Genomic DNA, 56,580 nt, shown 5'->3' with positions numbered 1-56,580 from the left:
GGCCGCCTGGGGCCTGCCAACGGCGGTGCTGGAATGGTTGGCCAGCCTGAGTGAGGCGGATCAGGATGGGGCGCAGCTCAGCGGTCAAACGCCCCGGGCCGCTGAGTTCAGTCGCCTGGCCGAGTTGCTCGCGCGGCCGCCAGCGGCGCTAAGCGCGATCAGCAGGGCGCAGGACTGATGCCCCCTTGGCAGCTCGACTGGCAGCAGCCCTGGTTTGCGCCCTTGCGTACCCTCGGCGAGCCGCTGCTGGCGCAGATCAGGCAAGGCGCCTCGGTGGCGCAGGCCTTGAACTCGGCCCTGCAGGCCCAGCCCATCCATCTGCCCGCTGGCGACCTACGCTTTGTGGCGCAGACCGAGCTGCCCGCCGGCATGGGCTTTGAGGCCTTTGTGCACAGCCAGGCCGCCGTGCCCACACGCGACAACTGGCACGACTTCTTCCACGGCCTGATCTGGCTGCAGCAGCCGCAGCTCAAAGCGCGCTTCAATGCATGGCATCTGGAAGCCTTGGTGGCAGACGAGGCCGGCCCCGGGAGACGCGGACCGATGCGCGACGCCCTGACCCTGTTCGACGAGAACGGCCTGATCCTGCAAGCCCCGGCGCCCCTGGCCGAGGCTTTGCGCGAGCGGGACTGGACGGCGCTAGGCGGCAGCCTGCGCCCGCTGTGGCGTCAGGCGCGCTGGCAAGTGGTGGGCCATGCCTTGCTGGAAAAGCTGCTCCAGCCGCGCAAGCCCATTTGTGCCCATGTGCTTTTGGATGCCAGCGTGCTGGAAGACCCGCTGCGCCTACGCCAAAAGCCCTTCTTTGCCTTGCCGGTGCTGGGCATTCCGGGCTGGTGCGCAGCCAACGAGCACCTGGATTTCTACCGCGACCCTGGGGTGTTCCGCCCCTTGCGCTAGCATCCAGGCCACATGCCTCACCGGGAGTTGGTCTTGCACATGCCGTTTTGTTTGCTGGCGCGAGGGTCAGGTCTTGCCGGGCGCGGGCTTTTGCGTCGCGGGCTGAGCCCGTTGATCCTGATTTTGGTGCTGATGCTGGGTCTGCAGGCGCAAGCGCAGCCCAAGCTAGGTGCCTTGCCTGAGCCTGTTCCTGCTGCCGCCGAGCCTGCGGCCAGCGCGCCGGTGTCCGCCAGTGCGCGGCGCCTGTACGAGGGCGCGCGCAGCCAGTTGCTGCAAATCCGCACCTTGCTGAAGAGCCAGGACAGCCAGGCCTCGGTGGGTTCGGGCTTTGTCGTCAGCGAGCAGGGCCATGTGATCACCAACTATCACGTCATCAGCCAGTTCGCCCTGGAGCCCGAGCGCTACCGCCTGCGCTATGCCGGCACCGACGGCATCGGCGGGCAGCTGGAGCTTCTGGACATCGATGTGCGCCGCGACCTGGCGCTGCTGCGCGTCAAGGACTTTGCGCCTCGCGGCGCCGCGCTGCGCTTTCGCCCACAGGAGCAGCCGCTGTCCAAGGGCGACCGCATCTACTCCATGGGCAATCCGCACGATGTGGCTTTTGCCGTGGTCGAGGGCAATTACAACGGCCTGGTGGAGCGCAGTTTCGATGCGCTGATTTACTACTCGGGCAGCATCAACTCGGGCATGAGCGGCGGCCCGGTGCTGGACGAGGCCGGGCGGGTGGTGGGCGTCAATGTCTCGGCCATGTTCTTCGCCCAGCAAATGAGTTTTCTGGTGCCGGGTGAATACGCCCAGGCTTTGCTCGCGCGCAGCCGCGATGCCAAGCCGCTGACGCAGCCCGCCTGGGGCCGGCTGCGCGAGCAGTTGCTGGCTTATCAGGAGGAACTGAGCGCCCGCTTCATTGCCCAGCCCTGGCAGGCGCAAGCGCCGAGTAGCCCGGAGCGCTACCGCCTGCCGGTGCCGCAAGAGTTGTTCATGCGCTGCTGGGGGCGCGGCACCCAGGCGGATGCCAAGGGCCTGGAGTTCCAGCGCTCGCAATGCCGCATGGAGCATGCCCTCTTCATCAATGGCAGCCTGCAGACCGGCTTTCTGTCCATGAGCCATGAGGCTTACGACGGTGCCAAGCTCGGGCCCTGGCGCTTCGCCAAACAATACTCGGCCAGCTTCCGCAATGAGCGCCTGGGCCGCGAGGACAAAGACCGCACCGCGCCGTTTTGCAAAGAGGAGTTCATTGACCGCGAGGGCCTGCCGCTGCGTGCCGTGGTCTGCCTGCGGGCCTATCGCAAGCTGGCCGGCCTGCATGATTTGAGCGTGCTGGTGACCACGGTGGACGCGCCCACCGAAGGCGCGCTGGGCCGCTTCAACGCCGCGGGCGTGAGCTTTGACAATGCGCTGAAGCTCAGCGCCCACTATCTGGAGGGCTTCGCATGGACGCCGAAGAACAGCCGGGCCAAGCCATGACGACGCATCACATCGGCGTGCTGGAACTGCTGGGCCGCGAGGGTCAGGTCTTGCGGGCGCAGCGCGTCTTGCAGTGGCCCATGCGCATCGGCCGCTCGCCGGCGTGCGAGCTGGTGCTCGACGATGCCCATCTGGCCGCCGAACACGCCCAGCTGGACTGGACCGAGGCCGGCCCGCAATTACGCATGCTGCCCAGCCTGAATGGTGGCTGGCAGGGCGAGCGCCGGCTGCATGCCGGCGATGCGATCGACCTGGGGCCGACAAGCCAGTTCCAGCTCGGCGCCAGCCAATTGCGCTGGCGCGGCCTGGACGCCGCGCTGCCGCCCGAGCAGCCGCTGGAAACCCATTTGCATCGCTTGCAAGGCCAGCATCTGCATCTGCGCCCGGGCCTGGCTCCGGTGCTGGGCTTGCTGCTGCTGTGGTTGGCCATGCTGGCGGGTCAGCAGTGGACGCAGCTCAATCCAGGCTCACGCTGGATGGACTACAGCGGCGCCGTGCTGCTGCCCCTGGCGGGCTTGCTGAGCTGGGTGGGTTTTTGCGCGCTGGTGACTCAGCTGTTCCGGCGCAGCTTCCCCTTCGCCGCGCATCTGCGCATTGCCTTGCGCTTGCTGATCCTGCGCATGCTGCTGCTGGGCTTGGTTTTGCCGGCGCTGGCCTATGCCTTGTCCTGGCCGCGGCTGATGGTGCTGGATGATTTGATCGATGCTTTTGGCCTGGCGCTTTTGCTGGGCTGGCATGCCAGCTTGATCTGGCCGCGCCCGCGGGTGTTGCGCCGCATCGCTGTGGCGCTGGTCGGCTTGGCCTGCTTGGGCCTGGGGCTTGACATGGCGCGCCGCCAGGAACAGCAGTATTGGCTGGGCCCGGCCTATTTGAGCGCCTTGCCGCCGCCCGCCCTGCGCCTGGTGGAGCCCAAGCCGGTGAGTGACTTGCTGGATGCCTTGCGGCCCCTGGAGGCCGAACTGGCCCGCCAGGCGGCGAAAGACAATGATCAGGTCGGCGCCAGCGTGGAGTTGGAAGACTAGCGCTGGCCGTCGGGCCAGCAGGGAAGGGGGCGAATTGACCCTGATGCAAAGCCCAAGCGGCGTGGGCCGCCGCTTGGGTTAGTCAATCAATCAAGCCGGCAGAAAGCCTTCGATCGACAGATAGCGCTCGCCGGTGTCGTAGTTGAAACCCAGCACGCGCGCATTCGGGCCCAGCTCGGGCAACTTTTGCGCGATGGCGGCCAGGGTGGCGCCGCTGGAGATGCCCACCAGCAGGCCTTCTTCACGCGCGCAGCGGCGGGCGTATTCGCGGGCTGGTTCGGCATCGACCTGGATCACGCCGTTGAGCAGATTGGTGTGCAGGTTTGCCGGAATAAAGCCCGCGCCAATGCCCTGGATCGGGTGCGGGCTGGGCGCGCCGCCGCTGATCACGGGCGAGGCGCTGGGCTCCACCGCAAACACCTGCAGCTGGGGCCAGGCTTGCTTGAGCACTTGCGCGCAGCCGCTGATGTGGCCGCCGGTGCCCACGCCGGTGATCAGCACGTCCAGGCCTTCGGGGAAGTCATTGAGGATTTCTTGCGCCGTGGTACGCACATGCACGGCGACGTTGGCCGGGTTCTCGAACTGCTGCGGAATCCAGGCGCCGGGGTGTTGGGCTTGCAACTCTTGGGCGCGGGCGATGGCACCCTTCATGCCTTTTTCGCGCGGCGTCAGGTCGAAGCTGGCGCCATAGGCCAGCATCAGGCGGCGGCGCTCAACCGACATGCTGTCGGGCATCACCAGAATCAGCTTGTAGCCCTTGACGGCGGCCACCATGGCCAGGCCCACGCCGGTATTGCCGGAGGTGGGCTCGATGATGGTGCCGCCGGGTTGCAGCAGGCCACGTGCCTCGGCATCTTCCACCATGGCCAGGGCAATGCGGTCCTTGATCGAGCCGCCCGGGTTGCCGCGCTCGGACTTGATCCAGACCTGCTGCTGCGCCCCCGCCACGCCATTGAACAGGCGCTGCATGCGGATGTGCGGGGTGTTGCCGATGGTGGCGAGGACGTTATTGGCTTTCATGGCGATGGGCTCCGGTGGAAGTTGGTCGGATGGTGTTTGGGCAAGATGGTAGCGGCACTGCAGTCAAGATGCAGATGTAGGGCAATCCAGGCGAGCGGCCTCCTAGAATCGCCTGCTAGTTAATGGTTGAAGCGCTCGGGGCAAAACAAGATGAATATGACGGATGGCTTTGAAAACTGCGTGTGCAAGCTCTTGGAGGCCGAGGGCTATTGGGTGCGGCGGGGCGTGCGTGTCAACCTGACACAGGACGAAAAGCGCGCCATCGGCAAGACCTCGGCGCCGCGCCCCATCGTTGACCTGGTGGCCCTGCATTTCGGCCGCAATGAATTGCTGGCGCTGGAGGCCAAGAGCTATGCCGACACGCCCGGCGTGAAGTTGGCGCAAATGCAAGAAGAGCATGAGGTGCCGGCAGGCCGATTCAAGCTCTTCACCTCGGAGCGCTACCGCACGGTGGTGCTGGAGCGGCTGAAGCAGGATTTGATTGAGGGCGGCATGGCTAACGCGCAAAGCACGCTGACGCTGGGTCTACTGGCCGGCAAGGTCAACCAAGGCCAAAGCCAGGCCATCCGTGACTTGATGGCCGCGCGCGGCTGGCTGTTTTGGTCGCCCGACGATGTGAAGGCCAAAATGGCCGCGCTGCAGGACTGAGGCGCGGCCCAGCGATTCCTCAATCACTGCGCCTTCACACTAAGTTCCTAGGCATGCACGCACTGGGCCGCCCGCACAGTTGGATTGCCGCCCTTGGCTGGGCGCGCCGCCCGGCTGAACCGGTGCGCATGCAGCAATGCCTGCTGCTGGCCGGCTTGCTGCATCTGTGGCTGGTGCTGCTGGTGGGTAATACCACCGGCGGCACGGCGCGTCCGGGTGACGGCGTGTGGGGCCGGCTCAATATCACCCTGCAAGGGCCGGTGAACGGCAGCCCTGACGGCGACCCCGCGGCGCTGCCTCGCAATAACGGGCCACGCGGCAGCGCGCCGCAAGAGCGCTTTGGCGGCGCGGTGCGCGAGCTGGCGCAGCCGCCCGCTGCCACCACGCCACCTGGCGCGGCGCAGCTGGGATCCTGGGCGCCCCAGGCATTGCCGCCGGTCAATGCTGACGCAAGGCCGGCGGCACCGCCTGAACCGCCCAACCCGGTATCACCGCCCGTACCCCGGGCGCCGGTGACATCGGTGACGCCTGCGGCAACGCAGGAACCCGCGCCAGTTGCACCGCCTGCTCCGCCTGTGCCAACCGCGCCACCCGCAGCAGCCGAAGTCAGTGTCAAAGCCTTGCCCGAGCCGGTGCCAGAACCCGCGCCCAGCACGGCCAAGCTGCAGGCGCCTGCCAACACCGTTCAACGTCTATCGGCCACAGCCTTGACTGCCGCCAAGTCCGCAGTCGTCACACCGGCTCCCGCTGAGTTGCAGGCGCCGGTACTGGCGCCGCTCAGCCCTGCGCCGACCTTGAAGCAATTTGACGCGGCAACTGCCAGCCCTGCGCTCGAGCGGGTGCGGCCGGACGCTGCCTTGCTCAAGGCCAGGCCGAGCAGCCCGACCAGCCCGACGATCCCGAGTAATGCGCTTGTCCCCGCGGCCGCGGGGCAGGCCGCTCAGGCGCTTTCCGCCCTGCCACAGCTGCCGCCCCTGCAGCACCAATTACCCAAGTTTGAGCCAAAGCCTGTGCCTAGCCCGCAGCCCATGCCGGCGCAGGTCCCGGTGCAAGCGCTGCCCGCGCCTGTGACCAGCCCTTTGCTTCCTGCTCCCCCGCTCACGACACCATCGCCGGCCACCACGGCCCCAGTCGCGCCAAGCCCGGCTGCCGCAGATCGGCCTGTGCCGTCGCCCGTTGCGGCAGCAGTTCCCACGCCCGGTGCCGAGGCCGTGAAGCCCAGCACGTCGCAGCCGCTCAAGGCCGAGCCGGCATCGGCCGCTGAGCTAGCCGGACCAAACTCGATCAGCCCTAGCGCCAGCGCCACCACCACCCCGGCGACACCGCGCCTGGGCTCGCCCAGCAGCTCCAGCCTTTCGGCCAAGGATGGCAAGCCGGCCACGAGTCAGGCGCCATCGTCGTCTTTGCCGCAGCAGCCCTCCAATGGCTCGGTTGGATTGACCGGCGCCCCCGATGCCGGCAGCCAGCTCGGTCGCGACCTGGCCACGCCGCCATCGGCCGCCAGCGAGATGCCGCAAGCGCCGGCGCGCTTGAATTTGTCTTTGCCCACCCGGCCACGCGGCGGCGAGCTGTCGGGCCGTGGCTCGCGTGGCGCGCTGGACTTGTTGCCCACCCCGCCTGAGCAAAAGTCCAAGCTGGCCCAGGACTTGGAAAAGGCCGGCAAGCAAGACTGCCGCCAAGCCTACGGCGGGGCAGGTCTGCTGGCCGTCGTGCCGCTGGCGCTGGATGCCGTGCGCGACAAGGGCTGCCGTTGGTAGGCGCCTTGTTTCGCGCCGAGCACAAGGGTTGATGGGGCGGGATTTGCGGGATTCCCCGCACCCCACAGCGCCGCACAATAGCGCCATGCCAGCCCGCGACCCGGATCAGGACAAGAACAGCGCCCCCTTCGACCCCAACCGGGTGATGCAGGACTTTGCCCAACTCCTGCGTGACCGCGAAAAGCCGGTGGATTTGTCCATCTCGCAAGAGACCCTGCGCGCCAATGTGGATGCGTTGAACGGACGCACCGTGGACAAGGCCCATGTTGGTGGCGGTAGCAGTAGCAAGAACAAAGCAAGTGCTGGCGCGGCGCCGCGCGCTTCATCCCAGGCCCGCCCTCCGAAGCCGCGTTGGAATATGGACGATGTCGAGGACGTGGAGGACATCAGCGGCCGCACGCAGCCGCATCGACTGGCGCTGGGCACCGATCTGCTTGTTCCGCCCGATGTCGCCGAGGGTAGAGCGGCCGCGTTGCGTGCTGAAGCTGCCGCCGCGGAGCAAGCCGCCCGAGCAGCGGCAGTTCGGGCTGCCATGCTGGCAAAACAGGCCGAGGAGGCGGAAGCAGCTGAAGCGGCCAAGCAAGCCCGGCAGGCGCAGGCCCGAGCGGCTGAACACGCTGCTCGCCAGGCTCGAATCGAAGCCGAAGCCGAAGCCGAAGCCGAAGCCGAAGCCCAAGCCCAAGCCCAAGCCCAAGCTGCCGCGCGGGCCGCGCTTGAGCGCCAAGCCGAGCGCCATGCCCAGCTTCAGCAGCTGTTGCGCGAGTGTGCGCAGGTGCAAATGCATGCCTTCGAGCAGGCGCGGCTTGCCGCCGTGGCGGAACAAGCGGCGCTGCTGGCCCAAGTTGAGGCCTGCAACAACAGTCTGCAAGCCCAGGTGCTGGCGCGGGCCGCGGATGAATGGGCTCGTCGCCAGCGCCAACAACAGGCCGCTGCGGACTTGCAGGCCTTGTTGGACAAGCAGCTGGCCGCGAGCCTGCAGGCCTCCACGCGGGCGCAGCAGGCGATTGCCGCAACTCAGGCCCAATGCCAAGCTGAGGCCAGCGCCTTGGCGGCCCAGCTGCAGGCGGAGGTCTTGGCGCTGGCCCGCCAGCATCAGCAAGAACAGTTGGCGCAGCGCCGGCGCTCGGAACAATTGGCGGACTTCTTCCGGCAGTTGCTGAGCCAAGCTCAAGCTTTCGCCCAGCAGTTGGAGGCCAAGGAGCTACCCGCCCAGGCCAAGCAGCTGGCCGATCAATTGCTGCGACAGCAAGGGAAGGCCCGCGCCTTGGCCGAGCAATGCCTGGCACGCTTGCTGGTCGAGCATGCAGCCAGTCTGGCTCTCGCGGCCCTTGCGGCCCGCGAGCAGCGGCTGCAGCAACTCATTGCCATGGCCCAAAGCGATTGCGCCCAAGCCCTGACTTTGCAGCAGCGCGAGGCTGAGCATGCCCAGGCCACCTTGCAGGCACTGGTGCTGGCGCTGACGGCAGCTTTGCAAAACCAGGTTTGCCAAGACGCTCTGCATTGGCGCGCCGAGCAATTGGCGCGTGAGCGAGCACAGGCGCAGGCTGAGGTTGAGGCTGAGGCTGAGGCTGAGGCTGAGGCGACCGCCAAGGCCACACAAGCCAAAGCCGCAAAGCAAGCCGCACTGTCGCTACGCCAACGCGAACGTGCCCAGGCGCGCGATGAGGCTAAGGCCCGCAAAGACGCGGAGCGCCAGGCCAAACTGGCGGCTGCGGCTGCGGCTGCGGCTGCAACTGCGGCGGCCGAATCTGCCGCTGCTGCGGCCGCCGCTGAATCTGCCGCTGAAGCCCGTGCGGCCGAACAAGCACGGCTGCAGGCGCAGCTGGCGGCTGAACGCGCTGCGGCTGAACGCGCTGCGGCTGAACGCGCTGCGGCTGAACGCGCTGCGGCTGAACGCGCTGCGGCTGAACGCGCTGCGGCTGAACGCGCTGCGGCTGAACGCGCTGCGGCTGAACGCGCTGCGGCTGAACGCGCTGCGGCTGAACGCGCTGCGGCTGAACGCGCTGCGGCTGAACGCGCTGCGGCTGAACGCGCTGCGGCTGAACGCGCTGCGGCTGAACGCGCTGCGGCTGAACGCGCTGCGGCTGAACGCGCTGCGGCACTCAAAGCAGAAGCTGAGGCCAAGGCTGCAGAAGAAGCAATGGCAAGGCAGGCCCAAGTCAGAGCCTTGGCCGAACAGCGAGCTGCTGAGTTGGCCGCCGAGCAAGCCCTGGCCGAAGCGCAAGCAGTGGCTGCTGCCCAACTGGCTGAAGCGCAGGAAATTGAAGCGCAGGAAATGGCTCGGCGCGAACAGGCCCGCTTGGCCCGCGAAGCTCAAGCCGAGCGCGAACGCGCTGAGCTGGCCGCCTTTTTGCACATCGATTTGAATGTGGGCCTGGCCAATGCCAAGCCTGCGGCCTTCGACCCTACTCAAATTCAGATCCGTGAGCTAGCGCCGCAGCAAGACGCAAGCACCGCACAGGCGCTGGAACTGAATCTGGCCAGCATCCAGCTGCCCCAAGCCACGCCTGCGCCGGCGCTGGATCTGGGCGCGCTGGGTGACTTGAGCCAGATGCTGGCCAAGGTGGCGCAAACATCGCGCCAGGCTGCGCCCGCGCCAGAAGCCTTGGATCTGCATCGGGTGGCGCAGGCCGCTCAGTTACGACGCTGACGGGCACGCGAAGCGCGCTGTAGAACTGCCGGGTCCTCAGCCCAGGCGCGTCTTCTCCACATGCCGCGCAAAGTTGTCCAGAATGGCCTGCCAGCCGCTGCGCTGCTGCTCCTCGGTGTGGGTGGCTTCGCTGTCGAAATTGACGGTTACGCTGACGCCCTCAGGGGCTTCGGAAAAGTCAACTACGCCGATCCTGTCGCCAAAGCGATAGGCCAGGTGATGCGGTGCCTGTACCTCGGTGTACTCGCCGGCAAAGTCGAAGCCGAAGGAGCCGTCCTTGGCTTCCATGCGCGATGAAAACTGGCCGCCCACACGCAGATCCACGCTGGCCGCGGGGGTGTGCCAGTCCGGCGAGGCAGTGTTCCAGACCTTGATGTCCTCGGGCGTGGTGTAGGCGCGCCAGACTTCGGCAATGGGGGCTTGGATGAGGGTGCTGACGCTGATCTTCATGGGAACTCCGGGAGCGAGGGGCAAACAAGTTAAGGCCCAGATTCTGATCCAGGCTGCCGAAAAGAACTTGCAGGGATTCTCCCGCCAGCCAGCCTTTGGCTTTTGTCGTGAGCATTGCCATTCCGGCGCAGGAAGTTTCCTCTTCAGGGTCAAGCCGGCGTCGCCCTGGCTGACAATGGCTCACGCTAGCGGACCAGCACTCGTATTGCCGTCTGTCTCGCCTTGAACTGCCGACACCACTACCGCCGCCACAGCCACAAAAACTCCATGACTGACCGCCCCTCGGCCCCGGCCGAACTTAGCAGTACTTCGATCACCCCCGGCCTCTTGGTCCTGCACGGCAATCGCGCCGAGCTTTTGGGCGAGGCGGTGTTTGAGTGGTTGCGGCGCCAACCGCTGGGGCCGCTGGAGGAAGAGATTTTTCTGGTGCAGAGCAATGGCGTGGCCGAGTGGCTGAAGATGACGCTGGCGCAGCAGACCGGCATTTGTGCGGCCACCCGCGTGGAGCTGCCAGGCCGCTTTTTGTGGCGGGCTTATCGGCAGCTGCTGGGCCGCTCGGCCGTGCCGGCGGAGTCCATGCTGGACAAGCTGCCGATGACCTGGCGTTTGATGCAGCTGCTGCCCGCTTTGCAAGACCAGGCGGGCTTTGAGCCGCTGGCTGGGTTTTTGCACCTGGGCGGCATGGAGCGGCGCTTGCAACTGGCCCAGCGCCTGGCCGATTTGTTTGACCAGTACCAGGTTTATCGCAGCGATTGGCTGGATGCCTGGGGCCAGGGCCATGACGTGTTAATTCAGCAGACCGGCCAAGACCCGCACAACAGCCCCAGCCTGCCCGCCGATCAGCGCTGGCAGCCGCTGCTTTGGCGCGCCTTGCAGGAGCCGCTGAGTGCGACGGAGCGCGCCGCCAGCCGGCCGCAGCTGCACCAGCGCTTCGTGGCCGCCTTGCAAGCAGGGCATGCGCCAGTCACGCCCATGGCCCGCCGCGTCGTGCTCTTCGGCATGACCCATGTGCCCATGCAGACCTTGCAAGCCCTGGCCGCCTTGTCAGAGACGTGCCAGGTCTTGCTGGCCATCCCCAACCCTTGCCGCTACCACTGGGCCGACATCATCGAAGGCCGCGAGCTGCTCAAGCAAAGCCGTCGCCGCCAGCCGCTGCGCAAGGGTCTGGACCTGGCCGAGCTGGGCTTGGAAGCCATGCACCAGCATGCCCACCCCTTGCTAGCCAGCTGGGGCCGCCAGGGCCGCGACTTTGTGCGCCAGCTCGATGCCTTTGACGACGCGCTGCAGGCGCAGGAGCGCTTTGCCCAGGCCAAGATCGATCTGTTTGACGAGGGCGAAGGCGCGCACTGGCTGGGCCAGGTGCAGGCCCGCATCCGCGATCTGGTGCCGCTGGCTGAGCATGAGCCGGTGACTCTTGGGTCGGAGGACCGCTCCATCGTTTTCCACATCGCCCATGGCGCCCAGCGCGAGGTGGAGATCTTGCAAGACCAGCTGCTCAAGCGCCTGGCCGAGGGTGGGCTGCAGCCGCGCGATATCGTCGTGATGGTGCCGGACATTGACGCCTTCGCGCCGGCCATCCGCTCGGTCTTCGGCCAATACGGCAATAGCGGGCGGGGTGGTGACAAGCGCTTCATTCCCTTCGATATTGCTGACCTGAAAGACCGCGGCCATAACCCCCTCATGATTGCGCTGGAGTGGTTGCTGCGCCTGCCCCAGCAGCGCTGCCGTTTGAGCGAGGTGCGCGATCTGCTGGATGTGCCGGGGCTAGCTGCGCGCTTCGGCCTGAGCGCCGCTGACCTGCCGCGCCTGAGCCAGTGGATGGAAGGTGCGGGCATACGCTGGGGCCTGAACGAAGCGCAGCGCGCCGATCTGGGCCTGGCCGCTTGCGGCGAGCAAAACAGCTGGGTATTCGGCCTGCGCCGCATCTTGCTGGGCTATGCGGTGGGCGACACCACGGCCCAGGCCGAGCCCTTCCGGGGCATTGCTGCCTATTCCGAAGTGGGTGGGCTGGACGCCGCCCTGGCCGGTTGCCTGGCCGATTTGCTGGGCGCCTTGCAAGCCTGGTGGGAACTGGCGGCCACGCCCGTCGCGCCGCTGGAGTGGGCCGAGCGCGGGCTTTGGCTGATGGAGACCTTCTTCCTTGCGCAGGACGATCAGGAGCGCCAGACCTTGGGTGCTTTGCAGGCGGCCATGACGCAATGGCTCAGCGCCTGCGACACGGCCGAGTTTGCGCAAAGCATCGAGCTGCCGGTGGCGCGCGAGGCCTGGTTGTCGGGCATCGATTTGCCGACGCTGAACCGCCGCTTCAAGGCCGGCGGCGTCACCTTCTGCACCTTGATGCCCATGCGGGCCGTGCCGTTTGAGCTGGTCTGCCTGCTGGGCATGAATGACGGCGATTACCCGCGCCGCAGCAGCCGAAGCGACTTCGACCTGATGGGCCTGCCCGGCCAGCAGCGCCCCGGCGACCGCTCGGGCCGGGACGACGACCGCCAGCTGATTCTGGAGGCCTTGCTGTCGGCGCGCCAGCAGCTCTACATCAGCTGGAGCGGCCGCAGCGTGCGCGACAACAGCGAACAGCCGCCTTCGGTGCTGGTCTCGCAGCTGCGCGACTATCTGGCCTCGGGCTGGGGCGAGGCGGCGGTGGCGGCGCGCACGGTGCATCACCCGCTGCAACCCTTTAGCCGCAGCTATTTCGAGGTCAAGACCCACGCGGCGCAGGAGCAAGACTTGTTCACCTATGCCCGCGAGTGGCGCCAGGCCCATGCGCAAGCGGGCGGGCCGGGCGCCACCGGGGCGATGCCCCTGGCGGGCAAGGTGGAGCTGGGCTCGCGCGAGCTACCGCTCAATCTGAGCGCATTGACGGCGTTTTTGAAGAACCCGGTGAAGAGCTTTTTCCAGCAGCGCTTGGATGTTCAGTTCCGCGATGAAGAAGAGGCCCTCGAGGACGACGAGGCCTTTGGCCTGGGCGGCCTGGAGGAATGGGCGCTGCTGAGCGAGCTGAGCCACGAGGTCTTGATGAGCTTGGAGGCGCTCGGTGTTGATGCGGGGGACGCCAATGAGGCCTTGCTCAGCGATCTGATCCAGGAGCAAACCCGTCGCGTGCAAGCCGCCGGCCGCCTGCCCCTGGGCGAGATGGGGCGCCGCGCCGAGCGTCAGCTGGGGCAGACCTTGCTGCCCATGCTCAAGGCCTGGGTGGAGCTGCAGTCGCTGTTCCCGGTCAAGGCGGCGATGGCGCGCCTGCACTTTGTGGCCGAGACTGAAACCGAGGCTGGAGCGGGCAGCACGGTGCATCTGGATGACTGGTTAGACGGCCTGCAGGCGGCGCCTGCGCTTGAGCAGTTGGTGTGGCTGACGCTTTCGCCCAGCCGGCTGTGCGCCGATGAGAAATGCCGCACGCCGCGTGCCGACCATCTGCTTGCCCCTTGGCTGCGCAGCCTGGTGGCCAGCGCCTGCGGTGAGCCCGCCCTGGGCGTGCTGGTGGGGCGCGATGCGCAGATTCACGTCAACCCGCTGCCGCAAGAAGAGGCCATCGAATGCCTGAACGCGCTGCTGCAAACCTGGCAGCAAGGCATGGAGGAGCCCCTGCCTTTTGCTGCCAAGACGGCGCTGGCCTTTGTGGCCGACCAGCGTGATGTGGCACTGGTGTTTGAGGGCGGCGGCTTTGGCGGCGTGAGTGGCGAGGGCGAAGAAGCTTGTCTGGCGCGCACCTACCCTGACTTTGCGGCCCTCAGCACCGATGGCCGTTTTGAGGCCCTGGCTCGGCGCCTGTTTGAACCCATGCTGCAGTGGATGCACCGCAGCGTGACCCTGACCCTGCACAGCAGCGAAAACATCTTTCATGACTGAAGCACTCCATCCCCTGCGCTTCCCGCTCTGGGGCAGCCGCCTGATCGAGGCCAGCGCCGGCACGGGCAAGACCTGGACCATTGCCGCCCTGTATCTACGCCTGGTGCTGGGCCATGGGGACGCTGCCGATGATGCGGCCGAGCCGACTGCCTTCCAGCGCCCCTTGTTGCCTGCTGAAATCTTGGTCATGACCTTCACCCGCGCGGCCACACGTGAGCTGTCGGATCGCATCCGCTCCCGCCTGTTGGAGGCGGCGCGCTGCTTCCGCGGCGAGGGCGCTGAGGCCGATTACGACGACTTTTTGCACAGCCTTTTGCAAGCCTACCCGCCAGGTGCCGTGCGTGAGCGCGCCGCCTGGACCCTGGCCCTGGCGGCCGAGAGCATGGACGACGCGGCCGTGCACACCATCGACGCCTGGTGCCAGCGCATGTTGCGCGAGCATGCGTTTGATAGCGGCTGCTTGTTTGACGAGGAGCTGCAGGGCAATGAGGGCGAGCTGCAGATCCTGGCCGCCCAAGACTACTGGCGCAGCGAGTTGTATCCCCTGCGCGCCGCCGAGCTGGAGCAGGCCTTGAGCGTCTGGCCGCATGTCGATGCGCTGGCCAAGGATGCACGTGGCTTGCTGGACTTCGCCATGCCCGAGGGCGCGGGTGAGGGCCGCTTGGGCGCCTTGATTGAAGAGGTGAGCCTGCAGCGTGCCACGGCCTTGGCCGACTTGAAGCAAGGCTGGGATCAGCGCGCGGCCGAGATGCAGGCCTGGCTGGACGAGCTTTATGCCCTCAAGAGCTGCCCCTTCGACAAGCGCTCGCTCAACCAAAAGAACTACAGCAACTGGCTGGCCGCCTTGGCCGCCTGGGCGCGTGAGGACAGCCGCGCGCCCGCTGCCGCGCTTTACCCCGATATGAAAACGGGCTTGACCCGCTTCACGCCCGAGGGCATGGAAAAGGCCTGGAAGCCCGATGCCGCTTTTGATCTGCCCGAGCACTTCGCCGCTTTTGATCAATTGATGCAGGCCCTGCAGGCCTTGCCGGAGCTGAGGCACCTCGCGCGGCAGCACGCCACGGCGCGCATTCAGCAGCGCTTGGCGGAGTTGAAGCTCAAGGCCGGCACCTTCGGGTTCGCCGATATGCTGAGCCGGCTGGACCGTGCCCTGGACCCCGACGTGAATGGCCCCGCCGCCGAGCGCCTGCGCCAGCGCATGTTGGCCCAATACCCGGTGGCCTTGATCGATGAGTTCCAGGACACCTCGCCGCTACAGCTGCGCATCTTTGATCGGCTCTATCGCATCGCCGAGCATCGCAGCGATAACGCCTTGCTGCTGATTGGCGACCCCAAGCAGTCCATTTACGGCTTTCGCGGGGCGGACATCTACAGCTATCTGCATGCCCGCCGTGCCACCGAGGGGCGGCATTATGTGTTGAGCACCAATCACCGCTCCACCCAGGCGCTGGTGAGCGCGGTTAATCGCGTCTTTCTGCGGGCCGAGGCGCGCATGGGCGAGGGCGCCTTCATGTTCCGCAAGCCTGACGAGCAGCCTTTGCCCTTTGAGGCCGTGGCCGCCAAGGGCCGCAAGCAAGACTTTGTTTGTGCGGATGGCCCCCAACCCGCGCTCAGCCTGGCGGTGGATGCCGAGCTGCGCGACGGCAGCAGCAGCCAGCGCCTGTTTGCTGCCCACTGCGCGCAGCGCATTGTGGAGTTACTGAACGACCCCCAGGCCGGCTTTCTGGACAGTGAAACCCAAGCCTTTGCGCGCCTGCGGCCGGCCGACATCGCCGTGCTGGTGCGCACCGGGCGCGAGGCCGCGGCCGTGCGCCGCGAGCTGCGGCGGCGTGCCGTGGCCTCGGTGTATCTCTCGGACAAGGACTCGGTGTTTGGCAGCGTGGAGGCACAAGACCTTTTGCGCTGGCTGAAAGCCGTGGCCCAGCCGCTGGACAGCCGCTTGGTGCGCGCGGCCCTGGCCACGCGCATGCTGAGTTTGTCCCTGGCCGAGCTGAGCGTATTGGCGGCGGACGACGAGGTGTTTGATCGCCGCAGCGAGGACCTCAAAGCCTTGCGCCAGGTCTGGCTCAAGCAAGGTGTTCTGGCCATGTTGCGCCAGACCTTGCATCTGCTGGACCTGCCGGCGCGCTGGCTGGCGCCGCCCAGCGATGACGGTTTGCTGGGGCTGGACACCAACGGTGAACGCCGGCTGACCAACTTCTTGCATCTGGCCGAGATGCTGCAAACCGCCAGCCGTCAGCTGGAGGGGGAGCAGGCCTTGATCCGCTGGCTGGCCGGTCAGATTGAAAGCGCCGGCTTGCGCGGCGGGGAGGAACAGATCCTGCGCCTGGAGAGCGATGCCGATCTGGTCAAGGTGGTGACGGTGCACAAGTCCAAGGGCTTGGAGTACCCCCTGGTCTTTCTGCCCTTTGCCTGCGCCTTCCGCGGCGTGGACGGACGCAGCAGCCATGTGAAGGTGGCGGACGAGCAGGGCGAGGCCCAGCTGCATTTGCAACTCACGCCCGAGCTGATTGAAGCCGCCGATCGCGAGCGCCAGCGCGAGGACTTGCGCCTGCTCTACGTCGCCCTGACCCGGGCCCGCCACAGCTTGTGGGTGGGCGTGGCTGCCATCAATCAACGCGGCGGCAAGGACAGCACGGCCCATCGCAGCGCCCTGGGCTATCTGCTGGCCGGGCCGCACAAGATGAGCGGCGAAGTCCTGGCCGAACAGGTGAATCTGCTGGCCGAAGGGCATGAGGAGATGCAGGTGCTGGCCATGCCCGCGCAACCCGCGCTGCCCGGCCGCCTGCGCCCGCGCGAGGCGCCGCCACCCTTGCGCGAGTTGCAAGCCTACGAGGCCGAGTTTGAGCGCCGCTGGACGATTGGCAGCTTCTCCGCCTTGGTGCGCGCCTTGCCGCATCAGGGGGCTGTGAGCACGGCCGTCACCGTGGCCGCCGCGCGTGAGGATGAGTCCGTGCAAGCCATCACGGCGCCTGAGCCCATGCAGGCCGATGCGGTCAAAGCCGATGAAGCTCCGGCGCCCTGGCACGCCTTCCCGCGCGGCGCCCTGTCGGGTAACTTTTTGCACGATCAGCTGGAATGGCTGATGAGTGAGCGCGCGGCCCAGGGCGGCACGCTCAGCGACTCGCCCGAGCTGCGCGCCCAGCTCACCCGCCGTTGCGAGCGTGGGCTTTGGGCGGGGCATGCCGAGGCCGTAGTGGCTTGGCTGACTGAGGCCTGCGCGACCGTAATCCCCAGCGTAGGCGCCAGCCTGGATCAGATTCGGCGGCCCCTGCCCGAGATGGAGTTTTGGTTTCCGAGCGAAGGCTTGCTCGCCAGCCACTTGGACCAACTCTGCCGCCAGCATCTGCTGGCCGCTCATGCCCGCCCGGCCTTGCCGCAGCGCGAGCTGCGCGGCATGTTGATGGGTTTTGCCGACTTGGTGTTTGAGCAGGGCGGGCGCTTCTACGTTTTGGACTACAAGTCCAATGCCCTGGGTGAGAGCGATGCCGACTACGCCGACGCTGCCCTGGAGGCCGCCATGGCCCAGCACCGCTACGAGGTGCAGGCCGCGCTTTATCTGCTGGCCCTGCACCGCCTGCTGCGCGCCCGCCTGGGCGAGGCCTATGCGCCAGCGCAGCATCTCGGCGGCGCGGTGTTCTTTTTTCTGCGCGGCATTGGCCATCCTGGCCGGGGTTGCTACACGGTGGCGCCGCCACTGGAATTGTTGGAGAAGCTCGATGCCTTGTTCCGTGAGGATGTGTTGACGGTGGCGATGGAGGAGGGGGCATGAGCGCGGCCTTGATCAAGAACCTGCAGACCTGGCGCGAAGCCGGCTGGCTGCGCCGCCTGGACCCGGCTTTTGCAAGCTTTTTGCAGGAACTGGAGCCCAGCGCGCCCCCAGCATTGCTGCTGGCCGCTGCCTTGCTGAGTCATCTGGAAGGGCGCGGCCATAGCTGCCTGGATCTGGCTCATCTCCTGCAAGACGCCGAGGACTTGCTGACTTGGCCCAGCGAGGGCACGACGGCCCTGCAAGCGCAAATGGCCGAGCTGGCGCCGAGCCTGCCGGAATGGCTGAGCCAGATTGCTGCCAGCGCGCTTGTGGCCACTGGCGATCAAGCCGATAGCGCCAACACACCGCTGGTTTTGCGCGGTAGCCGCCTGTATCTGCGCCGCTACTGGGCCTACGAGCAGCGTGTGGCCACGCAGGTGCTGAGGCGCTGCGAGCCGGTGGATCAGGCGCTGGGCGAGGCGCTGGACGAAGCCGCGCTGCGGCAGCGTCTGGATGCCTTATTCCCGCCCACCGAGGCCTTTGACTGGCAGAAGTTCGCCTGTGCCGTGGCCTTGAGAGGCCGTTTTGCCGTCATCACCGGCGGGCCGGGGACGGGCAAGACCTACACGGCCGCGCGCCTGCTGGCCCTGCTGTTCGCGCAGGACAGCCGGCCTAAGCATCTGCGCGTCGGCCTGGCCGCGCCCACCGGCAAGGCGGCGGCAAGGCTCAAGCAGTCCATCGAATCGGCCCTGGCCGAGATCCCGGCGGACTTCGACTGCGGCCTGCCGCGACAGGAGCTGGCCCAGGCCCTGGGCGCGGCCCGCACCTTGCACTCGCTCCTGGGGGCAAGACCTGACACCCGCAAGCTGCGCGCTGATGCGGCCAATCCGCTGGCGCTGGATGTGTTGATCGTGGACGAGGCCTCCATGATCCATCTGGAAATGATGGCCGGCCTGCTGGAGGCCCTGCCGCCCAGCGCTCGGGTGATCTTTCTGGGTGATAAGGACCAGCTCGCTTCGGTGGAGGCCGGCGCGGTGCTGGGCGATCTTTGCAGCGATGCACAGGCCGGCGCCTACTCGGCAGAGACGGCGGCCTTTGCCTTGGCCAGCACGGGTCGAGCCCTGCCCGCCGAGTATCAGCTGCCGCCCTTGTTGGCGCCCAAGCCCCTGGCCCAGCAGACCGTCATGTTGCGCGAAAGCCGGCGCTTTGGTGGCCCCATCGGCCAGCTGGCCCTGGCGGCTAATCGCGGCGACAGCAAGGCCGCCACGGCCTTGCTGCGCGCGGCTCAGCCGCTGGCGGATGGCCAGCCCTTGCTGTGGCTGGAGTCGCCCAGTGCCGCCCAAGTCTTGCCATTGGCCGAGCGGGGCCGCAGCGGCGCGCCCGGCGGCTACCGTGCCTATCTGGAACTGCTGCGCCAAGGCCCGGCGGCGCCGGACCGGGCTGGTTTTGATGATTGGGCCCGCGCGGTGATCCAGGCTTTTGAGCGCTTCCGTCTGCTCTGCGCGGTGCGCGAGGGCGAGTGGGGTGCACAAGGCCTGAATGCGGCGGTGGAGGGTGCGCTGATCCAGCAAGGCTTGCTGAGCAAGAGCGGCGAGTGGTATGCCGGCCGGCCCATCATGGTGACGCGCAATGACACGGGGCTGGGGGTGTTCAACGGGGACATCGGCATCGTGCTCAAGCCTTTTGCCGAAACCGGATCAGCCTCTGGTTCGGTTTCAGGGTCAGGTCTTGCCCTGCGCGCCTTCTTCCTCGACGGCCTGAGCCTGCGCTCCGTCTCGGTCAGCCGTCTGGCCGATGTGGAAACCGCATTTGCGATGACGGTGCACAAATCGCAGGGCTCGGAATTCGAGCACACGGTGCTGGTGCTGCCCGACAAGGCCAGCCATGTGATGTCGCGTGAATTGGTTTACACCGGCATCACGCGCGCCCGCAAGGCTTTCACCCTCGTTACTGGCCGCGCGCTGAGCTTTGATCAGGCCCTGGGGCGCCGCACGCGGCGGGCCAGTGGCTTGCTTGATTTGCTGGATCAGTGCTAGTTGCTGCGGCAGCAGGGCCGTAGCGCCTTGCCGCTCCAGTACAGTGGTGGCCATTCAAAGGAGCTCAACAGCATGGCCACCAATAATTCCTCTTCACCCAAGAAGATTGACGTCAAACAAATCGCCTCGGACAGCGGCGTAGCCGTGGAGGCTTATGACACTTACGACAGCGACGAAGAAACGCTGGCGGCAGCGCACCGCTTTGCGGTGGGTTTGCTGAACCGGGTGGCGCAGATTTGCGAAGCCCAGCCCGGCAAGAGCTTGGATGCTGCGGCACTGCGCAGCTTGGCGGCGAGTTTGCAGCCGAAGTAATGCGAGCAAGGCCCTTGGCCTTGCGCCGGTCCGGCCTCAGTGGGGCATTTGGGCCCTGTGTCGGTCCTGCCTCAGCCAATCCGCTCGTAGGCGGCTTGGCCTTCGTCAGGCGTCAGCAAGGCCGCAGGGCCTTGCTTCGGTTCTGCCTCAGCCAATCCGCTCGTGGGCGGCTTGGCCTTCGTCAGGCGTCGGCAAGGCCGCAGGGCCTTGCTTCGGTTCTGCCTCAGCCAATCCGCTCGTAGGCGGCTCGGCCTTCGTCAGGCGTCAGCAAGGCCGCAGGGCCTTGCTTCGGTCCTGACTCAGCCAATCCGCTCGTAGGCGGCTCGGCCTTCGTCAGGCGTCAGCAAGGCCGCAGGGCCTTGCTTCGGTCCTGACTCAGTAAGGGCCGTTGGCGAGCCAGCGTTCGAGTTGGGGTAGGCGGTCATTGCCCCAGAAACGCTCGCCTTCGACGATGAAGAAGGGCGAGCCGAACACGCCGCGCGCCTCGGCCATGTCCACCTCGGCCTTCAGGCGAGCCCGGCTGGCCGAGCCGCTGCTGGCTTCGTGGAAGTCCTCGGCGGAGATGCCCATGGCTTCGCAGATGGCCTGCAGCACTTCGGCTGCGGCGACGTTCTGGTCTTTGATGAAATAGGCCTGCAGCACATGCTTGGCGAAGTCGCGGCCTTGCTGTGGGTTGCGGTCGTTGATCCAGTGGAAGATCCGCGCCGCTTGCTCGGTGTGCACGCCCAGGGTCGAGGGGGTCTTGTACTCGACACCGTAATAGGTGGCCAGGCGCTCGGCATCGCGGCGGATGTAGTCGCTGCGCATCACGTTGTGCGGTATGCGGATGCGCTCGAGTGAGTTGAAATTGGCGTCCAGCACGATCACGTGCCAGTTGACGCTGCGGCCATGCCGTTCCGCCAGTTGGTCGATGACGGCCGAGGCGATGTAGCCGTAGGGCGAGGCGAAGTCGAAGTAGAAATCAATCGGCGCGGACATGCGTGCTAGCTCCATCAGTGTGGCGCGGATTGTAGGGGCGAGGATTGCTAGGCCTGCGCGGAAAGCGGACGCAGAGCCAAACTCGACTACACGCCTAGTCAAGGCCTGCCGCAGGGCAAACTTGAACAAACCATGGGTGAGTTGATTTGAAAGACCGAGGATTTCTGCTGACTTGAGAAATTCCTGGTCGGGGTGAGAGGATTCGAACCTCCGGCCTCCACGTCCCGAACGTGGCGCGCTACCTGGCTACGCTACACCCCGATGTTCTGGCGACTGGGACTTGGCTTTTCGCAAGTCCAGCGCAAAACGTCTTGTACTTCTTTTACTGCTTGTCTCGAGTGGCTGAGAGTCGACTCAGAAAGAGCGCTCAACCGACCGAGCCGCAAATTCTAGCAGGGATTTTCGCCATTTTGAGTCGGGCAAGAGATTGAGGCAGTCGCGAGCCAATTTTGCTTCGGCTCTTGCGGCTTCACGGGTGGCTTCCAGTGCGCCGGTTTCGCTCACGATGGCGACGATCTCGGCCAGTTTCTCTTGCTCGCCATGCTCGATGGCGTGGCGCAAGAGCTGGCGTTGTTCGGCATTGCAGCGTTCCATGGCGATTAGCAGGGGTAGCGTAGTCTTGCCTTCGCGCAGGTCGTCGCCAACGTTCTTGCCCAGTGCTTGGCTGTCGCCTTCGTAGTCGAGCACGTCGTCGATCAGCTGGAAGGCGGTGCCTAGAGCGCGGCCGTAGCCGGCGCAGGCCTCTTCGATCTCGGGCCCGGCATCCGCCAGCACGGCACCTAGTCGTGCGCTGGCTTCAAACAGCTTGGCGGTTTTGTAGCGGATCACGCGCAGATAGGCTTCCACCGTGATGTCGGGGTCATGCATATTCATCAACTGCAAGACCTCGCCCTCGGCGATCACATTGGTGGCCTCGGCCAGCACATCCAGTACGCGCAGCTTGTTCACCGACACCATCATCTGGAAGGCGCGCGAGTAGAGGAAGTCGCCCACCAGCACGCTGGCGGCATTGCCGAACAGGGCGTTGGCGGTTTTCTTGCCGCGGCGCAGCGAGGACTCATCCACCACGTCGTCGTGCAAAAGCGTGGCGGTGTGGATGAACTCCACCACCGCGGCGAGTTCAAAGCGCCCAGGTTGGTCGTAGCCGAGTGCGTTGGCAAACAGCAGCACCAGCTTGGGGCGCATGCGCTTGCCGCCGGCATGCACGATGTAGCCGGCAATCTGATTGATCAAAGCCACGTCAGAGCTCAGGCGCTGGGCAATGACGGCATCGACTTCCAGCATCTCTGCTGCCAGTGTGGCAAGTGCCTCGCTCAGGAGGGGATCGGTGGAGGGGGACGAAGCAGTCGCAGCGTGCACTCTCGGCTCTCATTGGGACGGAAGGTGGATTATAGGAACAGCCGCGCGAACCCCGGCGCGGCACGCTTGGGTTTGCACAGCGGCTGTCGTGCAGGCGCTGCGGCACGGTTGGTCGCTTGTCAAAGCAGCAAGTCGTGCTATACTCGCGGGCTCTGTTGCTCTTGGGTGGCAGGGGTTTGGCCTGGCTTGCTCTGATGAATTGACGAGTGCCGGGCAGGTTTAATTGAAAGGGCTGATATGTACGCGGTCATAAAAACCGGCGGTAAGCAATACAAAGTTGCTGCCGGCGAAAAGATCAAGATAGAACAGATTGCTGCGGATGTTGGCCAAGAGATTGTGATCGACCAAATTTTGGCTGTCGGCAACGGCGCTGAATTGAAGATTGGCACTCCCTTGGTTGCGGGCGCAAGCGTTTCCGCCACAGTTGTGGCTCACGGTAGGCACGACAAAGTGCGCATCTTCAAGCTGCGCCGTCGTAAGCACTACAAGAAGAGTCAAGGCCATCGCCAGAACTTCACCGAGCTGTTGATCAGCACGGTGAACGGCTGAGCGCGGTTTTCTTCTTTAGCTAACAGTTCAAGGAGCTGATCCATGGCACAGAAAAAGGGCGGCGGTTCAACACGAAACGGCCGCGACTCCAAACCAAAGATGTTGGGTGTGAAGGCCTTCGGCGGCCAACTCATCTCGGCAGGTTCCATCATCGTGCGTCAGCGCGGTACCAAGTTCCATCCCGGCACTAACGTCGGTATCGGCAAGGACCACACGCTGTTCGCCTTGGTTGACGGCCACGTGTCGTTCGCCATCAAGGGTGAAAAGAGCCGCCAGACCGTGTTCGTGACGGCTGCCTAAGCGCAGACTTCAGCGAATGCGATTCGCCGACGGGGGCTAGCCGCCCGCCGGCGACCCAAAGCCCCGGCTAGCCCGGGGCTTTTGCTTTTTGCGGCGGCAAACAATGCCTGTGCGCATTGACTTAATATTGGCCGCTGTCCGCAAGAAGCGCAGAGAAAGACATATGAAGTTCATCGACGAAGCCACCATCGATATCGTGGCCGGCAATGGTGGTGCCGGCTGTGCGAGTTTTCGCCGCGAAAAGTTCATCCCCTTCGGTGGGCCCGACGGTGGTGATGGCGGACGTGGTGGCAGTGTTTATGCCGTCGGTGACGTCAACCTCAATACCTTGATCGACTACCGTTATGCGCGCCGCCATGAGGCCCGCAATGGCGAGGCCGGTCGCGGTTCGGATTGCTACGGTGCGGCCTCGGATGATGTCATCCTGCGCATGCCCGTGGGCACCATCATCAAAGACTTGGAAACCGACACGGTGATCGCCGAGTTGTTGGAGCCGGACGAAAAGATCCTGCTGGCCAAGGGCGGTGACGGTGGCTTCGGCAACTTGCATTTCAAGACCAGTACCAACCGCGCCCCGCGTCAGAAGACGCCCGGCTGGCCCGGTGAGGCCAAAAAGGTCAAGCTGGAATTGCGCGTGCTGGCCGATGTGGGTCTGCTGGGCCAGCCCAATGCGGGCAAGTCCACGCTGATCACCGCGGTGTCGAATGCGCGCCCCAAGATTGCGGACTATCCCTTCACGACCCTGTACCCGAATCTGGGTGTGGTGCGCGTCGGGCCGGAGAAGAGCTTTGTGGTCGCCGACATCCCCGGCTTGATCGAAGGCGCGGCCGAAGGTGCGGGCTTGGGTCACCAGTTCCTGCGTCATTTGCAGCGCACGCGTTTGCTGCTGCATGTGGTTGATCTGGCGCCCTTTGATCCGGCGGTTGACCCGGTGGCGGAAGCCAAGGCCATCGTGGCCGAGCTGAAGAAGTACGACGAGTCTTTGTACGACAAGCCGCGCTGGTTGGTGCTCAACAAGCTGGACATGGTGCCGGAAGACGAGCGCGCCAAGCGGGTGAAAGATTTCATCAAGCGCTACAAGTGGAAGGGCCCGGTGTTTGAAATCTCGGCCTTGACGCGCGACGGGTGCCAAAGCCTGGTGCACGCCATTTACGACCATGTGGCTTCGGCCCAGCGCGTCATCGTCGAAGTGGATCCCCGCTTCCCGGATGGCAAGCCGGCAGCGCCTGCGGCGGACGACGACGCAGCATGAGTGGCGCGCTGAAAGGCGCGCGGCGCATTGTCGTTAAAGTAGGTTCCAGCCTCGTGACCAATGAAGGTCGCGGGGTGGATGCCGATGCCATTGCCAACTGGTGTCGCCAACTGGCGGCCTTGGCAAGTGAAGGGCGCGAGCTGGTGATGGTGTCCAGCGGCGCCATCGCCGAAGGCATGAAGCGCCTCGGCTGGGCCACCCGTCCCAAGGAATTGCACGAGTTGCAAGCCGCTGCGGCGGTGGGCCAGATGGGTCTGGCCCAGATGTATGAAACCAAGCTGCGGGAGCAGGGCATGGGCAGCGCGCAAGTGCTGCTGACGCATGCCGACTTGGCCGACCGTGAGCGCTATCTCAATGCCCGCTCCACGCTGCTGACCCTGTTGCAGCACCGCGTGCTGCCGGTCATCAATGAGAACGACACCGTCGTCAACGACGAGATCAAGTTCGGTGACAACGACACCTTGGGTGCGTTGGTGGCCAATCTGGTCGAGGCCGATGCCTTGATCATCCTCACCGATCAGCGTGGCCTTTACTCGGCCGACCCGCGCAAAGATCCCAATGCCCGCTTCATTGATGAGGCTCAGGCTGGCACGCCCGAGCTGGAATTGATGGCCGGTGGCGCCGGTTCAAGCCTGGGGCGCGGCGGCATGATCACCAAGATCTTGGCTGCCAAACGCGCGGCCGGCAGTGGCGCCAACACCGTCATCGCCTGGGGCCGCGAGCCCGATGTCTTGCTGCGCCTGGTGGCCGGCGAAGCCATTGGCACCGCGCTACTCGCCAGCACGCCGAAGATGGCGGCGCGCAAGCAGTGGATGGCTGATCATCTGCAGCTGCGTGGCGCCGTGACGGTGGATGCCGGCGCAGCAGCCAAGCTGCAAGGCGAGGGCAAGAGTCTCTTGTCCATCGGCGTGACCGATGTGCAAGGCGACTTCCGTCGCGGCGAGGTGATCGCGGTGCGTGATCCGTCTGGCTTGGAGCTGGCGCGCGGCTTGAGTAATTACTCCAGCGCCGAAGCACGGCTGATCGCCCGCAAGGCCAGCAGCGAGATCGAGCGCGTGCTGGGCTATGTGGCCGAGCACGAGCTGATTCACCGCGACAACTTAGTCTTGACCGCCGCCGTTTAAGCCTTAGCCACTCGACCCGGGCTGATGCCTGGTGTCGGGCGTTGCGCTGGGCTTGGCTTCCGCGTCATTGGACTCGGTCTGGGCGTTTTCCGTGCCCGGCTGTACCTCTTCGTTGCGGCCTGCCTGATGATGGTGCGAACGCAGGCCCGAGCGCAAATAGCGATTGTGCTGATTGAGCCGCGGCAGGTAGCGCGCCAATTCGGTCAAGGCGTTCTCGTACACGCCGCGCTTGAACTCGATCACTGCCTCCAGTGGCACCCAGTACTCGTTCCAGCGCCAGGCGTCGAACTCAGGGTGGTTGGTGGCGCGCAAGTTCATGTCGGAGTCACGCCCCACCAGCTGAAGCAAGAACCAGATTTGTTTTTGCCCACGGTAGTGCCCACGCGCATCGCGGCGAATGAAATGATCGGGCACTTCGTAGCGCAGCCAATCGCGGGTGCGCGCAATGATGCGCACATGGTCGGGCACGAGCCCCACTTCTTCGTGGAGCTCGCGATACATCGCCTGCTCAGGCGTCTCGCCGTAATTGATGCCCCCTTGCGGGAACTGCCAGGAATGCGTGCGGATGCGTTTGCCCCAAAACACTTCATTCCTGTGGTTGAGCAGGATGATGCCGACGTTGGGCCGAAAGCCTTCACGGTCGAGCATAATCAACCTCGAATCTATAGTTGGTTTGATTATTGCATTGGGATGCCACCCCGGCATCGTCCTCGCTTACCCTGACCCCACCCTTTGCCTTGTTTCGCCGCGTTTGCGAAGCATCTTTTTTGCCGAGTCCGCCCGCCATCATGAAAGCTTCCCAGTTCTTCATTTCCACCCTCAAAGAAGCTCCGGCCGATGCCGAGGTTGTCAGCCATCAGCTGATGATGCGCGCCGGCATGATCAAGCGCATTGGCGCGGGCATTTACAACTACATGCCGATGGGCTTGCGCGTGATTCGCAAGGTGGAAGCGATCATCCGCGAGGAGATGAACCGTGCCGGCGCCGTCGAGCTCTTGATGCCTATCGTGCAGCCCGCTGAGCTGTGGCAAGAAACCGGCCGCTTTGACAAGATGGGCCCCGAGTTGCTGCGCGTGAAAGACCGCCATGGCCGTGACTTCATCATCCAGCCAACGTCTGAGGAGGTGATGACCGACATCGCCCGCCAGGAGCTGCGCAGCTACAAGCAGTTGCCCAAGAATTTCTATCACATCCAGACCAAGTTCCGTGACGAGCGCCGCCCGCGTTTCGGCGTCATGCGCGGTCGTGAGTTCACGATGAAGGACGCCTATTCCTTCGACCGCGATGTGGCCACCGCCACGCTGAGCTACCAAAATATGTACGCGGCCTACCAGCGCATCTTCGATCGCTTTGGCCTGCAGTTCCGCGCCGTGGCGGCCGACACCGGCGCCATCGGTGGCGAAATTTCGCATGAGTTCCAGGTCATCGCGGACACCGGTGAAGACGCCATCGTCTACTGCCCGACCAGCGACTACGCCGCCAATATCGAATTGGCCGAAGGCGTGGCCTTGCTGGCCGAGCGCGCGGCTGCGACGCAAGACCTGACCCTCGCGCCCACACCGGGCAAGAGCACCTGTGAAGACGTGGCGGCGCTGCTGGGCTTGCCGCTGAGTCAAACCGTGAAGTCGATTGTCTTGGCCAGTGATGAACTGGATAAAGACGGCGCCATCGTCAAATCCACCGTTTGGCTGCTGCTGCTGCGTGGCGACCATGAGCTGAACGAAGTCAAGGCCGGCAAGATCGAGGGTCTGAAGGGTGGCTTCCGCTTCGCGACGCATACCGAGATCGAGGATCACTTCGGCTGCAAGCCAGGCTATCTGGGCCCGATCAAGTTGCTCAAGCCGGTCAAGGTGGTGGCTGACCGCACGGTCGCACTGATGAGCGATTTTGTTTGCGGCGCCAATCAGATGGATTGCCACTTCACCGGCGCCAACTGGGGCCGCGACCTGGCCGAGCCAGATCTGGTGGCGGACATCCGCAACGTCGTGGTCGGTGATCCCTCGCCGGACGGCAAGGGCGTGCTGGCGATTCAACGCGGCATCGAAGTGGGCCATGTGTTCTTGCTGGGTACCAAGTACTCCAAGGACATGAACGCCACCTTCCTGGACGAGAACGGCAAGCCCCAGCACATGGTGATGGGCTGCTACGGCATCGGTGTGACCCGAATCTTGGGCGCCGCCATCGAACAGAACCATGATGCCCGCGGCATCATCTGGCCCGACGCCTTGGCGCCGTTCAGCGTGGTGATCTGCCCGATCGGCATGGACCGCAGCGAAGAGGTCAAGGCCGCCGCTCACAAGCTCTACGACGAGTTGCGCGACCTGGGTGTGGATGTGCTGCTGGATGACCGTGGCGAGCGCCCCGGCGCCATGTTCGCCGACTGGGAGTTGATCGGCGTACCGCAGCGTGTGGTGCTGTCCGACCGTGGCCTCAAAGAAGGCCAGGTCGAAGTGCAAGGCCGCCGCGATGCCGAGGCCAGCAAGCTGGCTCTGGCCGATGTGCTGGCTCATCTGAAGGGCAAGCTGAAGCTTTGATGGGCCCTCAGGAGTTGCGCCGCCGCGGCCTCTTGCTGGCTGCTTTGGCGGCGGGCTGGCTGCCGCGGCCGAGTCAGGCCGGCGCCCAGGTTGAAGAGCCTTTGATCGACTCGGTGCGCTCGGCCCTGAGCGCGGCGGTGGCCAATAGCGCGCCACCTAAACCGCGCTTTGATGACGTCGAGCAGCGCCTGGTCTATCTGCGCTGGCTGGGTGAAATGAGCGAGCGGCTCAAGCGCCGTAAGAGCGAGACGCAGACCCGCATCGAGTTTCTCGAAACGATCTGGTACGAGGCCAAGCGCGCCGGGCTTGAGCCCAGCTTGGTGCTGGGCCTCGTGCAGGTAGAAAGCGGTTTCCGCAAATACGCCATCAGCTCGGCCGGGGCGCGTGGCTATATGCAGGTGATGCCGTTCTGGGCCAAGTCGATTGGCGACGGGCAGGCCTCACGGCTCTTCCATATGCAGACGAATCTGCGATTCGGCTGCGTGATTCTGCGCCACTACCTGGACCGCGAGAAGGGCGATATGTTCCTCGCCCTGGGCCGCTACAACGGCAGCCGTGGTCGCGCCGAATATCCTGATGCGGTATTCGCTTGCCGCCGCCAGTGGTTGATGCCTGGCGAGCGTTAGGGTCAATGTGAACGAGGTCCGCAAGGCAGTGCGCAGTTCGGCTGCGCTGCGCCTTGCGACTTCAGTTCTTGAGGCCGCCCCAGGCCTTGGGCGCGGCACCCAGCACGCCGGCCAATTCCAGCACACGTTCGGCGCTTTCGTTGATCAGCTCTTCGATGCTTTGCGGGTGGTGATAGAAGGCCGGCAGGGGCGGGAAGATGATGGCGCCCATTTCGGTGGCGGCCGTCATATTGCGCAGATGCGCCAGATTGAAAGGCGTCTCGCGCACCATCAGGATCAGGCGGCGGCGCTCCTTCAGGGTGACGTCGGCGGCGCGCGTCAGCAAGTTGTCGCCGAAGCCGTGGGCCACCGAGGCCAGGGTCTTCATCGAGCAAGGTGCCACCACCATGGCGGCGGTGGCAAAGCTGCCGCTGGCCACGCAGGCGCCCACATCGGCGGGGGAGTAGGCGAAGCTGGCTTCGCGCTCCAGGCTCGATCTGTCCAGGCCCAGTTCGTGGTGCGCATTCAGCACCCCGGCGGGGGTGACGATCAGATGCGTTTCCAGCCCGAGCTCGCGGCCACGGCGCAGCAGACGCAGCGCGTAGGCTGCGCCGGTGGCGCCGGTGATGCCGACAACAAGCCTTTGCGGCGTTGTCACTGAGGGGCTCAGGCGCTGGTGGCCAGGGTCTGTTGCAGCTCGCCGGACTCGTACATTTCCATCATGATGTCCGAGCCACCCAGGAACTCACCGTTGACGTAGAGCTGGGGAATGGTGGGCCAGTTGGCGTAGTCCTTGATGCCCTGGCGCACTTCGGCGTCGTCCAGCACATTGAAGGTCTTCAGGTCGGTGACACCGGCGGCCTTGAGGATCTGGATGGCGCGGCCGGAGAAACCGCACATGGGAAATTGCGCCGTGCCCTTCATGAACAGGACAACACGGTTGTTCTTGACCAGCTCGTCAATGCGCTGCTGAACGTCGCTCATAGCTCTACACCCCTTGGTTAATTAACTGGGGTGGATTATCGGTCAGGCGTAAAGCCCCCGAATTCAGTAGCTGTACGACAGGCCGAGTTGCAGCACCGGCTGGAAGCGCAGATCGCGCAGCAACTCATCCATGCCTGGCCCGCGGCTATTGCCCAGGCGCAGGCCGGTGCTATTGCTCAGCAGCCCTAAGTCGGCGCTGAAGCCCCAACCGCCGCGCAGCGACTGGCCGGTGTAACCCAGGCCCAGGTATGACATGGTGGTGGTCGGGTCGCCCGCTTCCAGGCCCGGTGAACTGCTGCCCAAGCTACGCTGGCTGATGGACCAGTTTTGCCCCAGTCTGGCGGAGTTTCCGCCCATCGCTGAGCCCAGGCCGTGCTGGCTCATCGAGCGCGGCCCCAGCAGCATGCCGCCGGTGGCGCGCAGCCCGCCTTGCACGCCGCCAAGGCCGGAGCCGGTGAGGAAATAGTCGCCCATCAGCTGGGCACTGAGTAGGCGAGAGGCCGAGCCGCTGTAGGCCTTGTCGGCGTCCGGGCTACCCAGCTCCAAGCGGGCCTGCCATTTCAGGCCATCGCTGGGCTTGGCCGCCGCGGCAATATCGCTGGCGTGGGCGGGCTTGGGTGAAAAAAGCAGCGCGCTCGTGGCTGCCAAGGCCAAGAGCAGACTTGCTGAATACTGGGAGGCACGCAGGGAGGGCAGACGGTGAGCTGAACACGCGGTCTTCATGGCGGTCTCCTGCGGCAGTGGTTTTGGATTGATGCTACGTCAGGCCGGTCCGCAGGGAAATGACAAATTGCCGGTGAAGCGCTTCCTTTTGTGGCGATCAAGCCACCCCACCATCACACGATCAGGCCGTCAGATCATCAAGCCGGCCAGCGCCCGCCGGTGACGCGCGGCTGCTCGCCCAGATCGCGGCGCAGGCTCACTTCGGCAAAGCCGCGGGCCTGCAGCGCCGCAGCAACGGCCGGCGCCTGGTCGTAGCCATGCTCCAGCAGCAACCAGGCGCCGGGCAGCAGATGCTCGGGCGCCCCGTTGATGAGGGTGAGCAAGTCACGCATGCCGGTGGCGTCATCGCGGCCGGGCGTCAAGGCGCTGAGGGGTTCATGGCGCAGGGCGGGCAGGTGTTCGTCCTGCCCGGCGATGTAAGGCGGGTTGCTGACGATCAGCGCGAAACGCTGGCCGTCCAGCGGCTCCCACCAATTGCCCTGGTGAAATTGCAGCGGCAAGTTCAATTCGCGTGAATTGGCTTGCGCCACGGCCAGCGCGGCCGAGCTGAAATCCAGCGCGTGCACATCGGCTTGTGGATGGCCGGCCTTGATGGCCAGGGCGATGGCGCCGCTGCCTGTGCCCAGGTCGATCACGCGCGGCAGGCCGGGGCATTCGGCGCGCAGGATTTCCAGCGCCCAGTCCACCAAGGTTTCGGTGTCGGGGCGCGGGATCAGGGTGTCGGGCGTGACGCGCAGGCGTAGGCCGTGGAATTCCTTTTCGCCGGTCAGATAAGCCAGGGGCATGCCCTCGGCGCGTTGGCGGAATTGCTGCAGCAGGCTCTCGGCCACCTCGGCGGCCAAGGGTGCATCGTCATGGCTGATCAACCAGGCGCGGTTGCGCTGCAGTGCATGGCCCAGCAGCAGCTGGGCATCCAAGCGATCCAGGCCCATGGCTTGCGCTAACTGCAGGGCGGCGCTGACATCGCTCGGCGCCGTCATGCCGACTTGCCTTCTTCCAGAATCGCCAATTGCTCGGCGGCCTGCGCGGCTTGCAGGCCGGCGGCCACATCGTCCAGGTCGCCGTCCATGATGGCGCCCAGCTTGTAGAGCGTCAGATTGATGCGGTGGTCGGTCAGGCGGCCCTGCGGGAAGTTGTAGGTGCGGATGCGGTCGCTGCGGTCGCCGGTGCCGATCAGGCTCTTGCGGGCCGCGGCGTCTTTGGCGGCGCGCTCGTTGCGGTCTTTGTCGCGCAGGCGGGCGCTCAGCACGGCCAGGGCTTTGGCCTTGTTGCGGTGCTGGCTGCGGTCGTCCTGGCACTCGGCCACCAGGCCGGTGGGCACGTGGGTGACGCGCACAGCGCTGTCGGTCTTGTTGATGTGCTGGCCGCCGGCGCCGCTGGCGCGGTAGGTGTCGATGCGCAACTCGGCCGGGTTGAGGGTGATTTCCTCGGCCTCGTCGGGCTCAGCCAGCACGGCCACGGTGCAGGCGCTGGTGTGGATGCGCCCCTGCGACTCGGTGGCCGGCACACGCTGCACGCGGTGGCCGCCGGATTCGAACTTGAGGCTGCCGTAGACCTTCTCGCCGTTAATGCGCAGCACCAACTCTTTGTAGCCGCCCAGATCGGATTCACTGGCCGACAGCACCTCGGTCTTCCAGCCGCGCCGCTCGGCGTAGCGCAGATACATGCGGGCCAGATCGGCGGCAAACAGCGCCGACTCGTCACCGCCCGCGCCGGCGCGAATTTCCAAGAAGGCCGGCCGCTCATCGTCCGGGTCGCGTGGCAGCAAGGACAGCTGCAGGGCCGCGTGCAAGCGCGTCATCTCGGCCTGCGCGGTGGCGATTTCTTCCTTGGCCATATCGGCCATCTCGGGGTCAGCTAGCCAGGCTTGCGCCTCGGCCAGATCGGCCTCGCATTGCTGGTATTGGCGGTACTGGCTGACCAGCTCGGAGATCTCCGCCTGCTCTTTGGTGAGCGAGCGGTAGCGCTTCATATCGGCGGCGGCGCTGCCGTCGGCAAGAATGGTGTCAAGCTCGGCCAGGCGGTAGGCCAGGCGCTCGAACTGCTGGCGCAGTGAATCTTTCATGGGGCGAATTCCGGGAGCAGGGCGACAAGCGCATGCGCCAAGCCTTGTAGCAGGGGCAGGCGGGCGGGCAGGGGGGTGAAGCGCTGTCGCTAATGCTCGCGGCTGTTGCCGTTATCGCCACTATCGCCACTATCGCTGGTGACCGCGTTAGCCGGGTTGCGGCTGCTGCCGCGCAGGAACAGGCGCGAGACGGTTTGCGCCAGCTGCATGCGCTGCTCGCCTTCGCTGGCGTGCAGCTCGGCCAGGGTGCCGTGCAGCATTTTCTGGGTCAGGCCGCGCGACAGCGCTTCCAGCACCACATCCACATCCGCGCCCTTGGCCAGCAGCTTGCGGGCGCGTTGAATCTCATGTTCGCGCCAGCCATCGGCTTGGGCATTGAGCGCCAGGATCAGCGGCACCGTGTGGCGCTGGCCCAGCCAGTGCACAAAGCTTTGCACGCCGGTTTCGATGATGGTCTCGGCCTGCTGCACAGCGGCCTGGCGTTTCTCGCCGGCGGTTTGCACCAGGCTGGCCAATTCGTCCACGGTGTAGAGGTAAACGTCGTCCAGCTTGGCAACTTCGGGCTCGATATCGCGCGGCACGGCCAAGTCCACCATGAACATGGGCCGGTGCTTGCGCGCCTTGAGCGCCCGCTCCACCGCGCCCAGGCCGATCAAGGGCAGGCTGCTGGCGGTGCAGGAAATGACGGCGTCGAATTCGTGCAGGCGCTGCGGTAGGTCGGCAAGGCGGATTGCTTCCGCGCCCAGGCGGCCGGCCAACTTTTCGCCGCGCTCCAGGGTGCGGTTGGCCACGGCCATGGCCTTGGGATTGCGGGCGGCGAAATGGGTGGCCACCAGCTCGATCATTTCGCCGGCGCCGACAAACAGCACTTTGATTTGGCTGAGGTCTTCAAACAATTGCGCGGCCAAGCGCACCGAGGCGGCGGCCATGCTGATGGAGTGGGCGCCAATCTCGGTGGAGCTGCGCACTTCCTTGGCCACTGAGAAGCTGCGCTGAAACAGCTGGTGCAAGGTGCTGCCAACGGTGCCGGCTTGATCAGCCTCGCGCACTGCCTGCTTCATCTGGCCGAGGATTTGCGGCTCGCCCAAAACCATGGAGTCCAGACCGCTGGCCACGCGGAAGGCATGGCGCGCTGCGGCGCTGCCTTCCAGCACGTAAGCGTGATCCATGAGCGCGCTGGAGCCCACACCGCCGATGCCGGCTAGCCAATCCACGGCGGGCTGCACCATGCCGGGTTCGCCCGCCACATAAAGCTCGGTGCGGTTGCAGGTGGACAAAATGGTGGCTTCGGCCGGCCGACCCGCTGACATTTGCTGGCGGAAACCGAGCAAAGTGGGGGCCAACTGCTCCAGCGTGAACGCGAAACGGCCGCGCAAATCCAGAGGCGCGGAGTTGTGGTTCAAGCCGAGGGCGAAGACTGACATGGCAGGATTATAAAATTGACAACGATCAGACCAGCCGCTCAAGCAGGGCGAGAGCCCATTTTGTGCACACAAATGTCTTGAGCTAGCTCAAGACTGCGCCGGATTTCCCTTCACCCCAAGCCCCAAGGCCGCCCACTTGAGCCCCATCGACGCCTTCTGGCATTTCAGCAATCTCTTTGCCCCGGCTTGGGTTTTGGCCGGCCTTCTGGCCTTATTCGCCAAGCTGCTGTGGCGGCGTGAACTTAAAGCCTTGGCTTGGCGCCGCTTGGCCACCTGGGGTGGCGTGGGCGGCAGCCTGGCTACCCTGGCCGCCTTGGCCCTACTGGGCCGCGACGGCAAGATGCTGGGCTATGCCTTGCTGCTGCTGGGCATCTGCCTGCCGCAGTGGTGGCTGGCGTTCAGGCCCAAGTAGCTTTCTTGCAGGCTTAGGCCAGGGCAGTTTGCTCGTCAGCGATCAAGACTTCGGCGCGCAGGGAGTGCGCGAAGGCCTGGGTGATCTTCACGTCCACCAGCTGATTCATCAGGCGCGCATGGCCCTTGAAGTTGACGATGCGGTTGCACTCGGTGCGGCCCATCAGCTCGGATGCATCCTTGCGGGCATTGCCGGTGACGAGGATGCGCTGGGTCTGGCCGACCATGGTCTGGCTGATGGCCAGGGTGTTGGCCTCGATCACGGCTTGCAATTCCTGCAGGCGCTTGACCTTGACTTCATACGGCGTCAGATCCTCCAGCGCGGCGGCCGGTGTGCCGGGGCGCGGGCTAAAGATGAAGCTGAAGGAGGCGTCGAAGCCGATATCGTCCACCAGCTTCATCAGCTTGGCGTGATCTTCTTCCGTCTCGCCGGGGAAGCCGACGATGAAGTCGCTGGCGATGCGGATGTCGGGGCGGATGGCGCGCAGCTTGCGAATCGTGCTCTTGAACTCCAGCGCGGTGTAGCCGCGTTTCATGGCCATCAAGAGGCGGTCGCTGCCATGCTGAACCGGCAGGTGCAGATGATTCACCAGCGCGGGGATCTTGGCGTAGGCGTCGATCAGGCGTTGGCTGAATTCATTCGGGTGGCTGGTGGTGAAGCGCAGACGCTGGATGCCGGGAATTTCGGCCGCGTATTCCAGCAGCAGGGCCAGATCGGCAAATTCGCTCGTACCGCCCATTTTGCCGCGATAGGCGTTGACGTTCTGGCCCAGCAGGTTGATTTCCATCACGCCCTGGTCGGCCAGGCCGGCGATCTCGGTCAGCACATCGTCAAAGGGGCGCGACACCTCTTCGCCGCGCGTGTAGGGCACGACGCAGTAGCTGCAGTACTTGGAGCAGCCTTCCATGATCGACACAAAAGCCGAGGCGCCTTCGACCTTGGCGGGCGGCAGGTGGTCGAACTTCTCGATCTCGGGGAAGGTGATGTCGACTTGGGGCCGGCGCTGGTCGCTGCGGGCGGCAATCATGGCGGGAAGGCGGTGCAGGGTTTGCGGGCCGAAGACGAGGTCCACATAGGGTGCGCGCTCGATGATGGCCGCACCTTCTTGGCTGGCCACACAGCCGCCCACGCCGATCAGTACGCCTTTTTCCTTCAGGTGCTTGACGCGGCCCAGGTCGCTGAACACCTTCTCCTGCGCTTTTTCGCGCACCGAGCAGGTGTTGAACAGAATCAGGTCGGCTTGCTCAACATCGTCGGTCTTTTCATAGCCTTGCGCGGCGCCCAGGACGTCGGCCATCTTGCCCGAGTCGTACTCGTTCATCTGGCAGCCGAAGGTTTTGATGAAGACTTTTTTGGTCGCGGGGGTGTTGGTGCTCATGGGGTGCTCGGGTGTGATGCGTGGGGGGCGCGCTGTTGGCGGGCGCTGTTTGGGCGCGCTCGGGCGCGCCAGCTGACGTGGCCGCTGTGGCCACGATGGCCGTGGATCAGTGGCTCAGCGCTTGAGCCAGGTCTGGGTGGCGGGATCAAAAGCCCAGGTGGCGGCCTCTTGCGCTGTGCGCGGCCAGGTCTTGTTGGCCAATTCGGCCGAGTTCAGCACCCAGACGTCCATCAGCAAGCCATTGGGGTCTAGCGTGTAATGCACGGTCAATTTCTGGCCTGCCACGCTGCCGGGGGGCAAGAGCATGTGTGCATCGCTGCGCAGGCGCGCGCCGGGCGCCATGCGGGCCGCCTTGCCGTTCAGCGTGACATCAGGGCTTTGTTGCACCACCAGTTCGCCGCGCAAGGTTTGCGGCGTGAAGGGGCGGTGGGTTTGCGCGTGCGCCGATAGGCTCACAGCGGCGGCCGCAAACAGGGCGGCAATGGCACAGCGGTTCATGGTATTTGTCCAGGGGCTGCGTTGATGGGATTAACCCACCATTGTAATTTACCCCCGGTGCCCGGACCTTAGCCATCAACGCAGCGCTGTGCATCAATGCTCAGCGGCCAAGCCGGGCAAGCGTACGCAAACGGACGTGCGCCTCCGCGTGCTGCCGCTTGGAGCACAAAACACCGCCGAGCTGGCTGTGCGGCATTCAGTCTGAGCTGGCCTGCGCTTCCTTCGCCGCCGGCGCCAGGCTTGCCAGCGCTTTAGCCAGGCTGCTGGTGCTGGGCTTTTCCACGAAGACGCATTGTTTGCCGTGGCGCTTGCAATGGTCTTTGACGCGCCAGTAGGCGTCATGGCTGATGCAGCCGGTCTGGCAGATCACCAGGTCGGCGGCGGCCAGGCTGGCGTCGAGCTTGGCGCAGGCGTCTTCCTCGCCGCCGTCGTGATGCAAAAAGCGGCCGCCGCTGCGTTCCACCAATTGGCGATAGATGGGAATCACGCCGCGTCGGCCGCCCACGCAGAGGATGGCGCGCTCGCCCAGCTGTGGCGTGGTGCTGCCTGCTTCTCCCGATGTGCTGTTGCTGTTTGGGCACGCAGGCGTCGCTTGCAGAGTGTCTTGAGCGCCTTGCGCGGCCTTCGCCTCCTCGTTGCGGCGGCGTTCGCGTTCCAGCTGTTGCTGGCTCGCCAGCAGGGCGCGTTCCAGATCCTGGATGCGGCTGAATTGATGTTGGATCTGATCGGCCTGAGCGTGGCGTTGGCGCAGTCCTGGCACGGCGGCTTCCAACTGCGCCAGCTCATCGCGCAAGCTGGCGAGCAAGGTAGAGCTGCCCAGCAACTCCGCCCGCAAACGCATCAGCTCGGCGGCTTGTTGCGCGTTCACCGTGGCGCGCTCTTCTAGCAATTTGCTGCTGCGGGCCTGGGCCCTAGCCAATTCGCGGCCGAGGACCTGGTTCTCGGCCTCCATCGCTTCCAGTCGCTGCAGATCAGCGCGGTTGGCGCTGCCGACTTGGTGTTGCAGCATGTGAATGTCGCGCAGCACCTGTTCTTGCAGGCCGGCATCACAGCGGGCATGGGTCAGCGTCGCCCACAAGGCGCCCGCCACTTCTTGGCCCTGGCAGGCCTCCTGCCATGCCTCGCTCAATGCCTGAGTGCTCTTGTGTGCGGCGGCCGCGCGAATGCTGCGCACAAAGCGCTGCTCCAACTCGGCTTGCAGCAACTCGGCAATGGGTGAGCGGCCATCGCAGGCATTGATGGCGCCGCAGTGCAGCTCGTAGTCATTCAGCCGCGTTTCGCCGCCGAGCAGCTTGTCGACCCGGCGGCGCAGCACGGCCATGGGCAGGCAAACGCCAATCACCGGGCACAGCGCCTGCGTGGGCAGATCCCACAAGCGCCGCCGCCGGGAGCCACCGTCGCTTTTGTTTGCTGCCGTGGGCAGTTGAGGCGAACTCGAGAGGGTGCTGCGACCGAGTGCTGCAGCGGTGTGTGTCAGCCTTGCGGCTTGCCACGGCTCCGGCTGTTCATTGAGCCCCTTGGCTTTGTGCTCACACATGATCTTGCTTCCCCCTTTGTTACTGGCTCTGGTCCCGAATGAGTTAATCATAAATGAGAATCATTCGCATGTGAGTTGATTTCGCGGGAAGGCAAGCGGAGCGGGTTGGCTGCAGGCGCGCCAGCAGTCTTCGAAAGCTTGTGTTTGGCTGCGATGGACCCCAACTCGCTCAAGGGCAACTCGGCCGACGACGCGCCGGCGCAAGCAAACTCGGCTAGCAAAGTCTTCGGTGTCATGAAGGCACCGCTCCAACTCAATCACGAATGCAATGTGGTTGACGGCCTCCGCATTGGCGGCAAGTGATTCACCTGAGAGCTCGACACCGCCGGCCATGCCGCCGTTGAATTGGCCGCCATCGCGCCCGCCTGCGTTCAGATCCGCGAAGGTCTCGCCACCCTGCATGCGCGTGACAGCCGCGACGGTGGATTGGCACGGTTCAGATCGGTAGACGTAGTCCGTTCGGCACCCCTGCCGTCATCGCCGCGACCTAATTTCTCAATAGATTGCGAAGAATTCACAAACAAGGGGGTCGAATGAGGAAGTATGTTTTGTCTTTGGGCAAGGTCGCCATCGGTGCCGCTGTGCTTGCCACAGTGCCCAGCGCCATGGCGACGGTTTTGAATTTCGACGATTTGCCTGACGGCGTCGTCGCGGCCAATTACGGCGGGCTCGACTGGTCCACCGCTGGCTGGATCGCTTTCTCGACCCCTGCTGCACCTTACACCGCCAAATCCGGCGATGGCCGCATCACCAATGACTTTCAGGGCAGCGACGCAGCCAGCCTGATCCGCTTCGGCACATCGGGCCAAACGGCGCGTTTCGACGGTGCTTACTTCGCCGGCCTGGGCGGCGCCTTGCTGAGTTTTGAGCTGCTGCTGAAGGGCCAAGTGGTCGCCACCAGCGCCACGCTGGACCCATCAGCCACGCCGACCTTCCTGGCCAGCGGCTATGCCGGCCAGATTGATGCGGTGCGCATCAAGAGCCAGAACCATGGCGAGTTCGTGATGGACGACTTCAGCTTCACCCAAGCCGTGCCCGAGCCGCAGACCTATGCCTTGCTGTTGGCCGGCCTGGTGGTCGTTGCCCGCGTGGCCCGGCGCAAGGCCTCGGTCTGAGTCCATCTCACTCTCTTTCGAAAGCATTCATCATGACGCAACAAGATCGTCGCGGTTTTCTGCGCACCGTGGCCTCGGCTGCGGGCGCATCGGCCGCCCTGGCCAGCTTCCCGCCCGCCATTCAGCGCGCCCTGGCCATCCAGGCCAATAACCGCAGCGGCACTATCCAAGACGTCGAGCACATCGTCGTGCTGACCCAGGAAAACCGCTCTTTCGACCATTATTTCGGCACGCTGAATGGCGTTCGCGGCTTTGCCGATCCCTTCCCGGTGCCCGTGGCCGACAAAACCGGCATCACTGGCCGCACGGTCTGGGTGCAGCCCAATGCCGTCACCGCCGTGCCCGGCCGTCCAGCCACCGGCCCAGCTGCCATTGCACCTTTCCATCTGAACACCGCGCAGAACTTTGCCTTCATGCGTGTCTCGGGCACGCCGCACTCTTGGGCCGATGCGCAAGCCGCCTGGGACCAAGGCCGCATGAACGCCTGGCCCAAGGCCAAGCAAAACCATTCGATGGGGCACTTCAAGGAAAGCGATATGCCCTTCCAGTTCGCGATGGCCAATGCCTTCACGATCTGTGACCACTACCACTGCGCTACCCAGACCGGCACCAACACCAACCGCCTATTTGTCTGGACCGGCACCAATGACGGCCAGCGCTTGGGCAACGGCCCTTCGACCGACAACAGCCATGAGTGGTTCAACGAGAACCCGCTGGACGACTACACCTGGACCACTTATCCCGAGCGCCTGCAAGCCGCCGGCATCACTTGGCAGGTCTACCAAAACCTGAACGACAACTTCACCGACAACGCACTGTTCGGCTTCCGCCCCTTCCGCGACGCCTTCTACAAGCGCCCCGGCTACTCGGCCGAGCTGGCCGAGCGCGGCATCAATACCCGTGATCTGGACAAGCTGCGCGAAGACGTGTTGGCCAACAAGCTGCCGCAAGTCAGCTGGATCGTCGCCACCGCCGAAGGCTCCGAGCACCCCGGCCCCTCCAGCCCGGCTCAAGGTGCCGACTACACCGCCAAGGTGCTGGACGCATTGACCGCCAACCCCGAGGTCTGGAGCAAGACGGTTCTGTTCATCAACTTCGACGAGAACGATGGCTTCTTCGACCACATGCCGCCGCCGGCCGCGCCCAGCTATGTGACTTGGGACGCTGATCCAGCCAAGGCCGAGCTGGCCGGTGCTTCCACCGCCGACACCGCCGGTGAGTACCACCACATCCTCAACGGCACGCCGGCCACCCACCAGCACAAGCCCTATGGCTTTGGCCCACGCGTGCCCATGTACGTGATCTCGCCCTGGAGCAAGGGCGGCTGGGTCAACTCCGAAGTCGCCGACCACACCTCGGTGATCCAGTTCATCGAAAAGCGTTTTGGCGTGATGGAGCCCAACATCAGCGGCTGGCGCCGCGCCGTGGCCGGAGACATGACTTCGGCCTTCAACTTCCGCGACCCCAACGATGCAGCCTTCTTCGACAAGCTGCCCAAGACGCTGGAGCTGGCCACCCGCGCCCGTGCTTTGCCCGGCACCACCACCCCGCCCACACCCAGCGGCCTGCAAGCCCCGGTGCAAATGAGCGGCCCGCGTCCGGCGCGCGCCTTGGCTTATGAGCTGCACACCACCGCAGCCGTCAAGGTGAACCCAGGTCGTGTCGGCTCCAGCCGCATCGAGCTGCAATTCGCCCACACCGGCGTGACCGAGGCGCCTGCAGCGGTCTTTCACGTCTATGACCGCCTGAACCTGGCCGCGCTGCCCCGCCGCTACACGGTGGAAGCCGGCAAGCGGCTGGTCGGCACCTGGCAGCCCAGCACGAGCGGTGCTTATGACCTGTGGGTCTTGGGCCCGAACGGCTACCACCGCCACTTCACCGGCAATGCGCGCCGCGTCGCCGCGGCCGCCCAGCCTAACCCCGAAGTGCATGTGACGCCGGACGCCGTCAACGGCGAGCTCATCATCGAGTTGAGCAACGCCGGCAGCTTCGCCTGCAGCATGACCTTGGTGGCCAATAAGTACTACGCGGTGGAGCCGCAAACGGTCAAGCTGGCGCCACATGCAAGCATCACCGTGCGCCTGCCGCTGAAGGACAGCGCCTATTGGTACGACTTCAGCGTGCGCGTGGTCGGCCAGGCCGACTACAGCCGCCGCTTTGCGGGCCACCTGGAAACCGGCGAACCCTCGATCACCGACCCGGCCATGGAAGGCCCGGCCCAGCTGAACCAGTACCGCCTGCCGGTCTGAGTTCCAGTTGCAGCGTTCACCTATTCACATTGATTGATTTGCGGAGAATTTTCATCATGACGAGCAAGACCCTGATTCGCGGCGCCGCCGCCCTGACCCTGTTGGCCGCCAGCCTGGCCGCTCACGCCACCAGCTTCGGCAGCAATCTGATCATCAATGGCGACGCCGAAGCCGGCGCGACCGGTTGGACCGCTTACGAGGGCACCGACCTGTTCCAGTCGGTCGACTACGGCAGCAACTGGGTGCGGCCCAGCGAGCCCGGTCCGGTCAACCGCGGCGCCAAGATGTTTGCCGGTGAAAGCTCGGCTTTCTCGGCCGGCTTCCAAACCCTCAACGTCAGCGATCTGAGTGCCAACATCGCCACTGGCAAGGTTGCCTTCGACCTGAATGGCTATCTGGGCGGCTGGACTAGCCAAGGCGATAACGCCCAGTTGCTGGTGACTTTCATCGACGCGGCCAATGCCGACATCAGCAACATCACCCTGGGCCCAGTCACCCCTGCCGACCGTGGCAACCAGACCGGTCTGCTGTTCCGTCAACTCAAGGGCTTTGTGCCGGTCGGCACCGCGCAGATCAAGTTCGATCTGACCATGGAGCGCTTGAATTCCAGTGACAACGACGGCTATGCCGACAACCTGGTCTTCTCGCTGACCAATGTGGCCGCCGTGCCTGAGCCCCAAACCTATGCCTTGATGGCGCTGGGCCTGGGCTTCCTGGGCGCTGCTGCGCGCCGCCGCAAGGCCTGACCGCGGGCAAGAAATCCTATCAACGCAGCCGCGATGCGTCGTGGCTCGGATGCTCGAACCCTTCACGTACATGGCTTACGTGGAGGGTTTTTCGCTTCGCCCGCCCCGGGGCGGGTGTGACTTGCTGATAGTGCCTGCTGTTGAAGCGCCCGTGAGCGCGCAAAAAATGGCGCCACGCAGATGACAAAACAGTCATCCCGCCGACGGCATTCTGTCGAGGCCCGCTTCATAAAGTACTCCTGGGACGCATCAAAAGCGCTTGCGCATTTGGCACAAGCCGCGTCTTGCAACAGGAGAGATTTGTATGAAGTTCCAGACCTTGAAAGCCGCTGTTCTTTTTGCTGGCATTGCCCTGACGGCTCAAGCCGCCTTGGCCGCAACGAGCGCCACCTTGCTCAACGGCAACTCGGTTTACGGCGTGCCTGCACAGGCGACTGCGGCAAGCAAAGTCATCGATGTGACGAAGGCGGCGCAACAAATCAATCTCAAATGCGGCGAGGTCGTCAGCTTCCGCAATGGTGATAAATCCTTCACCTGGAAGTTCGACAGCGTCGGCCATGCGGCCGTTGACTTGGCTGCCATCGCGCCCGCGGGTTTCGCTGGCGCTGGCATCAAGGTCTATGTGGAGCGCAACGAGGGTGAGCGCAACTAAGGCCCAGGGTGGCTAGGCGGGGAGCGCGCTCCCCGCGGCTTGCGGGCGCGGCGACTTCGCCGGCAGTGAAATGCCGATGCGCGTCACGCCGCCCTTTGAATCAGCGAAAGGCTCACCACCGTGCATGCGGGCAATGGCTGCCACGATGGACAGGCCCAGGCCATGGTTCAAATCGGCGTTGGCGCGCGCGGGGTCGGCTCGGTAGAAGCGGTCGAATAGCCGCGGCAGATGGGCGCCGGCGATGCCGTCGCCTTGGTTGACGACGGCGATCTTGAGCACATGGCCCGGGTCATCGGACTCAATCTCAACCCGCACGGCGCTGCCCGGCTTGGCATAGCGGGTGGCGTTGCCCAGCAGATTGGACAGCGCCCGGCGCAGCAGGCCGGCGTCGAACAAGCCGGAGGCATCGCCGATGACCTCGGCGCTGAGAGATGCCTCCTGCATGGCGGGCTCATGAAATTCGACCACATCGCTGGCGAGGGCGGCCAGGCTGTGAACAGGCGTGCGGCGAGCGCTGGCGCCGCGATCGGCCTGAGACAAAAAGAGCATGTCTTTGACGATGCCGGCAATGCGCTGCAAGTCGTCAAGATTGGTTGCCAAGACCTCGCGCAACTCGTCAGCGCTGCGGGACTTTCGAAGTGCCAGTTCGCTGCTGCTGATGAGTGTGGCCAAAGGGGTGTTCAGCTCATGCGCGACGTCGGCGTTGAAGCCTTCCATCCGGTGATAGGCCTGATCAAGCCGCTCCAGCAGGGCGTTGAATTGTTCGATCAGCGCCTGCAGTTCGCGCGGCTGGGCTGAGCCGTCCAGGCGCTTGTCGAGCTGGCTGGCCGACAGCTGCCGGGTCTGGTCCACCAGCTGGCGCAAAGGCGCTAGACCTAAGCTCACCAAGTAGTAGCAGCCCAAGGAAACCGCGGCGGCACCGATGATGGCCGCGGCGGCCAAAGTCAGTGCCAGTTGCCGCAGCAAGGTGTCATCCGCTTGCGTGCCCAGGCTCAATTCCGCACGAAGGGGCTCGCTGGCAATAGAGGTGGCGAGCACTTCGAAATGGCGCTGTTTGACCGCGCCCACCAGCGCGCGAGGCGGCGAGGAGGTGTAGATCGATTGACCGCCCGGCGCTTGCAGCTTGAGCGTCAGCTCTTCGTGCCCGGCCAAAAAGTCGGTGAGCTGATGCTGCAAGCCGGGGTCATCAAGCTGCGCGCGGCCCTCGCTGAGCAAGTGCTGGACCATGGCGGCTTTTTGGTCCAGGGTTTCGTTCTGGCGGTTGCTGAGGGTTGTTGCGGTGACCAGGTAGACCGCACTGCAGACCAGGCCAAGCCCGATCAGGGTTTGCAGGGCAAGCCAGCGCGACAGGCGTTGCCGCAAAGCCGGGGCGGACAGTCCGGCCCTCATGTGTCACGCATCTCCAGCACATAACCCATGCCGCGCACAGTATGCAGCAGCGGGCGCTCAAACGGCAGGTCCAGCTTGCTGCGCAGCCGGCGCACGGCCACTTCGACCACATTGGTCTCGCTGTCAAAGTGCATATCCCATACCTGCTCGGCCAGTTCGGTGCGGGAGATGACCTCGCCTTGGCGGCGCAGCATCAGGCTGAGCAGATTGAACTCCTTCACGGTCAGATCCAGTCGTTGCCCGGCGCGCGTGGCTTTGCGCCGGATCAGGTCGACGTCCAACTCGCCCAGCCGCAGCTGGATGGGCTCTGCGTCCGTGCGTACCGGATTGGCTCGCCGCAGCAGCACCTGGATGCGGGCAACCAGTTCGGAGAAAGCGAAGGGCTTGAGGAGATAGTCATCCGCGCCACTCTGCAAGCCCTTGACGCGGTCCTCCACCTGCACGCGTGCCGTCAACATCAGCACCGGTGTTTGTTTGCTTTGCCGCAAGGCCGTGAGCACGGCCAAGCCGTCGATGCCGGGCAACATGCCGTCCAGAACCAGCAAGTCGTAGTCACCGGTGCTGGCGAGATGCAAGCCGTCTATGCCGTTGTGGGCCAGGTCGACCACATAGCCTTCCTCACTCAAGCCCTTGCGCAGGTACTCGGCCAGCTTGAGCTCGTCCTCGATCACCAAAAGTTTCATGCCGCTATTGTTGCGGCTGAGGTGCAAGCCCAAGATGACGAATTTGTCATCCACGGGCGGGCGACGGCAATCTAGGGCGCTCTTGAGTAGTGCGCCCTAGATGGGCGGCTTGTGCCGTGAAATGCCCGGCAGCTGTCGTGCGTCCGGGTCCAGGGGTGCGGAGCGGCGGCTACTTTTTGGCCGCGAGTTGGCCGCGCACGGTCTCGTTGATCAGGCGCAGCTCGGCCAGGGTGGCGTCGATGTGTGCGCGCTTGAGCTCCAGCTCCGCAATGGCCACGTCGGTGCGTTCCAGCGTCCACTGCAGTTGCTTGGCGCGGCCCTCGCCATGCGAGCCGTAAAGATCCAGGTAATGCCTGATTTCTTCGAGCGAGGAGCCAATGGCCTTGGCGCGCTGAATGATCTTCAGCCGCGCCCGGTCGCGCTGGGTGTAGACCCGCGCCCCGTTGACGCGCCGTGGCGCCAGCAGGCCCTTGTCTTCGTAAAAGCGTATCGCCCGCGGCGTCAGCTCAAACTCATCGCACAGCTGGGTGATGCCGTAGAGCTGCTCCTGCGGCGCGCTATTGCTGCTCTCCAGCATTTCCCGCGCGGCGGCGTTCGCATGGCTACTCATCCCACCACGCGCTGCAGTTTCATGGCCACGCCCATATCGCCGCTGACCTTGATCTTGCCCATCATGAAGGCGTTCATGGGATTGAGCTCACCGCTGAGCAGGGCGATCAGGTTCTCACGCGTGATGGCCACGGTGCAGTCGGCCTCGCGGTCCTCGTTGCTAACGCTATTGGGGATGTTCTTGCCATCGATCACGGCCAAGCCATCGGCGCCCATATCGAATTTGAGGATGGCGTCGAGTCCGCTTTCTGAACCTACTTTGCCGCGCAGGGCTTCGGTAATCGCTTGCAGATCCATGGTTCAACACTCCAGCAGTAGGAAATAGAAATAAGGGATGTTCGCATGCTAGGGCCAATGCCTTCCCTTTTAATGATGGTATTCACCGATATGAAAGATGCATGACGTTAAGGGAAGCTATCGATCATTCGCGTAATGGAGGCGGCATGAATCAAGCAAGCAGCGCAACAGTGGCGCGCTATGACAGTGTCTTTCGTCCGGGCTTGTTCAGCGGGCGCTGCATCTGGGTGACAGGCGCCGGCTCGGGCATAGGCCGATGCACCGCGCATGAGCTGGCGGCGCTGGGCGCCAAGGTGATCCTCTCCGGGCGCAGTGCCGACAAGCTCGAGCGCGTGGCGGCGGAGATACGGGAAGACGGCGGTCAATGCGACTGGCGCGCCTTCGATATACGCGAGGAAGAGGCCGTGAAGGCCAATATCGCCGCGGTGCTGGCCGAGCATGGCGCCGTCACCGGCCTGGTGAATAACGCGGGCGGCCAGTTCCCGGCCCCGCTCATGGCCATTTCCAAGCGCGGCTTCGATGCGGTGGTGGCTAACAACCTCACCGGTGGCTTTTTGATGATGCGCGAGCTCTTCAACCAGAGCCTGCAGCAGCACGGCGGCGCCATCGTCAATATGACGGCGGACTTTCGCAATGGCATGCCCGGCATGGCGCACAGCGGCGCGGCGCGTGCGGGCATGAGCAACCTGACCATGAGCGCGGCTTTCGAGTGGGCCCATGCCGGTGTGCGTGTGAATGCGGTAGCCCCCGGTTGGGTGGCGTCCAGCGGTATGGATAGTTATGGCCCCGCCATCCAGCCCTTGATCCGTCAGCTTAAAAGCCATGTGCCGCTGCGCCGCCTGGCCAGCGAGGCCGAGGTCTCGGCCGCCATCGTCTTCCTGCTCTCGCCCGCGGCGGCCTTCATCACCGGCGTGACCTTGCAGATCGATGGCGCCGCCTCGCTGGGCAACCCCATGTTCCCGAATATCGACCATGCCGGCACGGCGCCCTTCAATGGCTTTCACCGCGCTGCCACGCCGGAGGTGCTGAAGTGAGCACGCTTGTCAGCCGCCTGAACCCCAAGGCCAAGGCCTTTGCCGCGAATGCCGAGGCCATGAGCGCCAAACTGGCCGAGCTGCGCGCGCTGGAGGCCAAGGTGGTGGCGGAGTCGGAGTCCAAGCGCGAAAAGTTCGAGGCGCGCGGCCAGCTTCTGCCGCGCGAGCGGGTGGCGCGCTTGTTGGACCGTGGCTCGGGCTTTTTGGAACTCTCGTCCCTGGCCGGCCTCAGCATGCACGACGATGACGGCAAGAAGGCCGTGCTGGGCGGCGGCTCCATCGCTGGCATTGGGGTGGTGGCCGGCAAGCGGGTGCTGATCTCGGCCAGCGACAGCGCCATCAAGGGCGGCACCATCGCGCCCATGGGTCTGAAAAAGGCCTTGCGTGCCCAGGAGATTGCGCGCGAGAACAAGCTTCCGCTGATCTATCTGGTGGAGAGCGGTGGCGCCAATTTGATGTACCAGAGCGAGATGTTCGTGGAGGGTGGGCGCAGCTTCGCCAACCAGGCGCGACTCTCGGCCGCCGGCATTCCGCAGATCGCGGTGGTGCATGGTTCGTCCACCGCGGGCGGCGCCTATCTGCCGGGCCTGTCGGACTATGTGGTCTTGGTGCGCGATCGCTCCAGCATTTACCTGGCCGGCCCGCCGCTGGTGAAGGCCGCCATCGGCGAGGACGCGACGGACGAAGAGCTTGGCGGCAGCGAGCTGCATGCCAGCGTTACCGGTTTGGGCGAATACCTCACCGAGAACGATGCCCATGCGCTGGCGCTGACGCGCGAGCTGGTGGACAAGCTGAACTGGCCCGGGGTGAAGGCCCAGCCCCCCAGTCAGCCGCCGCTCTATGACGCCGAGGAGTTGCTGGGCGTGGTGCCCGCCGACGAGCGCGAACCCTACGACGCCCGCGAGGTGATCGCGCGCATCGTCGATGGCTCGGACTTCCTCGAGTTCAAGGCCTCTTATGCGAGCGAGACCTTGTGCGGACACGCCCGCATCGAGGGCCAGCTGGTCGGCATTCTGGCCAATAACGGCCCGATCCAGCCGCAGGGCTCGACCAAGGCCGCGCAGTTCATCCAGCTCTGCGACCAGAGCGGCACGCCGCTGGTGTTTTTGCAGAACACCACCGGCTATATGGTCGGCCGCGAGGCAGAGCGCCAGGGCGCCATCAAGCACGGTTCCAAGATGATTCAGGCGGTGGCGAATGCGCGCGTGCCTAAGTTCACCATCGTGCTGGGTGGCAGCTTTGGCGCGGGCAACTACGGTATGTGCGGGCGCGGTTTTGATCCGCGCTTCATCTTCAGCTGGCCCAGCGCGCGCACCTCGGTGATGGGCGGCGCCCAGGCGGCCAAGGTGATGGACATCATCAACCGAGCCAAGCTCGAACGCATGGGCGCACCCGTCAACGACGAAGCCCTGGCCGCGATGAGCGAGCAGCTGCGCCAGCGCATCGAGCGCGAATCCAGCGTGCTCTTCGGCACCGCACGCTTGTGGGACGACGGCGTGATCGACCCGCGCGAAACGCGCAGCGTGTTGGCTCTCGGCCTGGCGCTGGCGCGCGAGGCCGAGGCCCACAGCCTCAGGCCCAACGCTTTCGGCGTGGCCCGCTTCTGACAACACAACACCAGGAGACCCGTGATGCAACTCACCGCTGAACACCGAGCCCTCTACGACACCGTGGCCAAGTTTGTCGAAAAAGAGCTCAACCCCTATGTGCCCGAGTGGGAGAAGGCCGAGCAGTTCCCGGCCCACGAGGTCTTCAAAAAGCTCGGCAATCTGGGCTTGCTGGGCCTGAAATACCCCGAGGAGTACGGCGGCGCGGGCCTGGACTTCAGCTACTCCATGGTGATGGCCGAGGCCCTGGGCACCTGCGCCTGCGCCGGCGTGCCCATGGGCATTGGCGTGCACACCGATATGTGTACGCCGGCGCTGGCGCGCTTTGGTTCGGACGAACTCAGGCGCGAGTTCCTGGCGCCCTCCATCGCCGGTGATGTGGTCGGTTGCTTGGGCGTCTCCGAGGCCGGCGGCGGCTCGGACGTGGCCGCCATCAAGACCACGGCCAAGAAGGACGGCGGCGACTATGTGATCAACGGCAGCAAGATGTGGATCACCAACGCCATGCAAGCGGACTGGTGCTGCCTGCTGGCCAACACCAGTGAAGGCTCGGTGCACAAGAACAAGAGCCTGATCATCGTGCCCATGGACACGCCCGGCATCACGCGCCAGAAGATCCACAAGATCGGCATGGATGCGTCCGACACCGCTCAGCTCTTCTTCGACAACGTGCGCGTGCCGCAGCGCAATCTGATCGGGCAGGAGGGCATGGGCTTTGTGTTCCAGATGATGCAGTTCCAGGAGGAGCGGCTCTGGGGCGCGGCCAGCTCGCTGAAGAACCTGGACCGCTTGATTGACCTGACCATCGGCTACACCCGCGAGCGCAAGGCCTTTGGCAAGTCCATCCTCGACAACCAGGTGGTGCATTTCCGCCTGGCCGAGTTGCGCACCGAGGTGGAGGCGCTGCGTGCACTCACCTATACGGCGGTGGATCAGTATGTGAGTGGCAAAGACGTCACCAAGCTGGCCTCCATGGCCAAGCTCAAATGCGGCCGGCTGATTCGCGAGGTGTCCGATTCCTGTTTGCAGTACTGGGGCGGCATGGGCTTCACCTGGGACAACCCCATCAGCCAGTCCTTCCGCGATGGGCGCCTGGTCTCCATCGGCGGCGGCGCTGATGAGGTGATGCTGTCCATCATCTGCAAACTCGAAGGCACGCTGCCGAAATGACCCACCCCTACGCGCGTCGGGCGCCAAGGCCATGGGCTCGTGGCCTGCGACGGGCTGTCCCCTTTGGTGTAAGGACGTTCTCGTATGAGTGAACCGAAAACTGTTCTGCTGCGGCGAGAGGGCGGCGTGCTGCACCTCACGCTCAACCGGCCTGAGTTGCGCAATGCGCTGTCGATCGCCATGGTGGCCGAGCTGCGTGCCGCGCTGGCGGCGGCCGAGGCGGATGCCTCGGTACGCGTGATCGTGCTGCGCGGTGCCGGCGGGCATTTCTGCGCCGGCGGCGACCTCAAGGACATGGCCGCTGCGCGTATGCGCCTGGCCGACGAGGGCCCGCGCGTGCTGGCCGAGATGAACGCCGCCTTCGGCCACCTCTGCGGCGCTTTTGCGGCCAGCAAGCTGGCCATCGTGGTGGTGCTGGAAGGTGTGGTGATGGGCGGTGGCTTGGGCCTGGCCTGCGTTGCCGATGTGGTGCTGGCGGGCGAGACGGCGAGCCTGCGCTTGCCCGAGACCTCGCTGGGCGTGGTGCCGGCACAGATTGCCCCATTCTTGGTGGAGCGCCTGGGCTACTCGCAGGCGCGGCGCCTGGCCGTCACCGGCGGCAAGCTGGACGCTCGCCAGGCCTTGGCCTTGGGCCTGGTGCATGAGCTGCACGTGGGCGCTGACCTGGACGCGGCCCTGCAGCGTGTGTTGAGCGAAATCCTGCGCTGTGCACCCGGTGCACTTGCGGCCACCAAGGCCTTGATGGCCAGGGCGCGCTTGCATGCCCCGGCCAGCCTGGTGGATGAGGCGGCAGAGGCTTTCACCAAAGCCGCTCTAGGCCCCGAGGGCATGGAAGGGGTGAGCGCCTTTCTCGAACAACGCAAGCCGGCATGGGCACCGTTATGAGCAGCTTCAGCAAGATACTCATTGCCAATCGTGGCGGTCGCGCCGCAGGCGCGGGGGTGCGCTCATATGCGCAGCATGTGAGCAAACACCAAATCGCCTGGCTCGCGCAGCGGGCGGCGATTGAGCCGCGGAGCAGCCATGTTTAGCAAAATTCTTGTCGCCAACCGCGGCGGTCGCGCCGCAGGCGCGGGGGGGCGCTCATATGCGCAGCATGTGAGCAAACACCAAATCGCCTGGCTCGCGCAGCGAGCGGCGATTGAGCCGCGGAGCAGCCATGTTTAGCAAAATTCTTGTCGCCAACCGCGGCGGTCGCGCCGCAGGCGCGGGGGGGCGCTCATATGCGCAGCATGTAAGCAAACACCAAATCGCCTGGCTCGCGCAGCGAGCGGCGATTGAGCCGCGGAGCAGCCATGTTTAGCAAAATTCTTGTCGCCAACCGCGGCGAAATCGCCTGCCGCGTGATGCGCACGGCCCGCAATCTGGGCTATCGCACCGTGGCCGTCTACACCGAGCCCGACGCGCATTCGCCCCATGTGGCGCAGGCCGACGAGGCGCTGGCGATCCATTCCTATCTGGACATCGCCGCCATCCTGGATGCCGCGCGCCGCACCGGCGCCGATGCCCTCCACCCCGGCTACGGCTTCCTCTCCGAGCGGCCTGACTTTGCCCAGGCCTGTGTGGACGTGGGCCTGGTGTTCATCGGCCCGCCGGCGGCCAGCATTGCGGCCATGGGCAGCAAGTCGGCCGCCAAGCAGCGCATGTTGGCGGCCGCTGTGCCCTGCGTGCCGGGCTATCTGGGCGCGCAGCAGGATGAAGCCACGCTCACCGCCGAGGCCGCGAAGCTGGGCTACCCGCTGCTGGTCAAGGCCGTGGCGGGCGGGGGCGGGCGGGGCATGCGGGTGGTGCATCAGCCTGCCGAGCTGGCCGGCGCGCTGGCCGGGGCGCGCCGCGAGGCCGAGAGCGCCTTCGGCGACGGCACCCTGATGCTGGAGCGCCTCATCACCCAAGGCCGGCACATCGAGATTCAGGTGTTTGCCGATGCGCATGGGCATTGCATCCACCTGGGTGAGCGCGACTGCACGGCGCAGCGCCGACGCCAAAAGGTAATCGAAGAATCGCCCTCGCCGGTGGTGAGTGCGGCCATGCGTGCCGCCATGGGCGCCGATGCGGTGGCGGCCGCACAGGCGGTGGGCTATGTGGGGGCGGGCACGGTGGAGTTCATCGTCGATGCGGAGTTGAAGCATTACTTCTTGGAGATGAACACGCGCTTGCAGGTCGAGCATCCGGTGACCGAATGCGTCACTGGGCTGGACCTGGTGGAATGGCAGCTGCGCATCGCCGCGGGCGAGCCCTTGCCGCTGGCGCAGCAGGATGTGCAGTTCCAGGGCCATGCCATCGAGGTGCGGCTCTATGTGGAGAATCCCTACGAGGGCTTCCGGCCGCAGACCGGCCAGATCACCTGGTGGCGCCCCGAGCTGGCGCGGCGCCCCGGTGTGCGCATCGATGCCGGCGTGGCCGAGGGCGGCGAGGTGGGACCGCACTACGACGCCATGGTGGCCAAATTCATCGCGCATGGGCGTGACCGCGAGGATGCCATCCGGCGCCTGCGCGCCGCCCTTGCCGATGCGCCCCTTTTGGGCATAGTCAACAATGGCCGCTTCTTGGCCGATCTGCTGGACCATCAGGAATTCCACGCGGCCCGTTTGCACACCGCCTCTCTGGACGAATGGGCCTTGCCGGCGCCCCAGCCCGCGCCGACCGACTGGCTGATCGCCGCAGCCCTGCTGCTGGGTGATGGAACTGCCACCGCGCGGTCCGCTGGCGTGGCCAGCTTTGACTTTGCCCTGCAGCAGGGAGAGCAGCGCCGCCACTGGCGTGTCACGGCCAGCGGCGGCCAGTTGCGTCTGCAGGGCCCCGAGCAGGCGCACCAGATCAGCCTGCTGGGCCAAGACGCCGAGGGCCGCTGGCGCGTGGCCTTGGACGGTGTGCAGCGCAGCGTCATTGCGGTGCGTGATGAAAGCAAGTGCGGCCTGGAACTTGCCAGCGCTGCGGCCGTGTTCAGCTTCCACGAGCCCTCGGCCTTCCCCGAGGCCCGCGACCTCAACAACCCCGCCCATGCGCGTGCCCCCGTGGCGGGCCTGGTGGCGCAGGTTTTGGTGGCGGTGGGCGATGCGGTGGCGGAGGGTCAGGCCTTGCTCAGCGTGGAGGCCATGAAGATGGAAATGTGGCTCACCGCCGGCCGGGCCGGGCGGGTGAAGGCGCTGCATGTGGGGCTGCGCGAATCTGTGGCGGCCGGCGCCCTGCTGGTCGAACTTGAGGATTAAGGAATCACATGGACAAGAACAAAGCCATTTTGAGCTGCGCACTGACGGGCGTGCTCACCAATCCCACGCAGCACCCGGTGCCGGTGACGCCGGCGCAGATGGCGCAAGAGGCGCGCGATGCCTTCAACGCCGGTGCCTCGGTGATGCATGTGCACTTGCGCATGCAGGATGAGGGCTTGAGCCATCTGCCCAGCTGGGATCCAGACGTGGCTGACGGCGTGATCAGTGCCATTCGGGCCGCTTGCCCCGGCGTCATCATCAACCTCACCACCGGCGTGATCGGCCCGGACATTTCCGGCCCCGCCGCTTGCATACGCCGCGTGCGCCCCGAGATTGCCGCCTGCAATGCCGGCAGCCTCAACTACCTCAAGCTCAAAGACGATGGCAGCTGGGCTTGGCCGCCCATGGTGTTCGACAACCCGGTGGCCAAGGTGCAGGCCTTTTTGGATGTGATGGCGGAATGTGGCGTGCATCCCGAGTTTGAGTGTTTCGATGTGGGCATCGTGCGCGCGGTGGGCATGTTCGTGAAGAACGGCATGTTCAAAGCCGAGACCATGGGCCGGCCCGAGTACAACTTCGTGATGGGTGTGGCCTCGGGCATGCCTTGTGATGCCGATCTGCTTGCGCTCTTGCCGCGCTATGTGGTGGAGGGCGCGGTGTGGCAGAGCACCTTGATCGGCCGCGCCGAGATCTGGCCGGTGCACCAGCGCACTGCTGAGCTCGGCGGCATGTTGCGCACCGGGCTGGAAGACACCTTCTACCTGCCCGACGGCACCCGCGCCAGCGGCAACGGTGTGCTGATCCAGGCCCTGGCGCAGTGCGCCGAGCGCGCCGGGCGTGCCATTGCCAGCCCTGCTGAAGCCCGGTCGCTGCTCGGCTTGAGCCGCTGAGCACGAGCACCACCACCCGCAGTGCGTAGGCCAGCAATCCGAAGGAGACGGCGATGACCGACACCCATGCCCCCGGTGGCGCTGCTGCCGAGCGGCAGCTGACCCCGTTTTGTCTGCTGGCCACGGCCGCGCGCATCCCGGATCGCCCCGCCTACTATGTGCGAGGTGAGCGCCACTGGGAGCCCCACAGCTGGGCCGAGCTGCTGGCCGTGGTCCAGCGTGCTGCGCGCGCCCTGGTGGCGCTGGGCGTGCAGCCGCATCAGAGCGTCTGCATCCTGGGCTTCAATCGGCCCGAATGGCTGATCATGGATCATGCCGCCATGATGGTCGGCGCCACCACCGCAGGCATCTACTGGACCAGCGCGCCGACCGAGGTCGACTACATCCTGAACCATGCCAAGGCGCCGCTCTTGCTGCTGGAGGATGCGGCGCAGCTGGCCAAGATCGAGGGCCGGCGCAAGGTGCTGCCCCATCTCAAGGACGTGGTTAGCATGGGGGGTGTGCAGCTGCCGCAGACCCTGGCCTGGGATGCTTTCCTGGCCCTGGGCAGCGGCGCCGATGCGGCGGATCTGCAGGCCGAGGTGGAGCGCCGGCTGGCGGCTTTGCAGCCCAGCGATCTGGGGGCCTTGATCTATACCTCGGGCACCACTGGCCATCCCAAGGCGGTGATGCTCAGCCACGGCAATCTGGCTTGGACCGCGCAGGCGCTCAACCAGATCTACCGCACGCATGAGCGCTCACGCCTGATCTCCTTCTTGCCCTTCGCCCATGTGGCGGAGAAAGTGGGCGCCATCCATGCCCCCGCGCGGGGCGGCTATGCGATCTATTTCGCGCGCGCCATCGATCAGTTGCTGGACCATATGAAGGAGGTGCACCCGACCATCTACTTCGGCGTGCCGCGGCTGTGGGAAAAGATGCATACCGGCCTGGCCGAGAAGATCGGCGCGGCCACCGGCGTCAAGGGGGCGCTGGCGCGCTGGTCCATGGGCGTGTCGCGGCGCTGGCATGAGTGCCGGCTCGGCGGGCAAGCGCCCGGCCTGCTGCAGCGCCTACAGATGGGCCTGGCGCGCCGGCTGGTGTTGAACAAGGTCAAGAAGGCGCTGGGCCTGGACGAGGCGGTGCTGCTGATCTCGGGCGCTGCACCGATCTCGCCGGAGAACCTGAACTTCTTCCTCGGCTTGGATCTGGTGGTGCGCGAGGTTTACGGGCAGAGCGAGGTGTGCGGCCCGGCGACCCTCAATGTCGAGGGTGCCACGCGCATCGGCTCGGTGGGCCGTGCCATTCCGGGGCTGGCGCTGCGCATCGCCGAGGATGGCGAGGTGCTGATGCAGGGCCCTGGCGTCTTTGTGGGTTATGCCGGCGATGCGCGGGCCACCGCCGAAGCGCTGCAAGGCGGCTGGCTGCACAGTGGTGATCTGGGGCGCTTGGATGAGCAGGGCTATCTCTACATCACCGGCCGCAAGAAGGACCTGATCATCACCTCCGGGGGCAAGAACATCTCGCCTGCCAATGTGGAGAGCGACCTGATGAGCCAGCCTCTGATTGAGCATGCAGTGGTGGTGGGTGAAGGCCGGCATTTCTTGGCGGCATTGCTGACGCTCAAGGCTGCGGAGTTGCAAGCCTTTGCCGAAAGGGAAGGTTTGCCGCAGACGGGCTTGCTGCAGCATCCCAAGCTATTGGCCGCCGTGCAGGCGCAGGTGGACGAGGTCAATGCGCGGCACGCGCGAGTCAGCCAAGTGCGCAAGTTCGACATCATCGCGGGCAATTTCAGCATCGATGCCGGGCAGCTGACGCCCACGCTGAAGCTGCGCCGCACCGCGGTGATCGAGGCGCATCGCGATGTGGTGGAGGCGCTTTACCGCGACTGAACGGTGGAGCGGGAGGTGAATATCGCTGGTGGCGGTGTCGGCGCTGCTCAGGTGGACTTGCGCGCGGACTGGAGTTGGGCCGGCGTGGATGCAGAAGTAGGAGCGGGCAGGCTGCGGTCAATGGAGTAGCAGAGGCTTTGATCTCGCCACGGGCGTTCCATTTGCAGTCCTGAAAATGAAAAAGCCTTGTAAGTCGTCGACTTACAAGGCTTCCATTTTTTGGTGGCGCTTCAGGGATTCGAACCCCGGACCTGCGGATTATGATTCCGTCGCTCTAACCGGCTGAGCTAAAGCGCCTCAAGCCCTCTACTATAGCACCGTTATTTTTGGCTCCGCAAGAGTTTTTCTAAAAAAACTTTCAAATACTTGAATTGCCGGTGTCGGCGCCCATGGCGACCCGCACGGCGGCCAGGTCCCAGGCGGCGTGGCCGACGGTTTTCAGCAGCATGGGGGCGCGGCGCACCTCGGGGGTAAGCAGGGCGTCGCTGAGTGGGTGAACGCGTGACCAGTCGAGGCCGGCTTGCAGCAAGTCGCCGGCCTCATGGCGGGCGCCGTCCAGGTCGTCGACCCAAACTTGGCGTGTGCGTACCTGGGCGGCGGGCAGTTCGGCCATCTCGGGGGTGAAGCTGCCCAAGCCGACGATTAAGGTGTTGGCATCAACGTCTTGTGGCAATACAGCCGTCAGCGAGGTGGTGGCGGCGACCGCCACGGTGGCGCCGAGCAGGGCTTGTTCCAAGGACAGGGCTTTGATGTTGATGTGTGCCTCGTCGGCCAGGCTGGCGGCGAACAGCTTGCTTTGCGACGCGGTGCGGCCAACGCTGCGCAACTCCACGCCGGGCCAGCGTTCGGCCATGGCCAGTGCGTGCATGCGGGCCTGGCCACCGGTGCCGACCAGGGCCACGCTGCTCGGGGCAGTGCCGAGCAGTGTTTCGATGCCCAGCAAGGTGACTGCGGCGGTGCGGCGGGCCGTTACGACCGAGCCGTCCAAGACCATCAGCGGCGTGCCCGTGCTGGCCTGGCTGACGATGACCCGGCCTTGGATGGTGGGCTGGCCCACAAGTCGGTTGGCCGGAGTTACGGCCACCAGCTTGGTGATGGCGAACTGCGCATCGGTGCAGGGCATGGCAAGGTAGCTGCCGCCTTCGGGCAGGGGCAGCACGGTGCGCTGGCTGGCGTGGATGTGGCCGGCGCGCAGGTCCAGCATGGCCTGGGCCACGGCAGGAATCAGACGATCAAAGGGCAGCAGGGCGGTGGTGGCTTGCTCGTCGTGGATGTGCATGGGGTGTGGGCCGGGAGTGGGCAAGTCGGCCGATTATGATTCGGGCCTTCGGGTCGGGGTGCAAGCCCAGGCCTCGCGCCGGGTGCTCAATCAGCGAGGATGTTCCTTGCGAGGAGCCGAACCCGGAGATTTCAGGTTCTCAGATGTTTAGTTTCCTCAAGAAAAAATTGTTCGGCGAAGCGCCGGCGCCTGCTCCAGCTCCTGTGGC

The 56,580-nt window shown here is 65.2% G+C and carries 49 protein-coding genes and 2 tRNA genes (2 of these 51 running past the window's edge); 30 read left to right on the top strand and 21 right to left on the bottom strand.

The genetic code is table 11. From position 1 onward, the window contains the following. The 4 genes from AT984_RS14615 to AT984_RS14600 form a co-directional block, all read left to right on the top strand. Nucleotides 1-178: the 3' portion of an AraC family transcriptional regulator gene (locus AT984_RS14615; protein ID WP_058720719.1), read on the top strand. It extends 1,541 nt beyond the left edge of the window; the window shows 178 of its 1,719 coding nt (coding positions 1,542-1,719); the start codon falls outside the window, past its left edge; the stop codon is at nt 176-178. Then, nucleotides 178-897 (top strand): DUF3025 domain-containing protein, encoded by a 720-nt coding sequence (locus tag AT984_RS14610; protein WP_058720718.1) that lies wholly within the window; start codon nt 178-180, stop codon nt 895-897. The genes AT984_RS14615 and AT984_RS14610 overlap by 1 nt, the downstream gene beginning before the upstream one ends. A 111-nt stretch (nt 898-1,008) precedes the next feature. Next, a complete protein-coding gene (locus AT984_RS14605) occupies nt 1,009-2,361 on the top strand; it encodes a S1 family peptidase (RefSeq protein ID WP_231741429.1) in 1,353 nt (450 codons plus the stop codon). Further along, nucleotides 2,328-3,383, top strand: coding sequence for an FHA domain-containing protein (locus AT984_RS14600; RefSeq protein ID WP_058720717.1), 1,056 nt, complete (start codon nt 2,328-2,330; stop codon nt 3,381-3,383). Before AT984_RS14605 ends, AT984_RS14600 begins: the two co-directional genes overlap by 34 nt. A gap of 90 nt (nt 3,384-3,473) precedes the next feature. Here the strand turns inward: AT984_RS14600 and cysK are convergent, their stop codons facing one another. Next, on the bottom strand, nt 3,474-4,403 hold the full coding sequence (gene cysK / locus AT984_RS14595) for a cysteine synthase A (RefSeq protein WP_058720716.1): 930 nt from the start codon (nt 4,401-4,403) through the stop codon (nt 3,474-3,476). Between the two features lie 150 nt (nt 4,404-4,553). On the opposite strand from cysK, the gene AT984_RS14590 reads away from it, so the two are divergent. The 3 genes from AT984_RS14590 to AT984_RS14580 all read left to right on the top strand — a co-directional run bounded on the left by AT984_RS14590 (nt 4,554) and on the right by AT984_RS14580 (nt 9,458). Next, nucleotides 4,554-5,051 (top strand): hypothetical protein, encoded by a 498-nt coding sequence (locus AT984_RS14590; protein WP_197418112.1) that lies wholly within the window; start codon nt 4,554-4,556, stop codon nt 5,049-5,051. Nucleotides 5,052-5,104: 53 nt separating this feature from the next. Next, a complete protein-coding gene (locus tag AT984_RS14585; RefSeq protein WP_058720715.1) occupies nt 5,105-6,808 on the top strand; it encodes a hypothetical protein in 1,704 nt (567 codons plus the stop codon). An 85-nt stretch (nt 6,809-6,893) separates the two neighbouring features. Next, entirely contained in the window at nt 6,894-9,458 is a 2,565-nt protein-coding gene (locus tag AT984_RS14580) for a hypothetical protein (protein ID WP_058720714.1), read from the top strand. A 36-nt stretch (nt 9,459-9,494) separates the two neighbouring features. Here AT984_RS14580 and AT984_RS14575 read toward each other — a convergent pair whose 3' ends face one another. Then, nucleotides 9,495-9,908, bottom strand: coding sequence for an SRPBCC domain-containing protein (locus AT984_RS14575; protein WP_058720713.1), 414 nt, complete (start codon nt 9,906-9,908; stop codon nt 9,495-9,497). Between the two features lie 267 nt (nt 9,909-10,175). Here AT984_RS14575 and recC point away from each other — a divergent pair, with 267 nt between their 5' ends. The 4 genes from recC (at nt 10,176) to AT984_RS14555 (ending at nt 19,853) form a co-directional block, all read left to right on the top strand. Continuing rightward, complete coding sequence (gene recC / locus AT984_RS14570) at nt 10,176-13,754, top strand: exodeoxyribonuclease V subunit gamma (RefSeq protein WP_058722343.1); 3,579 nt, start codon at nt 10,176-10,178, stop codon at nt 13,752-13,754. Beyond that, nucleotides 13,747-17,526 carry an exodeoxyribonuclease V subunit beta gene (recB, locus tag AT984_RS14565; protein ID WP_058720712.1) on the top strand — a complete coding sequence of 1,260 codons (3,780 nt, stop codon included), beginning with the start codon at nt 13,747-13,749 and terminating at the stop codon, nt 17,524-17,526. The genes recC and recB overlap by 8 nt, the downstream gene beginning before the upstream one ends. After that, nucleotides 17,523-19,541: an exodeoxyribonuclease V subunit alpha gene (gene recD, locus AT984_RS14560; RefSeq protein WP_058720711.1), complete on the top strand. Its 2,019-nt coding sequence runs from the start codon at nt 17,523-17,525 to the stop codon at nt 19,539-19,541. Before recB ends, recD begins: the two co-directional genes overlap by 4 nt. Before the next feature lie 72 nt (nt 19,542-19,613). Then, nucleotides 19,614-19,853: a hypothetical protein gene (locus AT984_RS14555; RefSeq protein ID WP_156422041.1), complete on the top strand. Its 240-nt coding sequence runs from the start codon at nt 19,614-19,616 to the stop codon at nt 19,851-19,853. Nucleotides 19,854-20,228: 375 nt separating this feature from the next. On the opposite strand, the gene AT984_RS14550 is transcribed toward AT984_RS14555, so the two are convergent. From AT984_RS14550 to AT984_RS14540, 3 genes are all read right to left on the bottom strand, one after another. Then, nucleotides 20,229-20,831, bottom strand: a complete 603-nt coding sequence (locus AT984_RS14550) for a 2-hydroxychromene-2-carboxylate isomerase (protein WP_197418110.1) — start codon at nt 20,829-20,831, stop codon at nt 20,229-20,231. A gap of 184 nt (nt 20,832-21,015) precedes the next feature. Beyond that, nucleotides 21,016-21,092: transfer RNA gene (locus AT984_RS14545), tRNA-Pro, on the bottom strand. A 93-nt stretch (nt 21,093-21,185) separates the two neighbouring features. Then, nucleotides 21,186-22,115: a polyprenyl synthetase family protein gene (locus AT984_RS14540; protein ID WP_082680042.1), complete on the bottom strand. Its 930-nt coding sequence runs from the start codon at nt 22,113-22,115 to the stop codon at nt 21,186-21,188. A 312-nt stretch (nt 22,116-22,427) separates the two neighbouring features. On the opposite strand from AT984_RS14540, the gene rplU reads away from it, so the two are divergent. From rplU to proB, 4 genes are all read left to right on the top strand, one after another. Then, a complete protein-coding gene (gene rplU, locus AT984_RS14535; protein WP_058720709.1) occupies nt 22,428-22,739 on the top strand; it encodes a 50S ribosomal protein L21 in 312 nt (103 codons plus the stop codon). A gap of 42 nt (nt 22,740-22,781) precedes the next feature. Next, a complete protein-coding gene (rpmA, locus tag AT984_RS14530) occupies nt 22,782-23,039 on the top strand; it encodes a 50S ribosomal protein L27 (protein WP_058720708.1) in 258 nt (85 codons plus the stop codon). 163 nt (nt 23,040-23,202) lie between these two features. After that, on the top strand, nt 23,203-24,291 hold the full coding sequence (gene obgE / locus AT984_RS14525; protein ID WP_058720707.1) for a GTPase ObgE: 1,089 nt from the start codon (nt 23,203-23,205) through the stop codon (nt 24,289-24,291). Next, nucleotides 24,288-25,415: a glutamate 5-kinase gene (proB, locus tag AT984_RS14520; RefSeq protein ID WP_058720706.1), complete on the top strand. Its 1,128-nt coding sequence runs from the start codon at nt 24,288-24,290 to the stop codon at nt 25,413-25,415. Before obgE ends, proB begins: the two co-directional genes overlap by 4 nt. Before the next feature lie 3 nt (nt 25,416-25,418). Here proB and AT984_RS14515 read toward each other — a convergent pair whose 3' ends face one another. After that, on the bottom strand, nt 25,419-26,063 hold the full coding sequence (locus tag AT984_RS14515) for an RNA pyrophosphohydrolase (protein WP_082680041.1): 645 nt from the start codon (nt 26,061-26,063) through the stop codon (nt 25,419-25,421). 140 nt (nt 26,064-26,203) lie between these two features. Between AT984_RS14515 and AT984_RS14510 the strand changes: the two genes are divergently transcribed. Next, nucleotides 26,204-27,949 (top strand): proline--tRNA ligase, encoded by a 1,746-nt coding sequence (locus tag AT984_RS14510; protein WP_058720705.1) that lies wholly within the window; start codon nt 26,204-26,206, stop codon nt 27,947-27,949. Next, nucleotides 27,949-28,575: a lytic transglycosylase domain-containing protein gene (locus AT984_RS14505; protein WP_058720704.1), complete on the top strand. Its 627-nt coding sequence runs from the start codon at nt 27,949-27,951 to the stop codon at nt 28,573-28,575. The genes AT984_RS14510 and AT984_RS14505 overlap by 1 nt, the downstream gene beginning before the upstream one ends. 61 nt (nt 28,576-28,636) lie before the next feature. Here the strand turns inward: AT984_RS14505 and AT984_RS14500 are convergent, their stop codons facing one another. From AT984_RS14500 to hemA, 6 genes are all read right to left on the bottom strand, one after another. Then, nucleotides 28,637-29,212 carry a UbiX family flavin prenyltransferase gene (locus AT984_RS14500; RefSeq protein ID WP_058720703.1) on the bottom strand — a complete coding sequence of 192 codons (576 nt, stop codon included), beginning with the start codon at nt 29,210-29,212 and terminating at the stop codon, nt 28,637-28,639. A gap of 8 nt (nt 29,213-29,220) precedes the next feature. Further along, the gene (grxD, locus tag AT984_RS14495) at nt 29,221-29,538 is read right to left on the bottom strand and encodes a Grx4 family monothiol glutaredoxin (RefSeq protein ID WP_058720702.1); all 318 of its coding nucleotides are present in this window, start codon (nt 29,536-29,538) and stop codon (nt 29,221-29,223) included. 63 nt (nt 29,539-29,601) lie between these two features. Next, nucleotides 29,602-30,261, bottom strand: a complete 660-nt coding sequence (locus tag AT984_RS14490) for a hypothetical protein (RefSeq protein WP_156422040.1) — start codon at nt 30,259-30,261, stop codon at nt 29,602-29,604. Nucleotides 30,262-30,398: 137 nt separating this feature from the next. Then, entirely contained in the window at nt 30,399-31,241 is an 843-nt protein-coding gene (gene prmC, locus AT984_RS14485; protein ID WP_058720700.1) for a peptide chain release factor N(5)-glutamine methyltransferase, read from the bottom strand. Further along, nucleotides 31,238-32,326 (bottom strand): peptide chain release factor 1, encoded by a 1,089-nt coding sequence (gene prfA, locus AT984_RS14480; RefSeq protein WP_058720699.1) that lies wholly within the window; start codon nt 32,324-32,326, stop codon nt 31,238-31,240. The genes prmC and prfA overlap by 4 nt, the downstream gene beginning before the upstream one ends. Nucleotides 32,327-32,415: 89 nt before the next feature. Further along, nucleotides 32,416-33,750: a glutamyl-tRNA reductase gene (gene hemA, locus AT984_RS14475; RefSeq protein WP_058720698.1), complete on the bottom strand. Its 1,335-nt coding sequence runs from the start codon at nt 33,748-33,750 to the stop codon at nt 32,416-32,418. A 136-nt stretch (nt 33,751-33,886) separates the two neighbouring features. Between hemA and AT984_RS14470 the strand changes: the two genes are divergently transcribed. Then, complete coding sequence (locus AT984_RS14470) at nt 33,887-34,162, top strand: hypothetical protein (RefSeq protein WP_058720697.1); 276 nt, start codon at nt 33,887-33,889, stop codon at nt 34,160-34,162. Between the two features lie 13 nt (nt 34,163-34,175). Here the strand turns inward: AT984_RS14470 and miaB are convergent, their stop codons facing one another. The 3 genes from miaB to AT984_RS14455 form a co-directional block, all read right to left on the bottom strand. Beyond that, nucleotides 34,176-35,540 (bottom strand): tRNA (N6-isopentenyl adenosine(37)-C2)-methylthiotransferase MiaB, encoded by a 1,365-nt coding sequence (gene miaB / locus AT984_RS14465; protein WP_058720696.1) that lies wholly within the window; start codon nt 35,538-35,540, stop codon nt 34,176-34,178. A 114-nt stretch (nt 35,541-35,654) separates the two neighbouring features. Further along, a complete protein-coding gene (locus tag AT984_RS14460) occupies nt 35,655-36,038 on the bottom strand; it encodes a hypothetical protein (RefSeq protein ID WP_058720695.1) in 384 nt (127 codons plus the stop codon). Between the two features lie 196 nt (nt 36,039-36,234). After that, nucleotides 36,235-37,413 carry a DUF2325 domain-containing protein gene (locus AT984_RS14455; RefSeq protein WP_197418108.1) on the bottom strand — a complete coding sequence of 393 codons (1,179 nt, stop codon included), beginning with the start codon at nt 37,411-37,413 and terminating at the stop codon, nt 36,235-36,237. A 695-nt stretch (nt 37,414-38,108) separates the two neighbouring features. Here AT984_RS14455 and AT984_RS14450 point away from each other — a divergent pair. The 4 genes from AT984_RS14450 to AT984_RS14435 all read left to right on the top strand — a co-directional run bounded on the left by AT984_RS14450 (nt 38,109) and on the right by AT984_RS14435 (nt 42,337). Further along, complete coding sequence (locus AT984_RS14450) at nt 38,109-38,690, top strand: PEP-CTERM sorting domain-containing protein (RefSeq protein WP_156422039.1); 582 nt, start codon at nt 38,109-38,111, stop codon at nt 38,688-38,690. 32 nt (nt 38,691-38,722) lie between these two features. After that, nucleotides 38,723-40,939 (top strand): phosphocholine-specific phospholipase C, encoded by a 2,217-nt coding sequence (locus AT984_RS14445; protein ID WP_058720692.1) that lies wholly within the window; start codon nt 38,723-38,725, stop codon nt 40,937-40,939. 56 nt (nt 40,940-40,995) lie between these two features. Further along, nucleotides 40,996-41,685, top strand: a complete 690-nt coding sequence (locus AT984_RS14440; RefSeq protein ID WP_058720691.1) for a PEP-CTERM sorting domain-containing protein — start codon at nt 40,996-40,998, stop codon at nt 41,683-41,685. 304 nt (nt 41,686-41,989) lie between these two features. Further along, complete coding sequence (locus AT984_RS14435) at nt 41,990-42,337, top strand: CzcE family metal-binding protein (RefSeq protein ID WP_058720690.1); 348 nt, start codon at nt 41,990-41,992, stop codon at nt 42,335-42,337. A 12-nt stretch (nt 42,338-42,349) separates the two neighbouring features. Here the strand turns inward: AT984_RS14435 and AT984_RS14430 are convergent, their stop codons facing one another. From AT984_RS14430 to AT984_RS14415, 4 genes are all read right to left on the bottom strand, one after another. Continuing rightward, complete coding sequence (locus AT984_RS14430; RefSeq protein WP_058720689.1) at nt 42,350-43,726, bottom strand: heavy metal sensor histidine kinase; 1,377 nt, start codon at nt 43,724-43,726, stop codon at nt 42,350-42,352. After that, the gene (locus AT984_RS14425) at nt 43,723-44,409 is read right to left on the bottom strand and encodes a heavy metal response regulator transcription factor (RefSeq protein ID WP_058722341.1); all 687 of its coding nucleotides are present in this window, start codon (nt 44,407-44,409) and stop codon (nt 43,723-43,725) included. Before AT984_RS14425 ends, AT984_RS14430 begins: the two co-directional genes overlap by 4 nt. Nucleotides 44,410-44,578: 169 nt before the next feature. Then, nucleotides 44,579-45,019, bottom strand: coding sequence for a MerR family transcriptional regulator (locus AT984_RS14420; protein ID WP_058720688.1), 441 nt, complete (start codon nt 45,017-45,019; stop codon nt 44,579-44,581). Next, nucleotides 45,016-45,315: an SCP2 sterol-binding domain-containing protein gene (locus AT984_RS14415; RefSeq protein ID WP_058720687.1), complete on the bottom strand. Its 300-nt coding sequence runs from the start codon at nt 45,313-45,315 to the stop codon at nt 45,016-45,018. Before AT984_RS14415 ends, AT984_RS14420 begins: the two co-directional genes overlap by 4 nt. Nucleotides 45,316-45,461: 146 nt before the next feature. On the opposite strand from AT984_RS14415, the gene AT984_RS14410 reads away from it, so the two are divergent. From AT984_RS14410 to AT984_RS14380, 7 genes are all read left to right on the top strand, one after another. Next, on the top strand, nt 45,462-46,349 hold the full coding sequence (locus AT984_RS14410; RefSeq protein ID WP_058720686.1) for an SDR family oxidoreductase: 888 nt from the start codon (nt 45,462-45,464) through the stop codon (nt 46,347-46,349). Beyond that, on the top strand, nt 46,346-47,956 hold the full coding sequence (locus tag AT984_RS14405) for an acyl-CoA carboxylase subunit beta (RefSeq protein WP_058720685.1): 1,611 nt from the start codon (nt 46,346-46,348) through the stop codon (nt 47,954-47,956). Before AT984_RS14410 ends, AT984_RS14405 begins: the two co-directional genes overlap by 4 nt. Nucleotides 47,957-47,980: 24 nt before the next feature. Then, nucleotides 47,981-49,126 (top strand): acyl-CoA dehydrogenase family protein, encoded by a 1,146-nt coding sequence (locus tag AT984_RS14400; RefSeq protein WP_058720684.1) that lies wholly within the window; start codon nt 47,981-47,983, stop codon nt 49,124-49,126. A gap of 84 nt (nt 49,127-49,210) precedes the next feature. Next, entirely contained in the window at nt 49,211-50,011 is an 801-nt protein-coding gene (locus AT984_RS14395) for an enoyl-CoA hydratase/isomerase family protein (protein WP_058720683.1), read from the top strand. Nucleotides 50,012-50,421: 410 nt separating this feature from the next. Then, nucleotides 50,422-52,335, top strand: a complete 1,914-nt coding sequence (locus AT984_RS14390; protein WP_058720682.1) for an acetyl/propionyl/methylcrotonyl-CoA carboxylase subunit alpha — start codon at nt 50,422-50,424, stop codon at nt 52,333-52,335. An 8-nt stretch (nt 52,336-52,343) separates the two neighbouring features. Beyond that, on the top strand, nt 52,344-53,225 hold the full coding sequence (locus AT984_RS14385) for a 3-keto-5-aminohexanoate cleavage protein (protein WP_058720681.1): 882 nt from the start codon (nt 52,344-52,346) through the stop codon (nt 53,223-53,225). Between the two features lie 53 nt (nt 53,226-53,278). Continuing rightward, complete coding sequence (locus tag AT984_RS14380; protein WP_082680038.1) at nt 53,279-55,093, top strand: AMP-dependent synthetase/ligase; 1,815 nt, start codon at nt 53,279-53,281, stop codon at nt 55,091-55,093. A gap of 220 nt (nt 55,094-55,313) precedes the next feature. Here the strand turns inward: AT984_RS14380 and AT984_RS14375 are convergent. Together AT984_RS14375 and AT984_RS14370 are read right to left on the bottom strand one after the other, a co-directional pair. Then, nucleotides 55,314-55,390: transfer RNA gene (locus AT984_RS14375), tRNA-Met, on the bottom strand. Nucleotides 55,391-55,451: 61 nt separating this feature from the next. Further along, the gene (locus AT984_RS14370) at nt 55,452-56,372 is read right to left on the bottom strand and encodes a delta(1)-pyrroline-2-carboxylate reductase family protein (RefSeq protein WP_058720680.1); all 921 of its coding nucleotides are present in this window, start codon (nt 56,370-56,372) and stop codon (nt 55,452-55,454) included. Between the two features lie 143 nt (nt 56,373-56,515). Between AT984_RS14370 and ftsY the strand changes: the two genes are divergently transcribed. Then, on the top strand, nt 56,516-56,580 hold the start of the coding sequence (ftsY, locus tag AT984_RS14365; protein ID WP_058720679.1) for a signal recognition particle-docking protein FtsY. It continues 1,219 nt past the right edge of the window; only the first 65 of its 1,284 coding nucleotides appear in the window; it begins with the start codon at nt 56,516-56,518; its stop codon lies off the right edge, out of view.

This window comes from Paucibacter sp. KCTC 42545 (assembly GCF_001477625.1).
Classification (GTDB): Bacteria; Pseudomonadota; Gammaproteobacteria; order Burkholderiales; family Burkholderiaceae_C; genus Paucibacter_A.
This window is presented reverse-complemented; position numbering and strand designations above follow the sequence as displayed.

Bases quoted from the DNA above. Each gene is read 5' to 3' on its own strand.
- obgE (WP_058720707.1), top strand. From the start codon at position 23,203: ATGAAGTTCATCGACGAAGCCACCATCGATATCGTGGCCGGCAATGGT.
- AT984_RS14550 (WP_197418110.1), bottom strand. From the start codon at position 20,831: ATGTCCGCGCCGATTGATTTCTACTTCGACTTCGCCTCGCCCTACGGC.
- recB (WP_058720712.1), top strand. From the start codon at position 13,747: ATGACTGAAGCACTCCATCCCCTGCGCTTCCCGCTCTGGGGCAGCCGC.
- rplU (WP_058720709.1), top strand. From the start codon at position 22,428: ATGTACGCGGTCATAAAAACCGGCGGTAAGCAATACAAAGTTGCTGCC.
- grxD (WP_058720702.1), bottom strand. From the start codon at position 29,538: ATGAGCGACGTTCAGCAGCGCATTGACGAGCTGGTCAAGAACAACCGT.
- AT984_RS14425 (WP_058722341.1), bottom strand. From the start codon at position 44,409: ATGAAACTTTTGGTGATCGAGGACGAGCTCAAGCTGGCCGAGTACCTG.
- AT984_RS14600 (WP_058720717.1), top strand. From the start codon at position 2,328: ATGGACGCCGAAGAACAGCCGGGCCAAGCCATGACGACGCATCACATC.
- AT984_RS14430 (WP_058720689.1), bottom strand. From the start codon at position 43,726: ATGAGGGCCGGACTGTCCGCCCCGGCTTTGCGGCAACGCCTGTCGCGC.
- AT984_RS14510 (WP_058720705.1), top strand. From the start codon at position 26,204: ATGAAAGCTTCCCAGTTCTTCATTTCCACCCTCAAAGAAGCTCCGGCC.
- miaB (WP_058720696.1), bottom strand. From the start codon at position 35,540: ATGAGCACCAACACCCCCGCGACCAAAAAAGTCTTCATCAAAACCTTC.
- AT984_RS14590 (WP_197418112.1), top strand. From the start codon at position 4,554: ATGAATATGACGGATGGCTTTGAAAACTGCGTGTGCAAGCTCTTGGAG.
- AT984_RS14575 (WP_058720713.1), bottom strand. From the start codon at position 9,908: ATGAAGATCAGCGTCAGCACCCTCATCCAAGCCCCCATTGCCGAAGTC.
- recD (WP_058720711.1), top strand. From the start codon at position 17,523: ATGAGCGCGGCCTTGATCAAGAACCTGCAGACCTGGCGCGAAGCCGGC.
- AT984_RS14390 (WP_058720682.1), top strand. From the start codon at position 50,422: ATGTTTAGCAAAATTCTTGTCGCCAACCGCGGCGAAATCGCCTGCCGC.
- AT984_RS14445 (WP_058720692.1), top strand. From the start codon at position 38,723: ATGACGCAACAAGATCGTCGCGGTTTTCTGCGCACCGTGGCCTCGGCT.
- cysK (WP_058720716.1), bottom strand. From the start codon at position 4,403: ATGAAAGCCAATAACGTCCTCGCCACCATCGGCAACACCCCGCACATC.
- AT984_RS14410 (WP_058720686.1), top strand. From the start codon at position 45,462: ATGAATCAAGCAAGCAGCGCAACAGTGGCGCGCTATGACAGTGTCTTT.
- AT984_RS14540 (WP_082680042.1), bottom strand. From the start codon at position 22,115: ATGCTGGAAGTCGATGCCGTCATTGCCCAGCGCCTGAGCTCTGACGTG.
- AT984_RS14370 (WP_058720680.1), bottom strand. From the start codon at position 56,372: ATGCACATCCACGACGAGCAAGCCACCACCGCCCTGCTGCCCTTTGAT.
- AT984_RS14580 (WP_058720714.1), top strand. From the start codon at position 6,894: ATGCCAGCCCGCGACCCGGATCAGGACAAGAACAGCGCCCCCTTCGAC.
- prfA (WP_058720699.1), bottom strand. From the start codon at position 32,326: ATGAAAGATTCACTGCGCCAGCAGTTCGAGCGCCTGGCCTACCGCCTG.
- hemA (WP_058720698.1), bottom strand. From the start codon at position 33,750: ATGTCAGTCTTCGCCCTCGGCTTGAACCACAACTCCGCGCCTCTGGAT.
- AT984_RS14385 (WP_058720681.1), top strand. From the start codon at position 52,344: ATGGACAAGAACAAAGCCATTTTGAGCTGCGCACTGACGGGCGTGCTC.
- AT984_RS14490 (WP_156422040.1), bottom strand. From the start codon at position 30,261: ATGAAGACCGCGTGTTCAGCTCACCGTCTGCCCTCCCTGCGTGCCTCC.
- AT984_RS14435 (WP_058720690.1), top strand. From the start codon at position 41,990: ATGAAGTTCCAGACCTTGAAAGCCGCTGTTCTTTTTGCTGGCATTGCC.
- AT984_RS14515 (WP_082680041.1), bottom strand. From the start codon at position 26,063: ATGCTCGACCGTGAAGGCTTTCGGCCCAACGTCGGCATCATCCTGCTC.
- AT984_RS14400 (WP_058720684.1), top strand. From the start codon at position 47,981: ATGCAACTCACCGCTGAACACCGAGCCCTCTACGACACCGTGGCCAAG.
- AT984_RS14380 (WP_082680038.1), top strand. From the start codon at position 53,279: ATGACCGACACCCATGCCCCCGGTGGCGCTGCTGCCGAGCGGCAGCTG.
- prmC (WP_058720700.1), bottom strand. From the start codon at position 31,241: ATGACGGCGCCGAGCGATGTCAGCGCCGCCCTGCAGTTAGCGCAAGCC.
- AT984_RS14585 (WP_058720715.1), top strand. From the start codon at position 5,105: ATGCACGCACTGGGCCGCCCGCACAGTTGGATTGCCGCCCTTGGCTGG.
- proB (WP_058720706.1), top strand. From the start codon at position 24,288: ATGAGTGGCGCGCTGAAAGGCGCGCGGCGCATTGTCGTTAAAGTAGGT.
- AT984_RS14395 (WP_058720683.1), top strand. From the start codon at position 49,211: ATGAGTGAACCGAAAACTGTTCTGCTGCGGCGAGAGGGCGGCGTGCTG.
- AT984_RS14420 (WP_058720688.1), bottom strand. From the start codon at position 45,019: ATGAGTAGCCATGCGAACGCCGCCGCGCGGGAAATGCTGGAGAGCAGC.
- AT984_RS14440 (WP_058720691.1), top strand. From the start codon at position 40,996: ATGACGAGCAAGACCCTGATTCGCGGCGCCGCCGCCCTGACCCTGTTG.
- AT984_RS14610 (WP_058720718.1), top strand. From the start codon at position 178: ATGCCCCCTTGGCAGCTCGACTGGCAGCAGCCCTGGTTTGCGCCCTTG.
- AT984_RS14555 (WP_156422041.1), top strand. From the start codon at position 19,614: ATGGCCACCAATAATTCCTCTTCACCCAAGAAGATTGACGTCAAACAA.
- AT984_RS14450 (WP_156422039.1), top strand. From the start codon at position 38,109: ATGAGGAAGTATGTTTTGTCTTTGGGCAAGGTCGCCATCGGTGCCGCT.
- AT984_RS14505 (WP_058720704.1), top strand. From the start codon at position 27,949: ATGGGCCCTCAGGAGTTGCGCCGCCGCGGCCTCTTGCTGGCTGCTTTG.
- AT984_RS14460 (WP_058720695.1), bottom strand. From the start codon at position 36,038: ATGAACCGCTGTGCCATTGCCGCCCTGTTTGCGGCCGCCGCTGTGAGC.
- recC (WP_058722343.1), top strand. From the start codon at position 10,176: ATGACTGACCGCCCCTCGGCCCCGGCCGAACTTAGCAGTACTTCGATC.
- AT984_RS14415 (WP_058720687.1), bottom strand. From the start codon at position 45,315: ATGGATCTGCAAGCGATTACCGAAGCCCTGCGCGGCAAAGTAGGTTCA.
- rpmA (WP_058720708.1), top strand. From the start codon at position 22,782: ATGGCACAGAAAAAGGGCGGCGGTTCAACACGAAACGGCCGCGACTCC.